Here is a 54,764-nt window from a genome sequence, read left to right as displayed (position 1 = left end):
GCTCGGGATCATCTTCGAGAAGCTCCGCGGGCTCCAGATCCCCGTCGAGGACGACCCGGAGATCACCGTCCAGAACATCGTGTCGAGCGCGGACCTCGGACACAACCTCAACCTCAACGCCCTGGCTATTGGTCTCGGCCTCGAAGACGTGGAGTACGAGCCGGAGCAGTTCCCCGGCCTCGTCTACCGGATGGACGAACCCGAGGTCGTCATCTTGCTGTTCGGGAGCGGGAAGATCGTCATCACCGGCGGCAAGCGCACCGACGACGCCGAGGAAGCGGTCGAGGAGATCGTCGAGCGCATCGAAGGGCTCGGCCTACTCGGCTGAGGGTCGAATCGATCGGTCTGTTCGGTTCCCGCCGTCTCGGAGACGGGCGGCGACCGGTGTCGAGCGGCCGTGGATCGCTGTCGAGCGGCTGAGTGCGGTCCCGTTACGTTTCGGCGTCGTCTTCGGTGAGTACTTCCTTGACGACGCTCGGATCCTCGAGGAGCTGGTGTTTCGTGTAACTCCCCTCGGCGCTGCCGCCGCTGTGTTTCGACTGTTCGATGATGTCGAGGAACGCGTGTTCCTTCAGCAGGTCGCGGACGCGCCGCAGCGAGAGGCTGTCGGACCCCTCCTGTCGGCAGATGTTCTCGTAGATCTCGTACACGCGGCTGGTTCGGAACCCGTCCTGACGGCCGTTCGACAGCGACAGCAGCGCGAGCGCCTGGAGCACGTACCGCGAGTGCGGCGTGGACCCGCGAATGAGCTCGCGGAAGCGGTCGGTCTCGGCTCGCTCGCGCGCCTGCGTGACGAACTCCTCGCGGACCGTGGGCTCGCCGTTCGCCTGCGCTATCTCGCCCGCGTACCGGAGGATGTCGATCGCCTTCCGGGCGTCGCCGTGTTCGCGCGCGGCGAGCGCCGCGGCGCGGGGTATCGTCGACGGTTCGAGCACGTCGTCGTGAAATGCGTCCGCGCGCGCCTGCATGATCTCCCGAAGCTGGTTCGCGTCGTACGGCGGGAAGACGAACTCGCGTTCACAGAGGCTCGACTTGACGCGCTCGTCCATCCGGTCTTTGTACTGGATCTTGTTGCTGATCCCGACGACGCCCAGCTTACAGTCGGTGATCTTCCCGGCCTCTCCCGCGCGGGACAGCTGCATCAGGATCGCGTCGTCGTCGAGCTTGTCGATCTCGTCGAGCAGGATCAGCACCACGTCGTACCGCTGGTCGAGGATGCGCCAAAGTCGCTTGTAGTAGGTCGAAGTCGAGAGCCCCTTGTCGGGGACGTTGATGCCAGTCTGCTCGGGGTCGTTCACGCCCTCGGCGATGGTCTGGACCGCCTGGGTCTCCGTGGTGTCCTGCGCGCAGTCGACGTAGGCGAACGTGGCGGTGACGCCCTCCTCGCTGGCGGTCGAGACGAGCCGTTTCGAGACGTACTTCGCGCACAGCGACTTCCCGGTGCCCGTCTTTCCGTATATCAGGACGTTGCTCGGGCTCTGTCCGAAGATGGCCGGGTTGACGGCCGTCGCCAAGTCGGATATTTCGTCGTCTCGGCCGACGATCCGTCCCTCCCCGGGTAGGTGACTGATCTCGAGGAGCTCCTTGTTCGCGAAGATGGGGTCCTCCCTCGTGAAGAGGTCGTCCGCTGCGTCCATGAGGGAGACACCGTGTTTCCGGTGAAATGCGTTCTGTTTCGCGACCGGGCGGGAGGCGGGTCGGCGGGTGGTTCGACCGGTCGAGACACACACCGTGTTTCCGGTGAAACGGGGTGAGCGGTTGGTGGTGTGAGTCGGGAGGGTGTCCTGTGATGAAGGAAAGGAGACCCCCAAAGAGCGACAGAAAGTAATAACGGCCGTCAGAGTGGGAATTAGGACGAGACACGGCAGAGACACTTCCGTACGTTTCACCGGAAACCCGGTGTACGGTGTCGTGTCGGAACTCTCGTCACGGGGGGAGACCGCGTTTCCGGTGAACGGCCCATTTCGCTCGGCGAGCCTTCGCTCATTTTGCTTGGCGAGCTATACACACATTTGCGTCATAAAACCTGTTGTTTCAAAGCGGACAGAATAGTGGGAAGTCCGCGATTCCACTTCGGCGATTTCGCACGCCTACCCCACCCAGCCGTACACCCCCACCCGACGACACCCAATTTCACCGGAAACACGGTGTGTCACTCTCACTGCGACACACGTCGGTCGGAGAGAACGACGCGGAGTCAGCCGCGAAGAACCAACCCGGAGGCGGTCGCGCGAAACGCGGAGCCGGTCGCGCGAAAAGAGGGATCGCGCGGGGGAAATACGCCGCTTCAGTCCCGGAAGCTGCTGGAAACCGCCGAGGGACGACGGAAAAAGCAACCGACGAGGTCGTTCACCGGACTCCGTTCGCCGGGCCCGTTCGGCGGGTTACTCCTGAGCGTCGACGACGGCGACGCTGGCGAGGTTGACGATGTCTTTTACCTCGTCGCCCCGCTGGAGCACGTGGACCGGTTCGTCCATCCCGACGAGCATCGGGCCGATGGCCTCGGCGCCGCCGAGCCGCTGGAGCAGCTTGTACCCGATGTTCCCGGCTTCGAGGTTGGGGAACACGAGGACGTTAGCCGCCTCGTCGAGCTGGGAGAACTCGTAGGTCTCGTTGAGGATGTCGTCGACGACCGCGGTGTCGGCCTGCATCTCCCCGTCGACGGGGAAGTCGACCGTGTCGTCGGACTGGAGGATGTCGACCGCCTCGCGCGGCTTCCGCGTCCCCTCGTTGTCGACGCTCCCGAAGTTGGAGTACGACAGCATCGCCGCGCGCGGCTCGACGTTGAACCGGCGCGCGAGGTCCGCCGTGTGTCGCGTGATCTCCGCCAGCGTCTCCGCGTCGGGGTCCTGATTGACCGTCGTGTCCGCACAGAAGATGACCCGGTTCTTGAACGTGAGCATGTACACCCCGGCGACAGTGTCGGTGTCGGCCGCGGACCCGACGATCTGGAGCGGCGGCCGGAGCGCGGACGGGTAGTGGTGGGTGAGCCCGGTGAGCATCGCGTCCACGTCGCCGGTCTCGACCATCACGCTCGCGAGGTAGTTGGTGTCGCGCTTGACGAGGTCGTCCGCCTCGCGCTTCGTGATCCCCTTGCGCTTGCGGAGCTCGTACAGCCGCTCGCCGTAGTCAGTGACGTCCCGGTCGTCGGGGTCGACGACGTCAGGGCGGAACGACAGACCGAGTTCCGCCGCGGTCTGCGAGATGGTGTCCGCGTCGCCGAGTAACACCGGCTCGGCGATCCCCTGCTCGGAGAGCTGATACGCCGCCCGGATCATCTTCTCGTCGGTGCCCTCCGCGAGCGCGATCCGCTTCGGGTCGCTCTTCGCTTTGTTCAGGACGACGCGCATCATCTCGCGGGACTTCCCGAGGCGCGCTTCGAGCCGCTCCCGGTACTTCGCTAAGTCGATCTCGGTCCGGGCCGACCCGGACTCCATGGCCGCCTCAGCGACGCGCGGCGCCACCTCGAACAGCACCCGCGGGTCGAGCGGCTTCGGGATGACGTAGTCGGGCCCGAACTGGAGGGGCTCGTCGCCGTAGGCCTTCACGACCGCGTCCGGGACGTCCTTACGCGCGAGGTCGGCCAGCGCCTCCGCGGCGGCCGCCTTCATCTCTTCGTTGATCTCGGTCGCGCGCACGTCGAGCGCCCCGCGGAACAGGAACGGGAACCCGAGCACGTTGTTCACCATGTTCGGGTAGTCCGACCGGCCCGTCGCCATGATCACCGTGTCGTCGCGCGCGTCCTTCGCGTCCTCGTAGGTGATCTCCGGGTCGGGGTTCGCCATCGCGAAGATGATCGGGTCGGCGGCCATCGAGCGGACCATCTCCTGTGAAACGATCCCGCCGACGGAGAGCCCGACGAACACGTCGGCGCCCTCCATCGCGTCCGCGAGGTCGCCGCCCTCGACCGGGCTGGCGAACTGGCTCTTGTACTCGTTGACCTCGCCGTCCTCAACGCGCGACTCGGTGATGATCCCCGAGGAGTCGCACATCATGATGTTCTCCTTGCGCGCGCCCAGCGAGACGTAGAACCGGGCCGTCGCGATGGCCGACGCGCCCGCGCCCGAGAAGACGATGTCGAGCTCCGAGAGCTCCTTGTCCGAGATGTCGACCGCGTTCATCAGCGCCGCGCCCGAGATGATCGCGGTGCCGTGCTGGTCGTCGTGGAACACCGGGACGTCCATCTCCTCGCGGAGCCGCTCCTCGATTTTGAAGCACTCGGGCGCCTTGATGTCCTCGAGGTTGACCCCGCCGAACGTCGGTCCCATCGCCTTCACCGCCTCGCAGAACGGGTCGACGGCGTCGATGTCGAGCTCGATGTCGAACACGTCGATGTCGGCGAACCGCTTGAACAGCACGCCCTTCCCCTCCATGACGGGCTTGGAGGCGGCGGCGCCGATGTCACCGAGTCCGAGGACGGCCGAGCCGTTCGAGACGACGGCGACGAGGTTCCCCTTCGCCGTGTACTCGAAGACGGACTCGGGGTCGGCCGCGATGTCGCGGCACGGCGCCGCGACCCCCGGCGAGTACGCCAGCGAGAGGTCCCGCTGCGTGTTCGTGGGCTTCGTCGTCTCTATCTCGATCTTCCCGGGCGGCTCCTGTCGGTGGTACTCCCGCGCGTCGTCGTCTAGTCCCATGTCTCTCTCCATTCGTGAACGGAGTAAAAAGCTATCCGATGGTGTCGAGTACACGATTCGACGTTCGACGATCACCGATCGACCCGTACACGGCGCCGAGAACCCCGGCCGTACGCGATCACCACCGACCGAGCCCTCCAACGACACACGATCGCTACCGACCGATCCCGCCGAAGCCACCCGACCTCTTTCGGATCACCCACCGACGACGCCCGACCGCCGCCGCCTCACTCGCCGCTCGGTTCCTAGTCGTCGCCCGCGGCGAGCGTCGGCGCCAACGGCGCGAGATCCGGGTCGATACCGGCGAGCGTCGAGACCTCGAACGCGGTCAGGTACGTCCGCACGACCAGCGTCACCGGGAGCGTCAAGAGCACGACGGCGACGACCGCGCAGACGAGCACCGCCGCGAGCGCGACCGCCCCCGCGGTCGTCCCGATCAGCGCCCCGACGCCGCCGAGCGCTACCGCCACGAGGAGGAGCGCGACGAGCGCCGTCGCCCCGACGACGCCGGCGACGAACGCGGCGGCGGCGGCCTGAACGATCCCGACGCCGGCGGCGAGGACGAGGTGGACCGCGAAGTAGACGACGACATCTGCCCACGACCCGCGGAACGACACCCAGACCGCCCGCCACCCGTCGATCACGCCCACGTCTCGGGCGACCATCGCCGGCGCGACGAACTCGAAGGTGATCCTGGAGACGACGGTCCCGACGAGCGCGACGGTGGCTCCGATCACGGCCAGCACGCCGAACGCCGGAGCGCTCACCGACGACTGTCCAAGTAATCCCCCGAGCGAAACGCCGAGGAACCGCAACAGCTCGGGGTCGAGCGCAATCGCGACCGCGACCGCGGGAAGCCCGACGGCGACCGCACTCACCACCGCGACGCCGAGGAGCCCGAGCGCCTGTCGGAAGCGGTCGCGGAACGGCCGCCACAGCGCGACCTCCGTCGTCGAGAGCGCCTCGTAGAAGACGAGCCGAAACGCGATCGAACACGCGAACAAGGCCATCCCCGCGAGGAGGACTCCGAGGGCGAGTCCGGTCAGCACCGCGGCGTCGACCTCGGCGAGGCGCTCGACCCCCGCGTTCGCGGCGCGTTCGACGCCCGCGGGCACCGACACGGGCTCCGTCGGCCCGGCGTCGCTCCAGGCGTCGACGCCGCCGCCGGCGGGACCGCCGAAAGACGACGTCGTCGCGCCCGACGCTCCCGCGCCGCCGCCCGCCATCACGAGCGCCAGGAACCCGAGCTTCGCCCACCGGACCGCTTCGAAGGGGAAGAGGAACCCGCGCGTGACGCGGACGGCGCGGTCGACAGCCTCGACGGCGTGCCAGCTCATACGGGCCGTTCGACGGAGGGCGTGAAATAGGCTGGTCACTGGCCTCGGACGGTCCGAGGGGAGAGCGTCTGATCCGCGCCGCCGCGTCACCGAGCGCCGACCGACCCGCAGCCGTTTAGGGCGGACGCGACGAACCGGTCGCCATGAAGGTCCGCGGCGAACGCGAGTGCCAATCCTGCGGCGCGCGGTGGTCGTACTACGACACGGGCTCCGTCGCGTGTCCGAGCTGCGGCGACCTGCGCAGCGTCGGGGTCGACGACCGCACCGCCCACACGGACGCCCCCGTCTCGCTCGACCTCGCCCCCCACCGCGAGCGGTTCGGAGAGTCCCAAGAGACCCTCCCCCGCTCCGGCGTCGACGAGCTCCAGTCCGACCTCCGGGAGTACTGCCGGAAGCGCGGGTTCATCGACGGGGGGCGGCTCGCCCCGCTCGACGAGACGTTCCTCGCGGCCCGCGAACTGCTGGAGGCCGTCGACTGCTACGAGCGGCTCCGCGACCCGACCGACGCCGACGGCGAGTACCTCCTCGCGCTGCTCGCCGGCGCGGACGACGGCGACCGACCCGCGGCCGAGGAGGTCCCGACCGCGCTCCGAGAGGCGCGAGGGATGGCGGCCGTGCGCGCCGTCGAGGCCTACCGGAGCGACGTGCTCGACTTCCTCGACGAACTCGAATCCGGGGCCGAGCGGACCGGGGCCGAGACCGACGCCGATGATGCGACCGACGCCGACGACGCGCCGACGGTCACTGTCGACGGATCCGATCCCGAAGACAGGATCGCCCCCGCCCGCGACGCCTTCGAACGCCTCCGCGACCGCGTCACGCGCGTCGACGCCCTCGGCGGCGACGTGTCGCCCGCGACCGCGGACGCCCTCGTCGACGCCGCCGCGGCGCTCGGGGCCTACGTCCGAACCGGCGACGAGGAGAGCCTGCGGACCGCGACCGAGCTGATCGACGACGCGAGCGTCGACGACCTCGACCCGGCGGACCGCTGAGCCGTCCGCCAATCGCCGGCTGCCCGCCGCTGGCCGGCTGCCCGCCGCTCGACGGCCACCCCCGCCGCTCATCGGCCGCCCGCGGCGCGTCAGTCTGCGCCGGGCGCGACCACCGGGTTCGAGAGCGTCCCGACCCCTTCGTACGTGATCTCGACGCGCTCCCCCGGTTCGACGAGACCGGGATTCGCGGGGCTGCCGAACGCGATACAGTCGCCGGGCTCGAAGGTGAACCGCTTCGAGAGGTACGAGACGATCTCGCGGGGACCGAACAGCATCAGCTCCGTGTTGGCGTCCTGGCGCGTCTCGCCGCCCACGGTCGTCTCGATATCGAGGGCCGTCGGGTCGACGTCGGTCTCGATCCACGGCCCCAGCGGCGCGGAGCCGTCGAACGCCTTGCGGGCGGTCCGCCCCTGCTGGTCGAGCGCGTCGACGTCGTTCATGACCGTGTAGCCGCGCACAATGTCCGGCACCTCATCGGGCGCGAGGTCGCGGCACCGCTCGTCGATCACCGCGACCAGTTCGCCGGCGTAGGTCAGCTCGTCGGTCCACTCCGGGTACCGGATCGGCTCGCCGTGCGCCAGCAGGCTGGCCGGCGGCTTGACGAAGAAGTCCGGCTCGTCAGGCCGCTCGTAGTCCATCTGGTCGAGCGTCTCGGCGTAGTTCCGACCGACGCAGTACAGCGCGCTGGGGTCACAGGGCGGGAGCAGTCGGCCGTCGCGGCCGACCTCGTAGCGGCCGTCGTCCGCGACGACCGCGCCGTCGTCGTAGCGGCCGGCCACGGGACCGTCCGGCGTGAGCAGTCGAGCGAGTCGCATGCCGGAACGTCTGCGCTGGCCTCCGAAAAGGCGTCGGTGACGGCAGCGTTCGGATCAGTCGCGGTCCGGATCCGACTCGCTGTCGTTCTCTCCCGCCTCTGCGTCGCCGCCCCCTCCGCTTTCCACGTCGACGCCGATGACGACGCCCGACCGGATCTCCAGCGCGGTGTCGAACTCCTCCCGGCGACCGCTCCCGGACCCGATCCGCTCGACCGCGGCCTCGTGGGCCCGCACGACCGCGTCGCGCTCGCGCTCGGAGAGTCCGACCCGGTCGGCCACCGCCTCCCAGTGGTCCGGTTCGACGAGGAACGTCTCGCGGTCCGGCTCGGCCGCGATCCGCTCGTAGCGCCGGCGGTACTCGTCGATCCTTGGCCCCAAGTCGGCCTGAACGCGCGTGAGCAGCGCCGGGACGCGGGCGGCCGGCACGCTCGCGAGCGCGGCCGTCTTCACCAGCGCGGTCCCCTCGATCGGGTACGGGCCCGGGTCCTCCTCGGGGTCGTCCCGGTCCCCCGACCCTCCGGTGTCGGCGTCGTCGGACATCACCCGCCGGCGCGCATCGCCTTCTGCCGGTACTTCGGCAGGAGCTCGGCGAGGACCTCGGGGTCGCCCGCGAACTCGGCGGTCACCTCGGTCAGTTCGATGGCGGCCGCGGCGGTCACCGTCTCGGCGCTGAGCGTCACTCGCCAGCCGTCGCCGTCAACCCGGGTCGCGGCCGCGGGGTCGTCGGTCCCCACCAGCTCCCCGCCGAGGTTGCGGAGGTAGTGAGCCGCGAGGCGGCGAGAGATGCCGCGGTACGCGACCGTCTTTCGCTCCCACCCCTCCTCGGCGGGCGGGAGGTCGCCCCCCGCCGCCTCGTCGTCGACGCCATCCCCTGCCACCGCCGAGCCGTCGTCGGTCATGCGCCCCCCGCGACCGGCGGGAAGACGGAGAGCCGGTCGCCGTCCGCCATCGGGGTGTCGAGCCCGTCGAGGTGGAGCACCTCGCGGCCGTTCTTCAGGACGTTGATCTGGGGGGCGAGGTCGCCGTCGACGATCAGCCGGCCCTCCATCCCCTCGTACTCGGCCTCCAGTTCGCGCAGCACGTCGCCGACGGAGGAGCCGTCGGCGAACTCCGCGTTCACCGTCTTCCCGCCGGCGGCCTCGCGAAACGTCGCGAAGAACCGCAGTTCCAGTTCCATACCCGTACGTCGGGTCGCGGCGGCTTAAAAGCGGTCGGCCGCGGAACCGAACCGACGGCGGACGCGCGGCGACGACGGCGGATGCGCGGCGCCAACGGCGATCCGTGGCCCACAGTCCGCGGCCCGCCGGAGGTCGACCCCGCTACAGGTCCGACAGTCGGATCCCGTCCTCGACCAGCCGGAAGTTCCGCTCGCGGTCGAGGTCGTCGGCGAGCCACTCGTGGTCGTACAGCTGGCCGATCAGTTCGAGGTAGAGGTTCCGCCACGCGATGGCGTATATCGGCGACTGCCCCCACGCGCGCAGTTCGGGCACGAACTCGTGGTACGTGCTCGCCTGCGACTCCATGCGCTCGACCGCGTCGGCGACGACCTCGGCCGCCTCGTCCGGGTCCGCCTCGTCGAGCGCCTCGTTCAACCGCGACTGGATCCCCGCGATGGCGCGTCGCATGTCGCGTTCGGCGGTCCCTTCGTCTTCCGGAAGCGACTCGACGACGCCCTTCGGCACGCCGAGTTCGATCTCTGGCATGGGATCACCTCGGGAGAGCGCGCTGAAAAAACCCGTTCACCCGGCAACGAGAGCGGCGCTCGACACCGTGCTCCGAGAGCAGCTCGGTTACGGCGTCGGCGCGGCCTTCTGGAGCGCGGTCTCGGCGATGTTCCCGCCGTAGTCGGCCGAGCGGAGCACGGAGTCGACGACGAGCCCGAGCAGCTGGGCCCGCGTCGGGTCGAGGTCGCGGAGCAGTTCGTCGATGGAGCGCACGCGCTCGTCGATGGCCCGAACGCCGGTCCGCGCCTCGTTGGCCCGGCGGGTCGCGGCCTCGGTGTCGTCGTCGAACAGCGCGTCCATCGCCGCGTCGATCACGTCGACGGCGTCGCCGTGGAGGTCGCTCACGGCCTCGACCACGTCCGGGGGGAGTGCCTCGTCGATGTTCAGCGTGAGGTGCGCGATCTTCGTCGCGTGGTCGCCGATCCGCTCCAGCTGCCGGGCACTGGAGTGGTAGTCGAAACACTCCTCGCGGGGGAGGCCCAGCTCGTCGGCCGCCTTCGGCGTCCGCAGGGTGGCGCGGAAGATCCGCGAGACGACGAGCCACAGGCGGTCGAGGTCGTCGTCGCGCCCGATGACGTCGCGCGCGAGGTCGTGGTCGCGCTCCGAGAGCGCGGTGATCGCGTCTTCGAGCATCGACAGCGAGATCAGCCGCATCCGCGTGACCGCGTTGTGGATCGAAAGCTCCGAGGAGTCGAGCAGGTCCTGGACGACGACGCGGTCGCGCGTCTCCTCTAACACCTCCAGGCCGACGAGGCTCTGGACCGCGTCCCGGATCGTCGAGCGCTGCTCGGTGGTGATCTCCGCGGCCTCCAGTTCGATGACGTCGAACCCGCTGACGTACATCGTCGTCACCGCTCGCCGGAGCGCCTGACCGCTCAGATCGGCGATGTCCAGCGACCCCCGCGTCCGTTCGGACTCGGACCGCGGGGTGAGGAACAGCGAGTCGCCGTCGGGGTGGAACTCGATCTCCGTCCCGGCCTCGACGTCGTTGTCGGTCGCCCACGTCTTCGGGATCGAGACGGTGTACGTCGAGCCGCCGGTGACCTGGACCTTCCGGGTTTCCATACCCCACGCTCGGGAGCGGACCACCTTAATTTTGATCAAAATATATACCTCCGTCAGCGAGCACGAGACAACTCCTCCGATCCGACTCGCTCCGTCATCTTCAGCGTTTTCTAAAGCGGTATTAGAAGGCAATTAGTAGTATATAGTACTATATACTTGAGAGTAAAGTCCGTCCTTGACGGCGCTTCAGACCACGCGGTTGCGCAGGTCGTCGCCGGCGTCCAGCCGCGCGACGTTGTCCGCGAGGATGTCGGCGACGCGCTCGTAGTACTCGGGCGTGTGGCCGGCGTTGTGCGGCGTGATCGTCGCGTTCGAGAGCCCCCACAGCGGGTGGTCCTCCGGGAGCGGCTCCGGGTCCGTGACGTCCAGCGCCGCGCCGCGGATCCGGTTGTTCCGGAGCTCCGTCACCAGCGCGTCGGTGTCGACGATCGGCCCGCGCGCGATGTTGACGAGGACGGCGTCGGGCCGCATCGTCCGGAGCGCGTCCGCGTCGACCAGCCCCCGCGTCGTCTCCGTGAGCGGACACGCCAACACGACGTACTCGGCGTCGGTGACGGCGTCGTGGAACTCGTCGAAGCCGTACACCTCGTCGGTCGGACCGCCCTTCTCCGGGGTGTAGCGCACCCCGACCGTGTCGACGTCGAACGACTCCAGGCGGTCGACGACGGACCGGCCGATGGCGCCGAGTCCGACGACGGCGACCGTCGAGCCGTACACCTCCGTCGTCTCGTAGGTGCGCCACTCGCGGCGGGACTGCTGGCGGTACGCCCGGTGGAACTGCCGCGCGTGCGCGATCATCGAGCCGATTACGTGTTCGGCGATGTTCGGTCCGTGGACGCCCGAGGCGTTCGTCACGGCGACGCCGTGGTCCGCGAGCAGGTCCCGCGGCAGATGGCCCGTCCCTGCGAACACGCAGGCGAACAGCTCCAGGTCGTCGGCGACCGAGAGCAGGTGTTCGTCGATGGTGAGTCCGACGGCGACCCGCGCGGTCCGGATCAGCTCCCGCTCCTCCGCCGGCGTCCGCGCCCGCGCCACCTCGGCGTCGGGGAGTCGGTCGCGGATCGCCGCCGCCAGTTCGTCGGGCCCGAGCCCGTGGATCGTCTGCCGGAGCACCAGGACATCTGGATCGCTCATGGGGGCAGTCTCGGCGGAGTTGATAAAAATGATTTCAGTCCACCGGCGACGGACCGCGTCGCGGAGGCGGCGCGCCGAGGCTCGGGCGGACGGACTACGACAGCGCCGCGTCGAACGCCGCCTGGAGGTCCGCCTTCATGTCGTCGACGTGTTCGATCCCCACGGACACGCGGATGAGGCCGTCGGTCAGCCCGGCGGCGAGCCGCTCCTCGCGCGGGATGGCGGCGTGGGTCATCGCCGCCGGCTGCTCGATCAGGCTCTCGACGCCGCCCAGCGACTCCGCCAGCGTGAACACCTCGGTCTCGCTCACGACCGTCGACGCCTCTTCGAGGGTGCCGTCGAGCTCGAACGAGAGCATGCCGCCGAAGTCGTCCATCTGTTCGGCCGCCAGCTCGTGGTCCGGGTGCGACTCCAGCCCGGGGTAGTAGACGCGGTCGACCGCGTCGTGACCCTCCAGCCACTCCGCGAGCGCCATCGCGTTCTCGCAGTGACGGTCCATCCGCACCGGGAGCGTCTTCGTCCCGCGGAGCACGAGGAAGGCGTCGAACGGCCCGGGCGTCGCGCCGACGGAGTTCTGGTAGAAGCCGAGCCGTTCGTCAAGCTCCTCGTCGTCGACGATCAGGGCGCCGCCGATCGTGTCCGAGTGGCCGCCGAGGTACTTGGTCAGCGACTGCGAGACGATGTCGGCGCCGTGTTCGAGCGGGCGCTGGAGGTACGGGGTCGCGAACGTGTTGTCGACCGCACAGAGCGCGTCGCCCTCGTGGGCGATGTCGGCGAGCGCGCCGATGTCGTTGACGTTCATCAGGGGGTTCGTCGGGGTCTCGACCCACACCAGCTCGGTCTCGTCGCGCAACGCCGCCCGGACCGCGTCGTGGTCGGTGGTGTCGACGAACGTCGTGTCGATGTCGTACTCGTCGTACACCTGCGTCAAGATTCGGTGAGTCCCGCCGTACACGTCGTCGCCCGCGACGACGTGGTCGCCCGCGGACAACAGGTTGAGCACGGTGTTGATCGCGCCCATCCCCGAGGAGAAACAGCGGGCGTGGCTGCCCGACTCGAGCGAGGCGAGGTTCGCTTCGAGGTCGGTCCGGGTGGGGTTCCCGGTCCGGCTGTACTCGTAACCCCGGTGGTCGCCGGGCGCGTCCTGCTCGTAGGTGGAGTTCGCGTGGATCGGCGTCATCAGCGCGCCCGTCTCGGGGTCCGGCTCCTGGCCGGCGTGGATCGCGCGGGTCTCGAACCGCCTGTCGTCGCCGTCGCCGCTGCCGTCGCTGCCCTCGGGTCGGTCGCTCATGTTCGACCCTCGGTCACCGACGGTGGTGATTCTTCCCCTTCGGACCGCGGGCGGATCCCGACGCGCCGCTTGCGAGGTGAGAATGGATGCTCGGTCAGGGATTTGAACCCTGGTCGTCGGCTGACTTCCGAACCGGCGCCGAGGCGCCGCGTCCGCCGAAAGGCCAACATGATTGGCCGGACTACACCAACCGAGCGCAATCGACGATTACGCCGGGGGCAATTTAACTCTTCTCAACTCCCCGCGCCGGGGAGGGGTCCGACGCCCGACCGCGAGGGTTACTCGTTGACCTCGACGCGCTCGATCTCGACGGCCTCGCGGGGGTCGTCGTTGCGGCCGGTCGGCACCGCGCCGATCTCCTCGACGACGTCCATCCCGTCGATGACCTGCCCGAAGACGGCGTGCTTGCCGTCGAGGTGCGGGGTCGCGTCCAGCGTGATGAAGAACTGCGAGCCGTTCGTGTTCGGACCGGAGTTCGCCATCGAGAGGATCCCGGGCCCGTCGTGGGTGAGGTCGTCGTGGAACTCGTCGTCGAACTGGTAGCCGGGGCCGCCGCGACCGTTCTCCATCGGGTCGCCGCCCTGGATCATGAAGTCGTCGATGACGCGGTGGAAGACGTTGCCCTCGTACAGCGAGTCGCCGCGGACCTCGCCGGTCTTGGGGTCCTCCCACGTGTTCGTCTCCGGCGCGGGCTCGGCGTCCGCGGCGGGGTCGTGTCGCGCCAGGCCGAGGAAGTTCTCGACCGTCCGCGGCGCGCGGTCGGCGAACAGCTCGACGACGATGTCGCCGTGGTTGGTCTGTAGCGTTACCTGCGGGTTGTCGGGGTCGGACACGTCGCGTCCCATACCCACGGGGAGGGCCGCCCGCCGGAAAACCCTACCCATCCGGCGCTCGATCGCCGGCCGCAACCCCCCTCGATCGACCGTCGCTGACCGCCTTCCTTCCCGACCACGCCTTCCCCACCGGCCCGCCGACCGGTTTCCCGGCCGACAGGACTTTGCGGGTGGGCGTTCCGTCACCACGCATGTACGACGACATCCTCCTGCCCGTCGCCCCCGGCGGCGAGGCGAACGACGCCATCCCGCACGCGGCCAGCCTCGCCGAGCGGTACGACGCGACGGTCCACGTCCTCTCCGCGGCCGACACCGCCGTCGACACGCTCGCCGGCCCGCGGACGGGCGTGTTCTCCGACCGCCTCGCGGAGGCCGCCGAGGAACGGGTGGAGGCGGTGACCGCCGAACTGGAGGCGAGGGGCGTCGAGACGGTCGGCAGCGTCGTCCGCGGCGACCCCCTGGAGGTCATCGAGAACGCCATCGACGACGGCGCCGACATCGTCGTCATGCCGAGCCACACCCGTCGGGGAATCCGCCGGCTCCTCCTCGGCAGCGTCACCGAAAAGGTCGTCCGCGTCGCGTCGGTGCCGGTAGTGACCGTCCCGATGGCCGACCCCGACGAGGCCAAGTCGGACCCGGCCGACCCCGACGAAGCCGAGGCGAACCCGGCGGACACCGGCGAGGCGGAAGACCGCGAGCCGTCCGACGCCCAGTGACGGGCGCGTCGACCGACCGGGAGACGGTCACGCGCGCCTTCCGCGTCGCGTACGACGGGCGGGCGTACGCCGGCTTCCAGCGCCAGCCCCACGCCCGCACCGTCGCCGACGCGCTCCTCGAGGCGCTCGCGGACCACGGCATCGTCGACCGCGGCGACGGGTCGACGCACGCCACGCCTCCGGGCTACGCGGCGGCCGGCCGGACCGACGCGGGCGTCTCGGCGGTGGCCCAGACCGTCGCCTTCGAGGCGCCGACGTGGCTCACGCCCCGCGCGTTCAACGGCCACTTGCCGGGGTCGGTCCGCGTCTGGGCCGCCGCCGACGTGGGCGACGGGTTCCACGCGACCCACGACGCGGTCCGGCGGACGTACCGGTACCACCTCTACGCGCCCGAGTCCGGGGCCGAATCAGCCTCGGACCGCGCGCGGCGAGACCCCGAGCACGCGGTCGACGACGACCGATTCCGGGAGGCGCTCGCGCGGTTCGACGGCGAACGCGACTTCCACAACCTGACGACCGACGAGACGGGGACGGTCCGCGACCTCGACGCGGCCGCGACCCGCGAGGGCGACACGCTCGTCGTCGAGCTCTCGGCGGACGGCTTCCCGCGGGCGCTCGTGCGGCGGGTCGTCGCCGCGGCCCGCGCGGTCGGCCGCGGGACCGCCGACCTCGCGTGGATCGACCGGCTGCTCGCCGCCGAGCCGATACCGGGCGACCGCGGGATCGGTCCCGCGCCACCGGAGCCGCTCGTGCTGTGGGACGTGACCTACCCCGACGCCTCGTTCGCGGTCGACCGCGAGGCCGCGGAGAGCGCGCGCGTCGCCTTCGGCGAGCGACACCGGGACGCGCGACACGCCGCGTCCGCCACCGGCGCGGTCCGCGACAAGCTGTTCTCGGCGGTCGAGGAGGAATAGCCGCGACCGACGTCGGCGCCGCTCAGGCGGCCGACCCGCCCGTCGGGGTCTCCATGCCGTCGACGCGGACCAGGAGGCTGTTGCCGTCGACGTTCGTCGCGTCGACGACGCCGGAGAGCCGCAGCCCGGTGGCCGGCGTCGGCCCGACCGTCACGTGGTCGCCCGCGTCGAAGGGGCCGACCGGGCCGCGGATCACGAGCTCCGCGCGGCACAGTTCCGGGTTCGCGACGCTCGACAGGTCTATCTCCGCGACGGTGACATCCTCGACCGGGTCGCCCTCGCGCTCGACCGGCGTCGTCGCGGCGTCCTCCAGGCGCTCGATGCCGAGCGTGTCGTACGCCTCGTCGGTCGGGATGTAGCCGCCGTCGGGCCCGGCGACGCCCTCGACGAGACCGAGGGTGCTGAGACTCCCCATCCGGTTCCGCACCGTCCCCGCGTTGCGGTCGATCGCGTCCGCGATCTCGCGGCCCTGTACCGGGGCCTCTCGACCCTCGGAGAGGTTCACGAGCGCGGTGAGCACGCGTTCCTGACTCGAACTCAACTGGATCTTCGACATGGTGAGTCCGAACAAGATGCGACTAATAAATGTTCGTGTATAACGACATTATATGATTAGAACTGTGATTGTGCGCGAGATTCCCACAAGAACAAGCATGAATCTCGGGCAAAAGTCTACGTATACCCATCTTGTCTCTCATGGGCGGTGGCTACATCCTATTATTTGAAATATTTCGTCTATAATTGGCTGTATGTGTGTCTTTTACTTCGTTTTGCCTCACGAGATACTAACAACAGTACCAGTTCCTTATATTATCTACACCGCAAGTATTTACCAGCGCGACCGGAAGCGGCGGGCGACGAATGACATCCCAATGCGACGCCCGCGATCGCTCGCAGAGACGCGCCCGGGCTCCGCGCCGAGCCGCCGAACGCTCCTGCGGGCGGACGAAGCGGACGGGGCGGACGGCCCGCGGAGGCGAGGATGGCTGACCGCGAGTCAGCGTTCGACCCGGACGATGCCGCCGCCGCCGAGCGCTCGGGAGGAGCGACGGGGTCAGGCGACGGCGGAGCGGCAGCCGGCCGGCCCCTCCCCGCCTCGCTGCTTCCGGACCGGGACCCCGCGCTCGAACGCGACCGAATCGGGTCGTTCGTGGCCGACCGGGTCGACGCCGCGGGCGCCGACGGCGTGGTCGTGAACATGAGCGGCGGGCTCGACTCGACGGTGACGGCCGCGCTCGCGGTCGAGGCGCTCGGGGCGGACCGCGTGTACGGGCTGATCCTCCCGTGTAACAAGATCGGCGCGCCGCACGCCCGCGACGCCGAGGCGCTCGCGGAAGCGCTGGGGATCGACCACGACACGGTCCACCTCCAGCCGCTGTTCGCGCAGTTCGGCGCCGTCGTCCCGGACCGCTTCGACCTCCACGACGAGCCGGTGCGGTCCGGCAACGCCGTCGCGCGCCTCCGGATGGCGGTCGCCTACCTCGCCGCGAACGCGACGGACCGCCTCGTCTGCGGCACGGCGAACCGGAGCGAGCTCCTGCTCGGCTACTTGACGAAACACGGCGACGGCGCGGCCGACCTGTTCCCCCTGGGCCACCTCTACAAGACCGACGTGCGGGCGCTCGCGAGCGAACTCGACGTGCCGGAGTTCGTCGTCGAGAAGGCGCCGACGGCCGGCTTCCTCCCGGGACAGCGCGACGCGGACGACCTGGGCGCCCCGTACGAGGTCATCGACCCGGTCCTCCACCTCGGGGTTGACCGCGGGCTCAGTCCCGAGTCCGTCGTCGAGCGGATCGCGGCGGCGCTCGCGGAGGGCGAACCTGCCGCGGCCGACGCCGGGACCGGCGCCGACCTCGGCGCGGTCGACCGCGAACTCGTCGCGGACCTGCTCGGGCGTCACCGCGCGTCGGCGCACAAGCGGCTCCCCGCACCGACGCCGGACGCGGACCTGGAGTGAACGGTCGGCGGGCCCGTCCCCGCCGCTCGATCAGTCCCAGTCGGCCGGCCAGAGGTCGGCGGCGCGCATCCCCGTCTCGAAGTCGGCCTCGCGGAACGCGGCCGCGAGCTCGTCGCGGTCGAGCCGCGGGAGGTCGCGTTCGGGCGCCGCGAACTCGGCGACGAGCAGCGCGATCAGCATCGCGTGCTCGCGGACGTTCCTGTCGTCAACCTTGTCCCGCGTGTCCGCGTGCGTGTGCCCCCAGCCCCGCCCGCGGTCGCCCGAGTCGCTGTGGAGCTGGAGCGCCGGCACGCCGCGGCGCACGAACGGCCACTGGTCGGAGAACGGGTGCGGCTGCGCGTCGACCTCGATGGGCTGCCGCGTCGCGGCCGACACCGCCTCCGCGACCGACGCGGCCGCGGTGGAGGCGTGCGCGAGCGCGACGAGGTCACGGAACCGCCCGGCCCCGTCGACGTTGACCACGCCCTTCACCCGGTCGAGGTCCAGCCGGTCCGCGAGGTGCTCCGCCCCGAGCAGCCCCACCTCCTCGGCGCCCACCGCGACGACGTCGACGCCGACAGGGAGGTCGGCGTCCGCCAGGATGTCGGCCGCGGTCGCGACCGTCGCGATGCCGCAGCCGTTGTCGAGCGCGCCCTCCGCGATGTCGTGGGCGTCGTAGTGCGCGAGCAGGAGGACGCGCTCGTCGGTGTCCGGGCCGGCGCTCCCGAGGACGTTCCGGCTCTCGCCGGGCGTCGTCGACGCCTCGACCGACAGCTCGGCGCGCGCGACGTCGTCTCCGCCGCCGACGGGGGCGTTCGCGCCGCCGACCGCGTACTCGCGGAGCCACGCGCCGGTCTCCTTCGAGACGCCGACCGCGACGGCCTCGGCCTCCTCGCCAAACGTGAGCGATCCGGTGGGGGGAAGTTGTCCGTCGAGGTGGTTGACGAACACGAACCCGACAGCGCCCGCGTCGATCGCGTAGCCGAACTTCTCCATGCGGTGGACGAACCGGCCCCCCTCCGGCGTGGTCGTCGAGGCGACCGCGATCCGCCCTTCCACGTCGCGCTCGTCGATCTCCGCGGGGGTGCCGTAGCCCACGTCGACGAGTTCGCCCGAGACGCTCCCCGACGGGGAGTACGGGAGCGCCAGCGCCTCGAACGAGCGCGTCGACGGCTCGCCGTCGCGGCCCGAGACGGTCACGTCGAGCGACGCCGACCCGCGCTCCCAGGCCGGGAGGTCGAACGGCTCCGTGCGCACGTCCGCGAGCCCCGCGCGCTCGAAGGCGTTGACGACGAGGCCCGCCGCCCGGCGCTCGCCCTCGCTCCCGGCCATGCGACTTCCGATCGCCGTGAGGTCGGTGAGGAAGCGCCACGGCTCGTCGTCGGTCCAGGTCGCGCCGAGGGCGGGGGCGAACTCGTCCGCGCGCTCGCGGGCGCGGTCGACCGCCGCGGCCGCCGCGGGTCGCGTCGCGTCTGCTGCGTCGTCGGTCATGAGCGTGCCTGCGTCGGTGAGGGCTTAAGCGTGTGGCTCGCGGCACCGCGACTCGGAGCCGGCCGGCGTCCGCCGAAACGCTACGTTCAAGTGGGACGGTCGGGTAGCAGCAGTCGAGCACCGTTGGTCCAGTGGTAGGACATTAGCTTCCCAAGCTAATAGCCCGGGTTCAATTCCCGGACGGTGCATTCCTGCGGCGAACAATCCGTGAGCCGCAGGAATCAGCAGGGGAATTGAACCCTATCAGACGCGCGCAGCGAGTGAAACGAGCGAGCACGTCTGGTTCCGGTTCAATTCCCGGACGGTGCACTCCCTTCGGTCGTGCTCCGTCCGTTGTCCCGTTCGCTCCGCTCACGGGACTCCCGGACGGTGTATTCCTGCGGCGAACAACCCGTGAGCCGCAAGCTCCCGATTCTGACGCTTGAATGCTTCCAAATTCCCAGCCGGTCGTTTATAAATAGTAGATTGCGGATCGAGGGTTGACACCTCCAAAGCCCCAGCCAAGAGGTGGGCGCACGCTCGCTGCGCTCCTCACTCAGTCGCTCACTTCGTTCGCTCCCTCGTTGCGGTGCTTGTGTCGCCTGCGCCCACCTCTTGGCTGCCCCTTTGAGTCCCACCTCGCACAGCACCGCCCCGCACCTCACGCCTCCCCAGCCTCGCGGCTCACGCTTCGCGGCTACGCCGCTCGCGCTCGCCGCGTCCCTCGCGCGTGCGGTTCGCGCCGCGACGCGGCGCTCACCGGCACGCGCCACCGCACAGCGTTCGTTTATAGATAATCGCCGCTGTGACGCACGCCGATTCAAACATCGCGTCGTTCCGCCCGCTCAGAAGATGTTCGCCTGGTCGTACACGGAGATCCCGGTGTCGGTGATGTCGTAGGGCTTCGTCTCGCGGGAGTGGTTCGCGTCGCGGATCTTCTGGATCTCGACGGCCAGCCGCGTCTCGCGGAAGTCCGAGCCGCGGACGTACTGGAGGACGAAGACGGCGTCCGTGAGGTACTCCACGATCCCGTGCCGCGAGGCGTACGGCGTGTCCTCGCTCGCCTCGGAGGTGAGCAGCGTGGTGACGCCCGACTCCTTCAGCGAGCGCGTGAACCCGAACACCTCCGACCGACGCTTCGCCGGGTGGTCGTACATCATCTCCAGGAGCGAGACGGAGTCGAGCACCAGCCGGTCGGCGTCGAACTCGGAGATGAGGCGGACGAGGTCGTTGCGGATCGACGACAGCGAGTTGGCCATCTCGATGGGGTCGATGGCGACGACCGCGAGGCGGTCCTCGTCGGCGTACTCGCGGAACGACCACCCCTTCTCGGTCGCGGTGTCGAAGATCGACTCGCGCGTCTGTTCCAGCGTGATGTAGATCGCCTTCCCGCCCGATTCGAGCGCGCCGTTGAGGAACTGGAGCGCGAACGTCGTCTTCCCGGTCCCGGCCCCGCCGATAACCGACAGCAGCGACCGCTTGGGGACCCCGCCGAGGATCATGTCGTCGAGCCCCTCGATCCCGATGTCGGTCCGCGTGATCTCCGACTCGAACTCGTCGGGGTCGACGTCGAAGTCGGGCGGGCCGCCGGCGTCCGCGTCGCCCCCGAGGTCGGCGAACCCGAAGTCGTCGTCGCCGGCGCTCGCGGCGCCGCGGTAGCCGCCGAAGGGGTCCCCGCCGCCGCCCTCGGCCCCGCCGCCGCTCGCGCCGCTCGGTCCGCCGCCTCCACCGCCTCCTCCCCGACTCCCGCCGAAGGGGTCGTCCGCGCCGAACGAATCCCCGCCGCCGGAGCCGGTGTCAGCCCCCGCGGCGGTGCCGCCCTCGGGGGCGCCGTCCGCGTCGGTCCCGCCACCGCCGCCGAAGGGGTCGTCTCCACCGAAGGAGTCGAACCCCTCGTCCGCGTCGAGGTCGCCGAACGCGTCGGCCGGCACGCCGTCGTCCGCCGAGGGGCCTGTCTGTCCTTCGCCCCCGGACTCGCCGTCTCCGCCGACGGCCCCGCCGAACGGGTCGTCACCGGCGTCACCGTCGCCTCCGACGTCGCCGCCGAACGGGTCGCCGTCGTCGGCCGCGGCGCTCGTCTCGTCCGTATCCGTGCCGACTTCTTCGCTCGGGCTCCCGGACTCAGCATCGGAGTCTGCGCCGCCGCCCAAGTCGCCGAGCTCGGCCGCCGGGTCGTCGTAGTCGGTCGCCGCGGACTCGGATTCGCCGCCGTCCGAATCGCCGTTCGCGGGGTCGCTCTCCGCCGCTCCGTCGCCCGCGCCCTCCGCCGCTCCCTCGTCGTCGCCTGATCCGCCCTCCGCGTCGCCCACCGGCCGCTCGTCGGACTCCTCGTCGGTCTCGCGTAGCGCGCGCTCGAACCAGTCGTCCTCCTCGCTCATCGTTTTCGCCGCCCGTGGGGGGTCGACATGGCCCGAGCAACGCGGCCGAGCGGCTTGAAACTTTCCGGCGCGGCGCCGGGGTCCGGGACCCCGGCGGGCCCGCCCGATGTCCGCACGCTTTTATCCGGGGATCGGGATGGGACTGCCATGGAAGTGGGCATCGTGGCGCGGAAGGGCAGCGAGCGGGCGGCGTCGCTCGCGGCGACCCTCCGGGACGTCGTCGTCGACGCGGACGAGAGCGTCTGGCTCGACGAGGAGACCGCCGCGGCCCTCGACGCCGGCGACGAGGCCCGACCGGTCGGCGCGTTCGACGACTGCGACCTCGTCGTCGCGGTCGGCGGCGACGGGACGTTCCTGTTCGTCGCGCGCAACGCGGGCGACACCCCGATCGTGGGCGTGAACCTCGGCGAGGTCGGCTTTCTCAACGCCGTCCAGCCGGCGGACGCGGCGACGGCGCTCCGCGCCGAGATCCGGGCGTTTCGCAACGGCGGCTTGGACGTCCGCGAGGCCCCGCGGCTCGCGGCCAGCGCCGGCGACTGGACCTCGACGCCGGCGGCGAACGAGGTGGTCGTCCAAGGCGGGCGCCGCGGGCCGGGCGGCGGCATCGACTACGAGGTGCGCGTCGACGGCTCGCGGTACGCCGGCGGCCACGCCGACGGGGTCCTCGTGGCCACGCCGACCGGGTCGACCGCGTACAACCTCTCCGAGCGCGGCCCGCTGGTCCACCCCGAGGTCGGGGGACTGGTGGTCAACGAGATGGTCGCGGACGAGGGGATGCCGCCGCTCGTGGTGGACGCGGACGCGACCGTCAGCGTCGCCGTCGAGAACGACGCGGGAGCGACGGTCGTCAGCGACGGCCGCGACACCGAGTCCCTCGACGGGCCGGTCGAGGTGACCGTCGAGCGCGCCGCGCCGCCGATACGGATCGCGGGGCCGCCCTCCGACTTCTTCGAGGCGCTCGGGAAACTGTCGTGACCGGGGCGGTCGCGCCGGCGACCCCCGAGCGAACGCACCCACAAAGCGTTTACCGGACGCCCGCGGACGCGGGAGCGTGAATCGCCGGACCACGGTCGGTCGGTACGCGGTCGCCGGGACCGCCGTCGCCGCGCTCGCGGCGGTCGCGCTCGCGGTCTCCCCGGAGGCGGCGCTCTCGCGGCTCCGCTGGCTCGCGACCGATCCGCTCCGCTTCGGGGCCGCCGTGGTCGTGCTGGCGGCCGTCAGACCGCTCCTCGCGTGGCCGACGACGCTGCTCGCCGTCGTCGTCGGATTCGGATACGGCTGGGCCGGGACGCCGTTCGCGCTCGCGCTCGTGGTCGGCACCGCCGTGCCCCCGTACGCGCTCGCTCGGGCGGGGCGGCTCAGGCTCGGGGGCGGCCCCGAGACGGTCGAGGACTCGGGCGTCGCAGCGCGGTTCTGTCGCGCCGGCGAGCGCTTCGCGGCGGAGTCCGGCGGCGTGCGCGCCGTGACCGGGACCCGCCTCCTGCCGCTCCCCTCCGACGCGGTGACGGTCGGCGCCGCGGCCGCGGGGGTCGGGGTTCGACCGTTCGTCTTCGGGACCGCGCTCGGCGAGCTGCCGTGGGTCCTCTGCGGGGTCGCGGTCGGCGTCTCGCTCGACCGCCTCGCCGCGGGCGGCGGGTCGCTCGTGGACCCCGCGGTGATCCTCGGGATGGCGGGCGTCGGCGCGCTGGTGCTCGCCGGCCCGCTGTACCGGACGTTCGTGCGGTCGGACGCGGCGGCCGCCTGAGTCGACCGAGAGCGGCGCCGCTCCGAGGGCGCTCGGGTGAGGATCGGAGAAAGCGAAGACCGTCCGTGCGCGTCGTCGCGCGGACGATCCGTGCGGGTCGTGTGCCTCTGACGGCGACGGGATGCCTCGAGTCGGGGACCGACCGCAGCGGCGCGCGCATTCCCCCGGTCCCCGAATCCCGGGAACCGACCCCGCCCTGACCCCGAAGCCGCGGCGCGGTCCGCGCTCGCGCGTGCGAGCGACCGGACGCGACCGCGGCTCCAACGGGGGACCGGGGGACTGCGGCGTCGCTACGCGTCGGCGGTCTCGTTGTCGCCGCTCGAACCGCTCCCGTCGGACTCGCTCGACTCCTCGTACTCCACCTCGATGCCGCTCGGCACAGGCCGGAGGAGGTAGCGGCCGTTCCCCCGGAGCACCGGCGCGAAGTCCGCGGTGAACGTCGTCCGCGTGTTCTCGCGGATCTCGAACGACTCGTTGAACTTCAGGGGCGCGTTGCCCGGGAGGTCGACGGTCGCGTCGCTTCCGTCGGTGAGCGTCCCGTCGGCCGACGACACGTCCAGCTGGAGGTACGGGTACTCGCCCGTCTGGAGCTCGCGCTCGTCGATCAGCTGCGTCTCGCCGTTCTGAAGCTCGACGAGGTCGGCCTCCTGCGGCTCGTCGAACTCGAAGTACTCCCGGCCCGCCTCGCCGTCGTCCTCACCGTCGGTCTCGTTGCCGCCGGCGTCCGCGTCGTCGCCCCCGTCCGCGTCGTCGCCGGTGTCGGTCTCGTTGCCGTCCTCGTCGTCCGACTCGGCGCCCTCCGGCCCGAGCCAGAACCCCTCGACGGTGACGACGAGCGACTCGAAGTCGTCGATGTCCGCCGGCTGGTCCGTGACCTGCGTCGCGAGCGTCCCCGTCGCGCGGCCGACGCAGCCGGCGAGGCCGGCCGCACCGAGCGCCGCGGCGCCGGTCGCCTGAAGATAGCTCCGGCGGTCGAGCGCGTCGAGGTCGGGCTTGCGGTCCGTCACGTTACGCACCCCCGTCGGCGTCCGTTCCGCCGTCCGCGTCGCCTTCGCCGGCGCCGTTCCCGGCGATGTCGCTCACGGTCTCGCCGAGGTCGTCGACGCCGCCGTCGAGGAACTCGTTCACGCTGTCGAGGATGCCGCCGACGAAGTCGGGCACCTGGTCCGGGAGGTCGCTCGGCGGCCCCGCGTCGCCGGAGGCGTTGTCCGGGCCGGGCGTCGCCGCGACGGCACCGGCGGCCGCGCCGGTCCCGATCAGTACAACCGTAGCCAGCGCCACGAGCAGCGTCGTTCGGAGTGCGTTCATTGCGACTCGACCTCGGGCCCCGATACCCTTTAATGGCGCAAGCCGTTCAGCCGAGTTTCGCCCGATTTAACTGGGTTTAACGGCCGTGAGAGCCTTTGAAACCGGTATCTCGTCGAATCGACGAGTTGCTTATAAAAGACCGCGAGCGGTGGCCGGTTCGATCCTCGCTCGCGCGGCGGGATGAGATTCCGCTCGCGCAGCAGCAGTCGATGAGATCCCGCTCGCGCAGCAGCGTGCGATCCCGACCGCCCGGCCGCGTCCCGAGGCCGGACGGAACCGCTCTGTTGAAACACTCAGCAAGTGACATTTGGCCCGGTTACGGTCCGTACAGGACAAGTGCCTATGAAAGTGAACTTATGACCGAACAGTAGAGACAAGACCTTTACTTGGGTACCTGTCACAGTATCGTATGGTCAGCCTTCCGCTGATCGGATTTGGAGTTATATCTATATTCATAGGCGGGATGTTCGCAGTGTATCCCCCTGTTATGGATAAGTACTATCGCATCGCGCAGTCATGGGGGACAAAACAAACTGCGGCTGATATCGAAATGTCTCAACTATCGATCACTGTCGGCCGGATCGCAGGTGTTGTTATCGTGTTCTATGGTATTAGATTTGTATTTCTCGGATTGTAATACATGAGCCGGATTTCGTGAAAGTGTACCGCTTAATATGACACATACGCTGCTCTGATCGACCGGCTGTTTCAGTCGATATATGTCCGAAGGATAGGGGTAGATCCGACGGAGCGAGTTTCGGCGATCCGGCGCGGTTCGCTCTCGTTACGGCTCCAGCCGGTTCGGGTCGCGGGGGAACATGATCGCCTCCTTGATGTTGTCGAGGTCGGCGACCTTCTGGACGAGGCGGTCGATGCCGAGCCCGTAGCCGCCGTGCGGGGGCGTGCCGTAGCTCAGGGCCTCGATGTAGAACTCGAAGTTGCTCGTCTCGACGCCCTCCTCCCCCATGACCTCGACCATGCGCTCCACGTCGTGCTCGCGCTGCCCGCCCGAGGAGAGCTCCTGGCCCTTGTAGATGAGGTCGAACTTCCGGGAGGCGATGTCGTCCTCCGGCACGTCCTGCATGTAGTAGAACTTCTCGTCGGGGTAGCCGACCACGAAGAACGCGGGGTGGCCCTGCTCCTCGAAGTGCTCGCCGAGGAGCTTCTCACCCTTCGTGTCGAGGTCGGTCGGGTCGTCCGGGAAGTGGCCGAACTCGGTTTCGAGGATGTCGAGCGCCTCGTCGAAGGTGATCCGCGGGAAGTCGTCCTCGGGGACCTCCAGGTCGACGTCGAGGAGGTCGAGCTCGCGCTCGGCGTTCTCGGCGACCTCGCTGAGCGCGTAGCGCAGCGACTCCTCTTGGACGTCCATCACGTCGTCGTGGTCGTCGATGTACGCCAGCTCCACGTCGAACATCGCGATCTCGGAGACGTGGCGGGAGGTGGCGAAGTCCTCGGCGCGGAACGCCGTGCCGGTCTCGTAGACGGCCTCGTAGCCCGAGGCCATCAGCATCTGCTTGTACAGCTGGGGGCTCTGCGAGAGGAACGCGTCCTGGTTGTAATAGAGGATCGGGAACAGCTCCGCGCCGCCCTCGGCGCCACCTTTCGAGATCAGCGGCGTCTTGATGTCGACGTACCCCTCCGATTCGAACCACTCCTCCATCGCGGTGATCAGCTCGGAGCGGAGGGTGAACACCGCGAGCGTCTCCGGCTTCCGGAGGTCGAGCGCGCGGTTGTCGAGCCGGGTCGAAAGGTCGACCTCGATGTCCTTCGAGATCTCCAGCGGGAGCGGGGAGTCGGCCTCGTCGATGACCTCGTACTCGGTGGGCGCGATCTCGACGCCCCCGGGCGCCTGGTCGCTCTCCAGCGGCTCGCCGACGACGCGGACAACGTCCTCGGCGCCTACGTCTTGGACGGCCTCGAACAGCTCCGGCTCGCGCTCCTCCTTGAAAACGATCTGAATGAGGCCCTCGCGGTCGCGCACGATGAGGAAGACGAGGCCCCCAAGGTCGCGGATCTCGTGGACGTGGCCGGCGATGGCGACCTCGTCCGCGTCCGGTTCGACGTCCGACGTGTGAATGCGCTCGATCATGGCGGTGACTGCTTACGCGCAACTGGTCGGGCGGTCGGCATAGGCCTGTCGTCTCGTCGTCGACGGAACCGAACGCGCGCGCCCGCTCCGGCGGATTCTCGGCGGCTCTCGGGTCGAACACACCGTGGCATGTGGTCGCATAACTAACATAATTTTAATACAAAACCGACATTGGACGTGAACGACGGCGCACCCCGCGCCGCGGATCCCGACCATGACCCGTTCCATCCGCTCGACGCTCGCGCGGTCCGCGAGGGTCGCGTCCCTCGGGTGGAACGGGACCGGCTACGGGATTCCGACCCCACGGTCCGTCCGCCCGACCGCGTGACGCGCGTCGGCTGGGGAGGTTTCCCCGCGGGACGGACCGCACCCCGTTCTCTCCAGCCGCCGCTGTCCGTCGCGCGCGTCGAGTCGGACGACCGTCACCCTCGCGAGCGCCGCCGCCGGCGACCCCCGTCGTCGCCGCGGCGTTCGAGGACGCGGACCGGTCGCCCCTCGGGTCGCGGCCCGAGACGGCGACCGGCCGCGCCGCGTTCGACTCGCGGCGAGGGCGTATGGCGGCAGCCATCCACACGCCGTCGGTCGAGGCGGCGGTGACCGTCCGCGTCTCGCAGGCGGCCACCGGCGACCTCGTCGCCGGCGCCAGAGCACAGATCGAGCGAATCGACGGCCTCCGCGTCGAGGAGATCGAGATCGCCGGCCTCCGGCCCGGCCTCAACGACACCACGGTCGAGGCGGTCGCCACGCTCGCGGTCGACGAGGAGGCGGTCTCGCGGGCGGAGTTCGGTGCCGCCGAAGATGTCGTCGCCGACCGCGTCCGCGAGCGCCTCGCCGACGGCTTCGGCGTCGACCCCGAGCGCGTCGAGCGCGTCGACCCGCCCGACTGACGGGCTGGTCGCTGGAGCGGCGTCCCGCTACTCGTCGGCGAGGTGCTCCCGCACCGCGGCCTCCGCGCGCCGGAGCACCTCGCGGATCGGGAGGCCCGTCGCCTCCGCGACCGCGGCCGCGTCGTCGTACTCCCCGCTGACGTCGTAGACCTCCCCGTCGGTCGTCGAGGCGACCTTCACGCTGACCTCGTGGTCGGCGCCGTCGACCCGGAGGGTTGCCGTCTCGAACTCCCGTTCCGCGATCCAGCGGTGACTCGCCCCGGACTGGCGCACGCCGAGCGTCCCCGTCTCGCGCGCGAGGCGCTCCGCGACCGCTTCCGCGTCCCCCGGCTTACAGATGACCTTCACGAGGTGGCCGGGCCGGGACTTCTTCATCGTCGTCGGGACGACCGTCACGTCTCTCGCGCCGGCGCGTTCGAGCGTGTCTTGGAGCCCGCCGAGGACTTCCGGCGCGGCGTCGTCGAGGTTCGTTTCGAGGACCGCGATGTCGTCGCGGACGAGACCGCCGCCCACGGTCCGACCCCGGTCGGTCTCGCTCTCCGCCCGTCCCCCGTCGCCGACGAGCGCACGGAGGACGTTCGGGTGGCGCTCGAAGTCGGCGTCGCCGGCGCCGTAGCCCGCGCGCTCGACGGCGAGATCCGGGACGGCGTCGACGCCCTCGGCGACCGCGCCCAAGATCGCGGCGCCCGTGGGCGTGAGCAGTTCGCGGTCGAGCGGCCCGCCGACGACCCGGAAGTCGGCCCGGCTCGCGATCTCGGTCGTCGCCGGGGCCGGGACCGGGTAGGTCCCGTGGCTCATCTCGACGGTCCCCCCGCCGGCGGCGACAGGCGTGGTGACCACGCGCTGCGGGTCGAGGTCGGCGAGCAGCAGCGCCGCGCCGACCACGTCGGCGATCGCGTCGTCGGCGCCCACCTCGTGGAAGTGCGTCTCGTCGAGGTCGGTCCCGTGGACCGACGCCTCCGCGCGGCCGAGCAGCTCGAAGGCGTCGAGCGCGGTCGACTCGACCGAGTCCGGGAGGCCCATCGACTCGACGAGGGCGACCACCTCGCGGTAAGAGCGGTGGACGCCCGCGCCCTCGGCGTGGGTCTCGTCCCGAGTGGCGTCCGTCTCGTGGTGATGACCGTGGTCGTGGTCGTGGCTATGGTCGTGACCGTGACTACGGTCGTGGTCGTGGCTGTGCTCGTGATCGTGATCCTGCTCGTGGTCGTGACTATGATCGTGATCGTGGCCGCGATCCGAATCGGCGTGTCCCGCGTCGTCGCCGTCGACGAGGACGTCGACGGTCGTTGCGCGGATCCCGTTCTTCTCCGTCTCGCCGACCGCGTACCGGACCGGAAGCGCGTCGCGCACGGGGTCGAGGACCGCGGGGTCGGCGCCGGCCGCGATCAGCGCGGCGCAGATCATGTCGCCGGCGGCGCCGGTCCGACCGTCGTAGACGAGCGTTCGCATGGCTCCTCCGAGGCGACTGCCGGACAAATACCTCCGGATCGACGGGCCGCGAGTCCACGGCGAAAACGCACGCTTACGACGGGGTTTTATGACCGGACTCCGTACCGTGCTATATGATCACACAGCCTATCGCGGCCGCCGATCGGACCGGAGGAATCGGCGGGCCGGGCACGGGCAACAGGCTTATTCCCGGACCGGATCCAGATACGACCATCCCCCGCGAGGAACCATGAACGAAGTCCAACTCGAAGTGGCGAAGGCGTACCCGAACGACTCGGGGCGCGGCATCGCCCGACTCGACCCCGACACCCTGCTCCACCTGAAGCTCTCGCCCGGCGACATCATCGAGATCGAGGGCGCGGAGACGACCGCCGCGAAGGTCTGGCGCGCCGACCGCCAGGACTGGAACACCGACACCGTGCGCGTGGACGGGTTCACCCGGCAGAACGCGGACGTCGGCATCGGCGAGCGCGTCACCATCCGGAAGGCGGAGGCCGAGAAGGCCGACAAGCTGGTGTTGGCCCCGCCGGAGGAGGCGTCGGTCCAGTTCGGCTCCGACGCCGCCGGCATGGTCAAACGGCAGATCCTCAAGCGCCCGGTCGTCGAGCGCGACATCGTCCCCGTGATGTCGTCGACGAACCACCCGTTCATGCGGTCGCCCGGGCAGGCGATCCCGCTGATCGCGGTCGAGACGGAGCCCGACGGCGTCTGTCTCATCACCGAGGACACGGAGGTCGAGCTCCGCGAGGAGCCGATCTCCGGCTTCGAGAAGACGGGCGGCGGGATCACGTACGAGGACATCGGCGGGCTCCAGTCTGAGATCCAGCGCGTCCGCGAGATGGTCGAGCTGCCGATGAAGCACCCGCAGATCTTCTCGAAGCTCGGCATCGAGCCGCCGCAGGGCGTCCTGCTCCACGGGCCGCCGGGGACCGGGAAGACCCTGCTCGCGAAGGCGGTCGCCAACGAGACCTCGGCGTCGTTCTTCTCGATCGCCGGGCCGGAGATCATCTCGAAGTACTACGGCGAGTCCGAACAGCAGCTCCGCGAGATCTTCGAGGACGCGAAAGAGGAGTCGCCCTCGATCATCTTCATCGACGAGCTGGACTCCATCGCGCCGAAGCGCGAGGACGTGACCGGCGAGGTCGAGCGCCGCGTCGTCGCGCAGCTGCTGACGATGATGGACGGGTTAGAGACCCGCGGGCAGGTGATCGTCATCGGCGCGACGAACCGCGTCGACAGCGTCGACCCCGCGCTCCGCCGCCCGGGCCGGTTCGACCGCGAGATCGAGATCGGCGTCCCCGACGAGGTGGGCCGCAAGGAGATCCTCCAGATCCACACCCGCGGCATGCCGCTGTCTGACGACGTGAGCTTAGACCACCTCGCCGACGAGACGCACGGCTTCGTCGGCGCCGACATCGAGAGCCTCACGAAGGAGGCCGCGATGAAGGCGCTGCGCCGGTACCTCCCCGAGATCGACTTAGACGAGGAGGAGGTGCCCCCGAGCCTCATCGACCGGATGATCGTCAAGCGCGACGACTTCTCCGGCGCGCTCAACGAGGTGGAGCCGTCGGCGATGCGGGAGGTGCTCGTCGAGCTCCCGAAGATCTCGTGGGACAACGTCGGCGGGCTCGAAGACGCCAAACAGCAGGTACAAGAATCCGTTGAGTGGCCGCTCACCTCGCCGGAGAAGTTCGACCGGATGGGCGTCGACGCGCCGAAGGGCGTGCTGCTGTACGGCCCGCCCGGCACCGGGAAGACGCTGATGGCGAAGGCCGTCGCCAACGAGACGAACGCGAACTTCATCTCGGTGCGGGGGCCACAGCTGCTCTCGAAGTGGGTCGGCGAGTCGGAGAAGGCGATCAGACAGACCTTCCGGAAGGCCCGGCAGGTGAGCCCGACGATCATCTTCTTCGACGAGCTGGACAGCCTCGCGCCATCGCGCGGCCAGGAGATGGGGAACAACGTCTCCGAGCGGGTCGTCAACCAGCTCCTGACGGAGCTCGACGGCCTCGAAGACATGGGCGACGTGATGGTCATCGGCGCGACCAACCGGCCGGACATGATCGACCCCGCGCTGCTGCGCTCGGGGCGGTTCGACCGGCTCGTGATGATCGGCCAGCCCGACCAGGAGGGCCGCGAGCAGATCCTCGACATCCACACCCGGAACACGCCGCTCGCGCCCGACGTGAGCCTGCGCGAGGTCGCGGAGATCACCGACGGCTACGTCGGCTCCGACCTGGAGGGGATCGCCCGCGAGGCCGCCATCGAGGCGCTGCGCGACGACGACGACGCCGAGGAGGTCGAGATGAAGCACTTCCGGCGCGCGATGGAGTCGGTCCGCCCGACCATCAACGATGACATCCTCGCGTACTACGAGGACGTGAGAGAGCAGTTCAAGGGCGGCGGCGGCGAGTCGCTCCGCGACACCGGCGGCCGCATCGGCTTCCAGTGAGCGCCTGAGTCGCGGGGGGCGCGGACCGCCTTGCCCACTGCGAGCGACCGTTTTTGCCTGCCGGCCTCGAAGGAGAGACCGATATGTCCGACGACGTGACCGTCGACGTGGAGGTCGAGGTGGAGGTCGACCGGGACGAACTGGAGGTCGAACGCGAGGACGCCGAAGTCCTCGAAGCGACCTACGAGGCCAACGGGATCGAGATCGAGGTCGAGGCCGAGGTGGAGGCGCACGGCGGGAACGAGGACGAAGCCGACGAGGGCGCGGTCGACGACGGCGACGGCGAGGACGACGAGGCAGAATCCGAGCACGTCGAGTAGCGACCGACCCGTTCCGCTCCTTTTAACCTCGACAGCGACCAAGCGGAGGCATGTCCCAGCCCCGCGTCCCCGGCGGCGACGAGAACGCGCTGGAGCTACCCTGCGGGGAGACGGTCGGCGTCGGCGAACTGGACCTCGGGATGCGCGAGTACGAGTGCGCCTGCGGCGAGACGCACGCGGTCGTGATGGACGTTCACCCGCCCGAGCGGTTCCTCCCGGACTTCCTCGTCGAGGTCCTCCGCGAGGCGATCGATACCACCAGCGAGGAGATGCCCGAGTTCGACACGCCGCACCTGCTCGGCGTCGTCTTAGAGGAGTTCCCCGAGGCGGTCGTCGCGCACGACGCCAGCGAGAACGCCGACGTCGGGTACGCGATGGTGTGGATCACCGAGTTCGACTCCCGCCGGCTCCACGAGATCGTCGTCGAACTCGTCGTCGAGCTGATGGAACACGCCGTGAGCCACGCGGACGACGACGAGGCGCTGTCGGCGTTCGAACGGGAGATGGTCGAGTTCGACGTGAGCGAGTTCGTCGAGCAGTACCGCGCGGAGCGCGACCTCGAGGCCGAGGACCCGTACGCCTGAGTCCGGGTCGCCACCCAGTTTCGAACGCGCAGCGGAACTCTTCCGAAAGCCGGTTAACGGGCGTCTCGCGCCCGCTGTCAGACAACCGTCCGACTTCTGTCTCACTGAACCCTATATGTTCGGAGACCGTACGTAAGACGTATGAGCGCCGGTGAATACGACCGGTACGAGCGGATCCGCGGCGTCCTCGCCGAGGCCGACGAGCCGCTGACGGCGCGGGAGATCCTGGCGCTCGTCGAGGAGTGCGACGAGTGCGAGGAGATCGGCAGCCCGCACCGGGTCGCCACGGTGCTCGGGCGGCGAGCCGAGCGCGGCGAGGTCGAGGTCATCGCGGGGCAGCCGTACCGATACCGGCTCAAGGCCTGAGCGTCGTCCCCGTCCGACGCTCGGCTCCCGCGCCGACGCCCCGCCACTCGGGGCGATGAGCCGGCGGTCGTCCGATCCCCCTCCTACGGCGTGACTATCAGATCGAACCGGTAGACGCCGTCACGGTACTCGACGACGACGTTCCGGAAGTCGACGCGCTCGTCGTAGCCGTCGATCGGTTCGAGGTCGTCCGCGATGGCGAGCGCGTCGAGGGCCTCGGTCAGTTCCGCCGACGGCGGTGCCCCCTCCTCGTAGCGACGCGGCTCCTCGGCGATGGCGTCGTCCAAGACGCCGGCGGCGGCCTCCGAGAGCCCGGCGTCGTCCAGGTCGCGTTCGACGATGGCGTCGCGCGCGTGCGCCGCGAACTCGCGTCGAGAGTCGCTGAGCTCGGTGATCGCGTACGTCCACTCCGGAACGTCGACCGTCCGCCGCTCGGCGACCGCTCGGAAGTACTCGCCCTCGTAGTCCACGAAGTCGAACGACGGCGAGGGGACGAGTTCGCTGGCGTCCGCGTCGAGCCCGTGGTGGAACTCGACGGTCTGGAGCTCGTCGAACTCGGGGTCGCCGAGGAAGCCGTCGTGACCCGCGTAGACCGCGTCGAGCGCCGCGTCGAGCACGCGTTCGTCCTGGTCAGCGAGGCCGAACGGCGGCGCCGCGACCGTCGCGTCGTCGGGCGGGCTCTCGTCGACCCGTTCGAGCGCGAAGTGCCACCGGTCGCGTCGGCGGATCCGTTCGTCGACGATGTCGACCTCGTAGAAGGTGCCGTCGCGGCGGAGGAACGTCGGGCGCGGCCGCGTTTCGGTCCCCCACCTGTCGCGGCCGACGAGGGGCCACTGTCTGACGGTCACGCTCCCCGTGTCGAACAGCTCCGAGAGCCAGGCGGCCTTCGCCTCGGTCGCGAAGTCGACGCGGGTCACCGCGTCGATTTCCGTCGGGTCCGGCCACAGGTACGGGCGCTCGATCGACGACAGGTCCAGTTCGTCCGCGATGAGGGAGTACGCGTCGAGGTCGCCGGCGTTCAGACAGCCGGCCGTGGCGGCGGTGGCGCCGGCGACGCCGAACAGTCGGAGGGCACTGCGGCGGGAACAGCGCATGTCACTCACCGAATTCCCGACATCTCGGTAAATCCCTTGTGGTGGACCCCTCAGCGCACCGAGACGGCGAGGCGACGAGGAGATCGTGTGGTATCGTACCGACCACCGTGGTAAGATGTAGCTTGCGAAAATCGCAAACTCGTTGCGAGATTCGTACTCTACCGCCGACCTTATTACGATGAGCGTATTCCGTCCGCGTAATGAGCGAGGACCGGACGATTCTCCTTATCGGCAGCGGACCGATTCAGATCGGACAGGCGGCCGAGTTCGACTACTCCGGCGCACAGGCGTGTCGGGCCCTCCAGGAGGAGGGCGCCCGCGTCGTCCTGGTGAACTCGAACCCCGCCACGATCATGACCGACCCCGAGACGGCCGACCGGGTGTACATCGAGCCGATCACGCCCGAGGCCATCGCGGAGGTCATCCGCATCGAGGAGCCGGACGGCGTCATCGCGGGGCTCGGCGGGCAGACCGGGCTCAACGTCACCGCAGAACTCGCAGAGGAGGGGATCCTGGAGGAACACGACGTCGAGGTGATGGGGACGCCCCTGGACACCATCTACGCGACGGAGGACCGCGACCTGTTCCGCCAGCGGATGGAGGGCCTCGGACAGCCGGTGCCGAAGTCGACCACCATCTCCTTGGACGACGACGAGTCGGTCACCGACTTCGACGAGGCGGCCTTCCGCGAGCGCGTCCAGGAGGCGGTCGACGCGGTGGGCGGTCTCCCCGTCATCGCGCGGACGACGTACACCCTCGGCGGCTCCGGCTCGGGCGTCGTCGACGAGTTCGAGGAGCTGGTCGAGCGCGTCCGGAAGGGGCTCCGCCTCTCGCGCAACAGCGAGGTGCTGATCACGGAGTCCATCGCGGGATGGGTCGAACTGGAGTACGAGGTGATGCGGGACGCCGACGACTCCTGTATCATCATCTGTAACATGGAGAACATCGACCCGATGGGGATCCACACCGGGGAGTCGACGGTCGTCACGCCGTCGCAGGTGATCCCCGACGACGGCCACCAGGAGATGCGCGACGCGGCGCTCGAAGTGATCCGCGACCTGGGCATCCAGGGCGGCTGTAACATCCAGTTCGCGTGGCACGACGACGGCACCCCCGGCGGCGAGTACCGCGTCGTCGAGGTGAACCCGCGCGTCTCGCGCTCCTCCGCGCTCGCGTCGAAGGCGACCGGGTACCCGATCGCCCGCGTCACGGCGAAGGTCGCGCTCGGCAAGCGGCTCCACGAGATCGACAACGAGATCACCGGCGAGACGACGGCGGCCTTCGAGCCCGCCATCGACTACGTGGTGACGAAGGTGCCGCGCTGGCCCATCGACAAGTTCGACGACGTGGACTTCGAGCTCGGCACGGCGATGAAGTCCACCGGCGAGGCGATGTCGATCGGCCGCACCTTCGAGGAGAGCATGGTGAAGGCGCTGCGCTCCTCGGAGTACGACCCCGCCGTCGACTTCGACGCGGTCGGCGACGACGAGCTGGAGTCGGAGTACCTCGAACGCCCGAGCCCGGACCGCCCGTACGCGATGTTCGAGGCGTTCGACCGCGGCTACTCGGTCGACGAGGTCATCGACCTGACGGGCATCCACCGCTGGTACGTCGAGCGCTTCCAGAACATCGCCGAGGGCACCGCCGCGGCCGCCGAGGGCGACTTCACCGAGGCCGCGATGGTCGGCCGCACCGACGCCGAGATCGCCGCGACCGCGACCGCCGGCGGCGTCGACGCCGACGTGGGGCAAGTCGAGAGCGCCGTCCCCGACCGCACCTACAAGCAGGTCGACACCTGCGCGGGCGAGTTCGAGGCCTCCACCCCGTACTACTACTCCGCGCGCCTGCCGGAGTTCCTTCAGGGCGCCGACACCGCCGGCGCGGCGAACGAGGTCCGCGTCGACCCCGACGTCGAGAGCGTCGTGGTCGTCGGCGGCGGGCCGATCCGCATCGGGCAGGGCGTCGAGTTCGACTACTGCGCGGTCCACGCGGTGCGCGCGCTCCGCGAGCTGGGCATCGACGCGCACGTGATCAACAACAACCCGGAGACGGTCTCGACCGACTACGACACCTCCGACGGGCTGTTCTTCGAGCCCATCTCCGCCGAGGAGGTCGCCGACGTGATCGAGACGACCGGCGCCGACGGCGTGATGGTCCAGTTCGGCGGGCAGACCTCCGTCAACGTGGGCGAACCCCTCAAGACGGAGATCGACCGCCGCGGGCTCGACTGCGAGATCATGGGTACCAGCGTCGAGGCGATGGACCTCGCCGAGGACCGCGACCGCTTCAACGTCCTGATGGACGAGTTGGGGATCGCCCAGCCCGAGGGCGGCACCGCGACGAGCGAGGCGGAGGCGCTGGAGCTGGCCCACGAGATCGGCTACCCGGTCCTCGTGCGCCCCTCCTACGTGCTCGGCGGGCGCGCGATGCGGGTCGTCGAGGACGACGCGGAGCTCGAGGAGTACATCGAGGAGGCGGTCCGCGTCTCGCCCGACAAGCCCATCCTCGTCGACCAGTTCCTCGACGACGCGGTCGAACTGGACGTCGACGCCGTCGCCGACGGCGAGGACGTGCTGCTCGGCGGCGTGATGGAACACGTCGAGAGCGCGGGCGTCCACTCGGGCGACTCCGCGTGCATGATCCCGCCGCGCTCGCTCGGCGAGGAGACCCTCGGGCGGGTCCGCGAGGTCACCGAGGACATCGCCCGCGCGCTCGACACGGTCGGCCTGCTCAACGTCCAGCTGGCGGTGACCGGTGTCGATAATCCCGAGGCGGACAGCGAGGTGTACGTGTTGGAGGCGAACCCGCGCTCCTCGCGCACCGTCCCGTTCGTCTCGAAGGCGACTGGCGTCCCCATCGCGAAGCTGGCGGCGAAGGTGATGACCGACGACCTGACGCTCGCCGACCTCGACGCCGACGAGCAGATCCCTGAGCACCGCTCGGTGAAGGAGGTCGTCCTCCCGTTCGACCGCCTGCCGGGCTCGGACCCGCGGCTCGGCCCGGAGATGAAGTCCACGGGCGAGGTGATGGGCACCGCGACCTCCTTCGGAAAGGCGTACGACAAGGCGCAGGACTCCACCGGGAAGCCGATCCCGGAGTCCGGCACCGCCGTCGTCGACCTCTCGGCCGAGGAGTTCCCGGACCCGGGCACCGAGGCGGGCGAGGCGCTCGTCGACGGCTACGCCGAGCACTTCGAACTGAGCGAGGCGACGGACCTCATTGAGGCCGCCAAGCGCGGCGACCTCGACCTCATCGTCTCCCGCCAGCGCGACCTGCTGGAGGTCGCCGTCGAGGAGGAGATCACCTACTTCTCGACGCACGCCTCCGCGAAGGCGGCGCTGGAGGCGCTCGACCACGCGGGCGACGACCTCGACGTGATGGCGGTCTCCGACCGCCCGAAGCGCGTCGAGCGGTGGGGCGCCGCGGAATAGCCGCGGAGGCGACTCGGCCGATCGGACGCTCTTTTTCGGCTCGTGAGGCCTCAAAACCCGATTTACCGTCTGTATTTAACTCCAATGGCGACGATCTGAGACGGTGTGACTTCGCAACTACTTCAGGCGGGCCTGCTCGCCGACCCGACCGCTGCCGTGGTATCGCTCGCCGTGACCGTCGTGACGTTCGTCGTCTCGTTCCTCGTGCTCTACCTCGTCGGGAAGTCGGTTCTCGTCAGGACGACCAAGCAGGTGTTGAATCAGCGCGACTACTCGCCGGCCATCGTCAGCCTCTCGTCCAGCATCGCGGGGGCGATCGCGCTGTTCGCGGCCGTCGCCATCGCGGCGACGGTGGCCGGGTTCCCGATGATCCTCGGGGCCTTCGCCACCATCTTCGGCGCGCTCGCGCTGGGGTTCGCGTTCGCGGCGAGCGACATCGTCCAGAACTTCGTCGCCGGCGTGTTCATCCTCAAGGACAAACCCTTCGAGATCGGCGACTACATCGAGTGGGGCGGCAACGGGGGGATCGTCCGCGAGATCGACCTCCGCGTCTCGAAGCTCGACACGTGGGACAACGAACAGCTCACCGTGCCGAACGGCGACCTCGCCAACGCGGTCGTCAAGAACGTTCAGGCCAACGACACCCGGCGGGTCACCGTCGACTTCGGGGTCGATTACGGCACCGACGTGGACCGCGCCCGCGACATCCTCCTCGACGAGGCGGCGAAGACCGACGGCGTCCTCGCCGACCCGGAGCCGGCCGCACCGCTGACCGCGCTCGGCGACTCCGCCGTCGTGTTCAACCTCCGTGTGTGGATCGACCCCGCGGAGACCGGGGCCGGCGGCGTCAAACACGCGCTCACGGAGACCGTCATGCGCCGCTTCGACGAGGCCGACATCGGGTTCCCGTACCCCCACACCGAACTCGTCGGCTCGCTCAACGTCAACCAGATCGGTCGGGACGCGACGGCGGACGACTGACGGCTCACAGTGCTTCGAGCGTCGCGCGGTCCACCTCGGTCGCGGGCATCGTCTTGCCTCCGTACTCGGCGACGAACGACTCGACGTCGCCCTTCTCGCTGAACGGGATCAGGTCGGGCCCCATCGCGCCGATCACCTCGCTGCGCGCGACGACGGTGAGGGAGGGCTCGCGGGCGAACGCCTCGCTGTCGACGTGCGAGGAGAACATCGTGTCGCCGCCCTCCTCGAACACCTCCTGCTCGACCGCGGAGTAGTCGGTGAGAAACGTCGCGAGCGGCGTGCGCCCGGTGTCTTCGGCGTCGAACCGGTACGTGTACGTACAGGTGGCGCTACAGAACTGCGCCGGGCGACCACCCTCCGGTTCGTCGTCCTCGAAGTGGACCTGCCCGACCGTTCCCGGGTGGTCCGCGACGATCATCCCGCACTGGTCGCATGCTTGGTCGTCGTCGATGGAGACCGGGGCGATCGAGTTCGACCCACCGCCGGCGCAACCGGCGACGGAACCGATCCCTGCGGCGGCGATTCCGGCGAGCACTCGACGCCGCGGGACGCTCATCGAGCTGGCGGGCGTTGGAGTCGATGGGTCGCGTTTCGTCATGGCCAGATTTGGAGTACCTGCCTCTTAGCCCCTCTGGACGCGTTCAGCGGCGCGTTCGAGGAACGAACCAGACGCCCTAAGTCGCCGGCGATCGAAGTGCTCGCGTGGCAGTTTTCGACCCCGCTACCGCCCGGTCGTGTCGCCTCGCGGTCGTCGGCCTCGTCGCGCTCGCGGCCGTGGGGACCGCGGGCGCGTTCGCCGCGGACCCGAGCGAGTCGGTCCCCGAGCCGGTGCGCTTCGAGGACGCGGTCGAGTTGGGGCTCTCCTCGGAGACGGACGCCCTGATGGCGGGCGATGCGACGCTCCCGCGCGTCCAGGTGTTCTACTCGCAGCTCCAGTACGTCGTCGGCTACAACGGGATCGCCTCGTTCGTCGACTCGCGCGGAGACGGGCGGACCGAGCGACAGTTCGGCTACCCGCTCGTCGCGTACGTGGAGACGTTCGATCACCGAGACCCGGGCACGACCGAGTCCGGACTCTTCGCGGCGGGCGGGGCAGGTGGGTGGACGCCGGTGGACGAGGCGTTCTACGTCGTCGGCAGCGACGCCGAGACGCCGTCGGGCGAAGTCGTCGTCCCGTTCCGCGGCCGCGAGGCGGCGGCGGCGTTCGCCGACGACCACGGCGGGTCGGTCGTCGGGTGGGAGGCGGTCCGGACCCGGTCGTACGACGTCGACTCCGCGGCGACCGTGCGGTCACTCGCCGCGGACCGCTGGCGGACGGCGAACCAGCGGCTCGCGGCCGCGGAACGGCGCGCGGACCGACCGGTCTCCGTCGTCGTCGGCGAGGACGCCCCCACCGTCTCCGCGGCGGTCGCGGCGGCGCCGCCGAACACGACAGTCCGCGTCCCGCCCGGGACCTACGAGGAGACGGTGACCGTGAACCGGTCCGTGACGATCACCGGCGCGGGCGCCGGGCGGGGCGACGCGGCCGCGACCCGGATCGTCGGCAACGGCACCGGCTCGGTGGTCACCGTCCGCGCGGCCGACGTGGCGCTCACGGGGCTGCGAATCGCGGGAACGGGGAACCGGACCCGGGACCCGGAAGCCGCCCGTCAGTCCCGCGACCCGGAGGGCGGTACGTGGGACACGAACATCCAGCTCGGCTACGGCCACGGCGACGCCGGAGTGAAGGCCGTCGGCGCGCCGGGCCTCGTCGTCGACGAGGTGGTCGTGGACACGAACGCGAGCGGGCTCCTGCTGCGATCGGGTTCTCACGCGACCGCGAGCGGGCTCGTCGTCCACGGGACCGACGAGTGGCAGGCGGGGTTCATGGGCATCACAGGGATGGAGTCGCGCGTCACCGTCACGGACAGCCGGTTCGAGGGCGGGCGAGACGGGATCTACCTCCACCGCGCCGACGGCTCCCTCGTTCGGAACTCGACGTTCGTCGACAACCGGTACGGGACGCACCTCATGTACACCGGGGACGCGCTGGTCGCGGACAACGTCTTCCGAAACGAGCTGTTCGCCGGGGTGACCGTGATGACGCGGCCGGCCGGGAACGCGATCGTCGGCAACGACGTCCGCGACTCCAGCGCGGGGATCCAGGCGTCGGGAACGCGGACGTACGTCGGCTACAACACGCTCGTCGACAACGAGCTCGGCTTCTCCACGAGCGCCCGCGGGTCGCTGTACGAGCACAACGTCGTCGTCGGCAACGAGCTCGGGGCGCGGGCGACGACGGTCGTCCCCTCCAGTCGGGTCGTCGCCAACGACTTCGTCGGCAACGCGGACCACGCGGCGGCCGGGGCCGGCGCGCTGCGCGTGTGGGCCGACGGCGGCCGGGGGAACTACTGGGAGGGCGCGAACGTCGGACCGCGCGGTCCTAGCGAACGGGCGTACCGCCCGACGTCGCCGGTCGACGGGGCGCTCCACCGGACGGTGAGCGCGGTAACGGTGCGCGAGTCCCCCGCCGCGCGGCTGCTCGACGCGCTCCGCGGGACCGTGCCCGGGGCGCGCTCGGGGAGCATCATCGATCCGGCGCCCGCGGCCGAACCGTATCACCCCGACCGGCTCGCCGCCGTCGCGGAGTCGGACGGCGACCCGGTCGAGTCGTCGTGGCGCTCCGCCGCCGGAGCGGACGGGAACGCCACGGCGACCGCGGAGGGGGCCGGATGAGCGACCGCACGCTCGCGGCGCTCAACGGCGTCACGCGCACCTACGGCGGCGTCGCGGTGCTCGACGACGTCTCACTGTCGGTTGGGACGGGCGTCACCGCCGTCATCGGTCCCAACGGCTCCGGCAAGTCGACGCTGCTCGGGGTCCTGAGCGGCGCGGTCGAACCCACCGCGGGGACGGTCCGGTACCCCGAGGGCGGTCCGCGCTCGGGGTCGGAGAAGCGCGTCGGCTACCTCCCGCAGCGGGTACCGTTCCGAGACGGGTTCACCGCCCGAGAGACCCTCGGGTTCTACGCGGCGCTCGCTGGCGGCGACCCCGACGCGGCGCTGGCGGCGGTCGGGCTCTCGGACGCGGCCGGGAAGCGGGTCGCGGACCTCTCCGGCGGGATGCGGCGGTTGCTCGGGATCGCACAGGCGAGGCTCGGCGACCCGGACGTCGTCGTCCTCGACGAGCCGACGAGCGGGCTCGACCCGGAGATGCGAGAGCGGGCGTTCCGCGCGGCGGCGCGGGCGGGCGGCGACGCCGCCGTCGTCGTCAGCTCGCACGACCTCGACCTCGTCGACGCCCACGCCGATGCGGTCGTCGTCCTCCGCCGCGGCCGGGTCGCCGCGGCCGGGCGCCGCGAGCGCCTCCTCGACGAGCGGGGGGTCGACGACGTCGCGGCGCTGTACCGCGCGGTCGCGGCCGGCACCGACGGGGCGTCGTCGCCCGCGGGCGGCGGGGCGGAGGAGGGCGGAGAGAGCGGCGGAGCCGACGCCGAGTCGGTCCACGTCACGGGGGTGTCCGACCGGTGAACTCTCCGTTCGGCAGCGTGTGGGTCGTCTTCCGGCGCGAGCTGGTCACGGTGCGCCGGACGCCCGGGTACGCCGTTCTCGCTGCCGGGCTGCTTGTCGTCCTCGCCGGCCTCGTCGCGGTCGGGGGCGGCGGCGCGACCGGGTTCGTGCCCGCGGTCGTCGACCTGCTGTTGCCCGCCGAGGTGCTTGTGCCGCTGCTGGCGGTCGTGCTCGGGTACCGCTCGCTGTTCGCCGACGCCGCGAGCGGGGAGCTCAGCGTGATCCGGACGTATCCGGTGAGCGCGACCGGGTACGTCCTCGGGGTGCTGCTCGCCCGGACGGTCGCGCTCGTCGCGCTCGTCGGCGGCCCGTTCGCGCTCGTCGGCGCCTACGTGTGGCTCACCGCCGCGCCGGACACGGGCATCTTCGCGACGCACGCCGGTGTCGACTCGCCGGTGCTTTTCGTCCGCTTCATCGCGCTCGTCGTGCCGTTCGGCGCGGCGTACCTCGCGCTCTCGGCGGCGGTGTCGACGGTCGCGACGAGCCGGCGGAGCGCGGTCGCGCTCGCGCTCCTCGCGCTGCTCGGCGGCGTTCTCGCCGGCGACCTCGCGGTGCTTCGATCGCTGTCGGCCGGGGCGTCGCCGGGCGGGATCGCCGGGTCGGTCGCGCTCTCCCCGAACGGTGCGTTCCGGGGACTCGTCTTCGAGCACGTGATCGGGGTCGCCTTCGCGCCGGAGGGCGGGTTCGTCGAGACCGGGCGGGCGGTGGCCTCGCTCGTCGGGTGGACCGTCGGCGGGACCGCCGTCTCCGTCGCCGCCGTCGCGTTCGGGCCCCGCGTCGGCGTCGCGGTCGAACGCCTCCGCGGGAGCATCGGCCGGTAGACGCGTCGCTCGGCTCAGTCCGAGGCGGCGTCGTCGCCGACCGCGCCGGGCGCGTGGGCGTACACCGCATAGAGGACGGTCGCGGCGATGAGGAAGTCCAGGCTGTGCGCGAGGAGGTGGTGGACCGGCATCGGCACGGCTCCCAGAACGGTCCCGACGCCGACCACCGACCGAGCCAGGAGCGCGCCGACAGCGAGGGATATCAGTCGGTACTGCGCCTGCCGGCGGCGTCGGTAGGCGGCGAGGCTGACGGCGAAGAGGAGACTCGTCCCGAGTCCGGCGGCGACCACGACCGCCAGGATCGGCAGCGACCCCTCCACGGACCATCCGGCGAGCGCCGACACCGACCCCGAGAGCGACTGCGTCACACCGGCCCTTGGGAGCCGACCGACAAGAAGACGTGCCCCGCCGCCGTTCCCAGAGCGAGAGACCGCACGGGCGCCTTTTATTCCGAGCGGGGGTAGGTCGACCTATCGAAGATGGCGGACACCAGAGACAGGATCCGACGCCACGTCCGCGACGTCCCCGGCGTCCACTTCAACCGGATCGGCCGCGAGCTCGACATCGCGACCGGACAGGCGCAGTACCACCTCCGCCGGCTCGTCCGGGACGGCGAGCTCGCGGTCGAACGCATCGGCGGGCGCGCGCACTACTTCGATCCGGCGGTCGACCCGTGGGACCGGCGGACGCTCGCGTTTCTCAGGCGGGAGACGGCCCGCGAGATCGTCGTCAGGCTCCACGCCGACGGCCCGACCCGGCCGGCGGCGCTCGCCGACGACCTCGAGCTCGCGAAGAGCACGGTGTCGTGGCACGTCTCGACGCTCGCGGACCACGGGATCGTCGAGAAGTCCCCCGACCGGCCGATGACCGTCGCGCTGGCGCGTCCGGACCGGACGGCCGCGCTCCTCGACGAGGTGTCGCCGTCGCTGCCCGACCGGCTCGTCGACCGCTTCGTCCGCACGGTCGACTCGCTCCTCGACGCCGAGGGGTGACGGCGTGGGCGCCGGGCGAGGGGGTCGGCGTGAACCGGGCTCGCGCCCGTTCGCCGATCACACCAGATCGGTTAGCGACCCTGCGGTCGTTGATCCTGTATGGACGTCCTCATCGATACCGGGGCGCTTCGACTCGTCGACGCCGTCGGAGCGGCGACCTGTGAGCCGAGCGGCTCCCTGTACGCGACCGAGTCGCTCGGCCTCGGCGTCTTCCTGCTCGTCGGACTGCTCGGCGGCGCGCACTGTCTCGGCATGTGTGGCCCGCTCGTCACCACCTACGCCGATCGGATGCGGTCCGGGCAGGCCGGCGGCGGTCGCGGGCGAGACGACGACCTCACCCTCCGCCAGGTGCGCCAGCACGCGCTCTTCAACCTCGGACGCACGGCGAGCTACGCGACCCTCGGCGGGGCCTTCGGTCTCGCCGGCAGCCTCGCGTTCGTCACGGGGCGGACGGTCACCGGCGTCGCCGACGACGTTCACGCGCTCACCGGCATCTTCGTCGGCGGAGTGATCATCGCCGTCGGCGCGCGCTACGCGCTCCGCCTTCGGCTGGAGTCCGTCCCGATACCGGGGTTCGACCGGGCGGCGAGCGCGGTGAGCGACCGGATCGTCGCCCGCGTCGACGCCTGGGTCGGAGACTGGCGGATCGTCGGCCTGGGGGCGGCGCACGGCTTTCTCCCGTGCCCGCTCCTGTACCCGGCCTTCCTCTACGCGTTCGTCCAGGGGAGCGCGCTCGGGGGAACGGTCGCGCTCGGCGCCCTCGGCCTCGGCACCGTGCCGTCGCTGCTGCTTTTCGGTACGGTGTTCGGGTCGATGCGTCTCGAAACGCGGCTGCGGATCCACCGGGTGCTCGGCGTCGCCTTCGTAGCCCTCGGATACGTCCCACTCCAGCACGGGCTCGCGACGCTCGGCGTGCCGCTGCCGCACCCGCCGATCCCGTACTACACCCCGTTTTGACTCGGGCGACCGACTCGCCGCGCGCTCGCTCCCGCGAGACCCGGGCCGCTCGCGTTCGTCGATCGCACCAGACGCGTTATGCGCCGCTCGCCCCTTCGCTCGGGTATGAAGCGACGAACGCTGCTCGCCGGCGTCGGAACGGCCGCCGCCGGCTCCGTCGCGGGCTGTACGTCGCGCCTGTTCGGTGGAAGCCCGGACGACGTCGTGCTCGATCCGCAGTCGGACCAGCTCGCGGACAGCGAGGACCTCGCGTATCCCGCGTACGGTCAGCCGCTCCCGTCGTTCGAGCTGCCGGCTCCCCTCGCGGACGAGACGTTCGACAGCGACGAGCTCGACCGGACCGCCCTCGTGACCGGCGTGTTCACGTTCTGTCCCGCGGAGTGTTCGATCCTCCTCCGCCAGTGGGCGACGGTACAGCGCCGCGTCGCGGCGGCGGGGCTGACCGACGACACGTACTTTATCCCGATCACGTTCGATCCGGAGCGCGACGACGCGGCGGCGCTCCGCGACAACGCCGAGTCGATCGGCGCCGACCTCGAGGCGGGCAACTGGATCTACCTGCGGCCGGAGACGCCGGCTCGCGCGAAGGCGGTGGTCGAGGACCGACTGGGGATCGGCTTCGAGCGGACGACAGAGAGCGACCGCCTCCCGGGCTACGACTTCACCCACCTCGTCGTGACCCTGCTCGTCAACCCCGACGGCGTGGTCGAACGGGCCTACCGCGGCGAGCGGATCGACCCGGAGCGCGTCGCGGGAGACATGGAGCGCGTCGTCGCCGCGTTCGACGACGAGTGACACCCCGTCGAACGCTCAGACCGACGCGCGGCCGGGACCCCGCTCGACCGGAGGGGAACGCACAAGCCGTCCGCCGCCCTCCGGAGCGGTATGAACGTCGACGTGCTGTTATACGACGGGTTCGACGAACTCGACGGCATCGGGCCGTACGAGGTGTTCGACTACGCGCTCGGCTACGCCGCCGCGAACGGCGAGCGCGCCGGCCGCGTCAGGTACGTCACGCTCGACGAGCGCGAGACGGTGACCGCGAGCCACGGGACCCGCGTGGGCGTGGACGGAGCCCTCCCCGACCCCGAGTCGGCCGACGCGCCGGACCTGCTCGTCGTCCCCGGGGGCGGCTGGAGCGCGCGCGACGAGGACGCGAGCGCCTGGGCGGAGGCGCAGAAGGGCGACGTGCCGCGCGCGCTCGCCGGCCACCACGAGGCCGGCACCCGGATCGCCTCGGTGTGTACGGGCTCGATGCTGCTCGCGGAGGCGGGCGTCACCGACGGCCGCCGGGCCGTGACGCACGCGTCGGCGGTCGAGGAGCTTCGCGAGTCGGGCGCCGAGGTCGTCGACGCCCGCGTCGTCGACGACGGCGACCTGCTCTCCGCGGGCGGCGTCACCTCCGGTATCGACCTGGCGCTGTACGTCGTCGAGCACGAGTTCGGCGAGGAGGTCGCCGACAGGGTAGCGACCGTCATCGAGTACGAGCGACAGTACGAGGTGGCCGAGTAGGTCGGACCGCGCGAGGGCTCAGTCGTCGTCCTCCGGCAGGGGCGGGCCCTCGTCGTCGACCTCGTTGGTCGTGATCCCGCCGTCGGCGTCGACGGTGATCACGGTGCAGTCGAGCTCGCCGCGGAGGAAGGAGTCGATGTCGGGGTCGGAGAGCAGCTTCTGGACCATCCGCCGCCACCGGCCGGCCTGCTTCGACCCGATGACGACCACGTCGGCGCCCTCGGCCACGACCTCTTCGAGGATCGTCTCCTCGACGAGGAAGCCGCGGCGGACGACGTAGCGCGCGCGGTCGACCCGACCGATTCGCTCCTCGACGGCGCGCTTGAGGTCGCTGCGCGAGACGCCGCCGGAGCGCTGGTAGAGGTCGACGTGGAGGATCGTGAGGTCGGCGTCGCGCTCCTCGGCGACGCGGGTCGCCTCTCGCAGCGTCGCCGCCGAGTGCGACGAGGGAGGGAACCGGACGGGGACCACGACGAGCGTCATGTCGGATCCCTCGCACTCCGAAGATAAATACGCTGTCGATGTGGCGGCCGCGCGGGCGCCTCAGCTGTGGCCGTCGACGGGCACCGGCTCGTACGGCTCGGCCAGCCAGTCGAGGTCCGAGTCGGAGAGGTCGACGTCGAGCGACTCGACGGCGTCGACGACGTACTCCGGCTTCCGCGCGCCGACGATGGGGGCGTCGACCGCGTCCTGATGGAGGAGCCACGCCAGCGCGATCTGCGCCATCTTGACCCCCTTCTCGGCGGCGAGCTCCGCGACGCGCTCGTTTATTTCCCGGCCGCCGTTCGCCGCGTAGGTCGTCAGCCGCTCGTGGAGGTACTGGTCGGTCTCGCCCCGGATCGTCGCCTCCAGTTCGTCGTGCGGCCGCGTGAGGTACCCGCGTGCGAGCGGGCTCCACGGGATCAGCCCCACGTCCCGCTTCTCGCAGAGGGGGACCATCTCGCGCTCCTCCTCGCGGTACGCGAGGTTGTAGTGGTTCTGCATGGTGACGAACGGCTCGCGGCCGCCCCGCTCGGCCGCGTGGCACGCCTCGGCGAACTGGTGGGCCCACATCGACGAGGCGCCGACGTGGCGCACGTCCCCGCGGCGGACGGCGTCGTCGAGCGTCCGCAGCGTCTCCTCGATGGGCGTCTCGTCGTCCCAGCGGTGGATCTGGTAGAGGTCGATCGCGTCGGTCCCGAGCCGGTCGAGGCTGTTCGCCAGTTCCTGTTCGATCGCCTTCCGAGAGAGCCCGCCGGAGTTCGGGTCCCCGTCGTACATCCGGAAGTACACCTTCGTCGCGATCACCTGTCGGTCGCGGTCGTACCCGTCGAGCGCCTCGCCGAGCACGCGCTCGCTCTCGCCTCCGTTGTAGGCGTTCGCGGTGTCGAAGAAGTTGATCCCGTGGTCGATCGCGGTGTCGACGACCTCCTGTGCCTCCTCGGCCGAGAGGTGCCAGTCCGCGTCGCCGCCGAAGGTGTTCGTCCCGATGCCGATCCGGCTCACCTTCGTCCCGGACCCGCCGAGCGTCGTGTACTCCATACGGCGGCCACGCGCGGCGGGGACGAAGGCGTTCCGCTCGCGGCCGCGCCGCCGGGGCGCCCGCGCCTTTTTGTCTCGGCGGTCGAATCCGTTGGTGATGGACCGACAGGGAGCGCGCCGGACGACGGAGGACTGATGGACCGACTCCCCACGGAGGGGCTCTCGCCGCTCGCGAGTCGCGTCGACGAGGTCCTGGCGCGGTACGGGTACGAGATCGGCCCCGCCATCGACGCGATCGACGCGGCCGTGTCCGGCTACGGCGGCCTGTTCGACCCGGGGACCGGCGACGGCGAGATCCGGACCGCCGTCGAGGCGGTCCTCGCCGCCGACCCGCCGGTCGACGAGCGCGGCTCGTGGGGCTCCGACGACGGCGCCGTCGTCCTCTACGTCGACGGGAGCGCCCGCGGGAACCGGGGACCCGCGGGGGCTGGCGCCGTGCTGCGGACCGACGGCGAGCCGGCGGTCCGGCTGGGGCGACCGGTCGGCATGGCGGGGAACAACGTCGCGGAGTACGCCGCGCTCCACATGGGGCTGGAGGCGCTGGCCGCGCACTGCGACCCGGCCGCCGTCGAGGTCCGCATCGACTCGCGGACCGTCATCGACGACGTCTGGGGCGCGGGCGACGGCGTCGCGTCGGCCGCGCCGTACAGGCCGGCGATCCGGGAGCGGATCGCGGCGCTGTCCGCCTGCGAGTGGACGCACCTGGCCGACAGCGACCCCAACCCGGCGGACGCGCGGGCCGCGGTCGGCGCCGACATCGCGGCGCTCGGCCCGTGACACGAGCCGGCGGTCGGCCCCTCACGACCCGTCTCGGTCGCCGTCGGGGGCGACGAGGTCGTCCTCGCCCCTCGGCGCTTCGAGCCGGACCGGGTGGTTCGCGTGTCGCGCGTGGGTCCGCGCCCAGCGCCGGGCGGGCCGCTCCGCCAGGAAGCGCTCGCCGTCCGGGCAGCGCTCGCACCGAGCGATCCACGGCGTCACGTCGTCCGGGTAGTGACCGGTGTGACGCTCGTGGTCGATCGCGAACTGCTCGACCGCGTGGCCGCCGGGGTCGAGGCCGTCGATCTCGCGGTCGAGGTCCCACTCGCGGCCGCACCGCTCGCAGGAGACGGTCGGTACCGCCCGGTCGTCGTCGGCGGACGCGTCGTCGGTCACGGGGGCGCTTCGGACCGCACGCACTTGAACGGCGACCGCGCGGCGCCCGGGGCCCGCCTCACAGCGCCGGCGGCTCGCCGCGGCCGATCACGATCTCCTGGCCCTCGACGTCCTCCAAGGCGGCGACGCGGCCGCCGATCTCGACGCGCCCCTCGTCGGTCTCGACGACGAGCGAGGCGACCTCCTCGGTGTCGACGAACGCGACGTCGACCACCTTCCCGCGGACCGTCACCTCCTCGCCGGTCTCGATGTCGCGCCCCTCGACGGTGGCGTAGAACTCCTCGCCGTCGAACTCCCGTACGTCCTTCACGGCGCGGCGGATCGAGGCGTAGCGGCGCGGGAAGGGCCGCTCCGCGCCGTCGGTGGCCAGCGTCTCGGCGGTCGTCCACAGGACGGTACCGAAGAAGCCCGAGACGAGGAAGCCGAGCGCGGAGCGGTTGAAGATGACGCCGTAGCGCTCGCGGTCGTCGCGTAGCGCGTCCTGCGTGGCGTACACGGAGTACTCCCCGTCGCCGACCGCCAGGACCGGCGTGGTGATTCCCCGGCGGGCGCGCGCGATGGTCGCGACCTCGAGGTAGTCGAACTCCGCCGGGTCGGGCGCGTTCGACGCGGGCGTGACGAGCAGTTCGACGCTGACGCCAGCCGCGACCTTCGCGGCGAGCTGGTCCCGGAACCGCCGGAGGAGGCCGGGCGTGAGCGACACCGCGAGCTCGTACTCCGCGTTCTCGATCACCTCCTCGATGTACCGGAGGATCGTCGAGCGCGACTTCACGAGCGACACCGCCTCGGTCTCCCTGGTCGGCGCGGTGTAGCGGGCCTCGAGCTCGTCGACCATCTCCGTGAACGACGAGCGGAGCTCGCCGAACGCGTCGTCGGGGTCGACGGCCACGATCTTCATCGGTCGGGACTCGCGGAGCTCGACGAGCCCGCGGTCCGAGAGGCTCCGGACCGTGTCGTACACCCGCGGCTGCGGGATGTCGGTCCGGTCGGCGATGTCGCTCGCCGTCAGCTCCCCGTGTTCCAACACCGCGAGGTACGCGTCGATCTCGTATTCGCCGAGGTTGAACCGGTCCCCGACGCGGTCGAGGGTGTCCCGGAGGTCGTCCGTCATGGGCAGACGATCGGGGGCGGGGATTATAGCTTTTTACTATGAGCCGAGTTGTACGCGTTTTCAGAGTTCGCTCCCTCACTCCTTCGCCCGACCCCTCACATGTACATCCGGTCGTAGCTCCCCTCCGGCTCGCGCTCTTCGATCCGCTCGGCGAGGTCCTCGTACCGCCGTTGAATCTCCTGCGCGAACGCCTCCAGCGGGCCCGCGTCGACCCCGAGGTCGTACACTGCGTTCGCCGTGTCGACGAGCCGCACCGCGGCCTCCGCGTCGGGGGCCTGCGCGTGGACCGGCGTGACGAACACCCCGACGCCGAGCGGCGAGTCGAGGCCGCGTTCCAGCAGCCCCGCGTTCGCGCCGTCGAGGAAGCCGGACTCCATCGCGGGGACGTCCGGCCCGCCCTCCAAGCGGGCGGCGCGGTAGTCCTCGGTGGCGACGTGGAACGTGCGGTGCGCGTCGGGGCCGTGCGCCACCGGGACGCCCGCCAGCACCGCAATCTCTTCGACGCCGTTCGCCTCCGTCCAGTCGAGGAGGGCGTCGGCGAGGAGTTCGCCGAGGAACGGCGGTACGAACTGCTCGGCGACCAGCACGGTGATGTCGAGGTCGGGGGCGGCGTAGAGCCGGATCGGGTGTCGCGGCGTCCCCTTCGTGAACGGCGTGATCGACGGGACGCCGTCGATGCGGACGTGACCGGTCGCCGTCAGTCCGAGGTCGTCGACCAGGTAGTCGACGGCGGTCAGCCCGGCGAGGCCGAACGAGGAGAACCCGGCTATCAGCGCGCCCCCCGGTTCGGCGTCGTGCTCGACGCTGAAACTCGGGTTCGTCGGGTCCGCGGACGGTCGAGGCATACGCTCCGTTCGCACAGCCGCGACATAGTGGTTGTCCCCGGCGCGGGTGCGTCCGAGCCGCCGCGCCCGCCGCCGCCGTCCGCGGGGAGAAACGCTTTTTCCGATGGCCGTCCGCGGGTCTCCATGGTCTTCCCGGAGGCGACGGCGATCCCCGGCGTCGCGTCGCGGCTCGCCGGCCTCGGGTCTCGGCTCGCCGACCTGCCGGGAGCGGGGCTCCTCACCGTGGTCGCCTCCGTCGCGGTGGGCGTCGTCCTCGCCAACTTCCTCGTCCGGCTGATCGGTCGCCCCGTGGCCCAACGGGTGTCGCGGCAGAGCGTCGCGCAGACGATCGTCCGCGGGGTCCGGGCGGGGACGATCGCGGCCGCCCTGCTCGTCGGCCTCAGCGCGGCCGGCTTCCAGTTCGAGGAGCTGCTCCTCGGGACGGCGGTGTTCTCGGCCGTCATCGGTATCGTCCTCGCGCCGCTGGTGGGGAACTTCATCAACGGCGTGTTCGTCCTCGCGGACCAGCCGTTCGAGATCGGCGACATGATCGAGTTGGAGGACGGGACCGCGGGGTTCGTCGAGGACATCACGATCCGCTACACGAAGATCTTCACCGTCGACAACACCTTTCTCGTCGTGCCGAACGGCACGATGCGCGAGCGCGACGTGACGAACCTCTCGGCCGAAGACGAGCGGACCCGCCGCTCTATCGACGTGCTCGTCACCTACGAGAGCGACATCCCGGAGGCCCGCCGCCGGATCGAGCGCGCGGCGCGCGACTGCGACGCCGTCATCGACGGCGGGCCAGACATCCGCATCGGCGTGGCGCGGTACATGGCCGGCCCCGACTGTCGCCTCCACGAGTTCGGCGACAACGGGATCCTGCTCCGGCTGCGGTACTGGGTGAAGAAGCCGTACAAGCTCGCGAAGGTCCAGTCGGACGTGAACACCGAGATCCGCGAGCGGCTGGCCGACGCCGACGTGGAGATGGCGTACCCGCACCGGCACCTCGTCTTCGACGACACGTCGGGCGTCGCCCGCGTCGACGCCGGGAGCGAGGCGCCGCGGGCCGCCGACCCCGACGCGCCGGCGGCAGACGCGTCGGAGATCGGCGACGGCGCGGGCTCGGACGCCGCCGGCGACGGCGCCGCCCGAGGCGGCGTCGACTCCGAACCCGACCGCGGCGACGTGAGCGGCGGCGGGGCCGGGTAACCGAATCGGAAGCCTGATAGAGCGCCCCCGGCGTGTTACGGCAGTGAGCGACGAGCCCGCTGCCGACCCCGACGGCTCCTCCGCCGACGGTTCCCCCGACGACCCCTCCGGCGACCGGCCGGACGACGGCGTCGCAGAGCCGTCGGGCGGTCCCGACGACGACGGCCCCCTCGACGACGAATCGATCACCGAGGGGAGCCTCCTCCGGCCGCTGTTCCGGCTGGCGTGGCCGATCGTCGTCATCCAGCTGCTACAGGTCACGTACAACATCGTCGACACCCTCTACCTCGGTCGGCTCTCCGCGGAGGCCGTCGGCGCGATCAGCCTCGCGTTCCCGCTCATCTTCCTGCTGATCGCGGTCGCCGGCGGCTTCACGACCGCGGGCGCGATCCTCGTCGCGCAGTACACGGGCGCCGACGGCGACGGGTCCGCCGGCCTCGTGGCCGGACAGACCATCTTCACCGTCTCGGTGCTGTCCGTGCTCATCGGCATCGGCGGGTACTTCTACACCCGACCGGCCCTGGAGATCCTCCCGAGCGACGCCGACACCGCGGCGACGGTGATCCCGCTCGCGGCCGACTACATGGAGGTGATCTTCGCCGGGATCCCCCTGATGTTCGGCTTCTTCGTCTTCTCGGCGCTGATGCGCGGCTACGGCGACACGCGGACGCCGATGGCGGTCATGTTCATTTCCGTCCTCCTGAACGTCCTGCTCGACCCGTTCTTCATCTTCGGGTTCGACGGGAACCCGCTGTTCCAGTGGCTGGCCGCGGTGCCCGGCGTCGCCGCGCTCGATCCGGTCGCGCTGGAGGCCACCCTGCTCTCGGCGACCGGGATAACCGGGTTCGGGATCCAGGGCGCCGCGCTCGCGACGATCCTCTCGCGGGGCGTCGCGACCGCCATCGGGCTCTGGATCCTGTTCGGCACCGGCTACGGCCCGAACGTGACCGTCGGCCACCTCGCGCCCGACCTCGACTTCATCCGCGACATCTTCCGGCTCGGTCTCCCGTCCAGCGTCGAGCAGACGACGAGCGCGCTCGCGATGATCACGCTCACCGCGATGATCGTCACGTTCTCGCCGCCGGTGGTCGCCGCCTACGGCCTCGGCAACCGCCTCATCTCGCTCGTCTTCCTGCCCGCGATGGGGCTCGGGCGCGCCATCGACACGATGGTCGGGCAGAACCTCGGGGCGAACCGCGCCGACCGCGCCGGCAAGGCGGTGAAGTTCGCCGCCACGACGGGCGCGGGCGTGATGTTCCTCGTCGCGGTCGTCGCCGTGGCGTTCACCGAGCCGATCGTCGGGGCGTTCCTCGGCGACGTGCCGGACGCGCCGGCCACCATCGGCTACGCGGTCGACTACGTCCGGATCCGGTCGGTCGAGTTCGCCTTCATCGGCGTCTCGCAGGTAATCCTCGGCGCGTTCCGCGGCGCGGGCAACACGAAGACCGCGATGGTCATCTCCATCGTCACCCTCTGGGTCGGCCGGGTCGCGAGCGTGGCGTACCTCGTGTTCGTGGCCGACTGGGGCGAGACCGGCGTGTGGGTCGGGATGGCGCTCGGGAACGTCCTCGGCGCGGCGGTCGGCGTCGCGTGGTTCTCGCGGGGGACGTGGACCGAACGCTACATCGACGACCCGGACCCCGGCGTCGACCCCGTCGGCGACGACTGACCGCGCCGGATCCGTTGTTTGAAGATCGGTAACTAATGGACAAGGAACATCCGAGGATATCGCTGACGAGCGACGTTCCCGTTCGGTGTTGGACTTCTGCCCAACGCTTATGCCGTTGGGTGGTGTCCCAACACGTACGGGATGCCCTCAGAGGCGTTCTTCCAGTACACACACGTCGAAGCCGGCCTCGTCGAGAACGTCGTCCTTCGACCGACCGACGACACCGAGACGTACCCCTCGGGCTGGAAGTACACCCTCCATCTGGGCACCCTCGACGATCTCACGCTCGTCCGGTACGACAACTCCCACGAGGATACGAAGGGACACGAGCATCACACCGCAGCGGGCGATATGGACGGCGTCGGGTTCCCAGGGATGGAGGAGCTGCTCGTCGAGTTCTGGGCGAGTGCGGACGAGTACTGGGACGTTGTCGGCGGCGACCCACCCCGACCGCACTGATCGAACACCCTCCGACCCACACCCCAACCATGACCACACTCCACATCACCGTCGGCGACCGAGAACAGCTCCGTGAGGACGCACTCCAGTTCGTCCAAGACGTCGAGGACGACGACCAAGACGGAAAAGCGACGCTCCAGTTCGGAACCTACGACGACTTCGTCGACAGTCTCACCCCGCTCCGCCTGAATCTCATCCGAGCGATCGCCGAGGAAGCTCCCGAAAGCATGCGCGAAGCGGCGCGGCTCGTCGAGAGGGACGTGTCTGACGTCCACTCTGACCTGAAGCAGCTGGAAGTACTGGGTATCCTTACGCTCGAAGAGGGCGGGCACGGCGGCGCGATACAGCCGGTCGTCCCGTTCGACCGCATCGAAGTCCACATCGACTACCCGCTCATCGATGACGGCGATGCCGACAGCGCCCCCGCGAGCGCGTAGTCGGTTCTCTCAAGCCGGGAGGGTTCTCAGCGATCAGTTCGCACACTTCAGCGACCAGCCTTCTCAGGCGAGTAAGCGTCTGCGGAAGGGATTTCAACGCGGTTGACGCTCCGCAGAACTGATCCCCTGTGCGCTCAGTGCCTGAACAGGTAGACGGCGTCGTCGTCGCGGAGCAGACAGAACCGCGCGCCGTCGTTCTCGGGGAACGTCGTTCCCGCCTGCCGCGTGACGAAGAGCCGCGAGAAGACGTCGTCGCACACGGGACACGCCATCGCTTCCCTGTTCTCCCAGAGGCTCGTCCGACCGGAGTCGCGGAGCTGTTTCAGTTCGTGGCGGTGGTCGTGGACGTCGAAGCCGGTCATGGAGGGAGGTTCGGCGGGCGGGTGTTGAACGTGTCCTCGCGAGTCTCAGTTCGGAGAACGCGCGCTTGGCTGCGGTCGTCGAGGGGCGCGGCGCCGGTCAGCCTTTGAGGCGCATCGGCTGCGCCTCCCCGTAGGTGAGCGTCCGCCACACCCACTCGACCGGGCCGAACCGGAAGTACCGCAGCCAGAGCACCGAGAGCGGTACCTGAACCGCCCAGATGGCGACGACGATCCCCA

The 54,764-nt window shown here is 70.5% G+C and carries 56 protein-coding genes and 2 tRNA genes (2 of these 58 cut by a window edge); 28 read left to right on the top strand and 30 right to left on the bottom strand.

Translation table 11 applies throughout. The features are described from left to right. A protein-coding gene (locus tag DVK05_RS14060; RefSeq protein ID WP_121564299.1) for a TATA-box-binding protein crosses the window boundary here: on the top strand, window positions 1–328 show its 3' portion. It extends 233 nt beyond the left edge of the window; the window shows 328 of its 561 coding nt (coding positions 234–561); its start codon lies beyond the left edge, outside the window; it ends in the stop codon at window positions 326–328. A gap of 103 nt (window positions 329–431) precedes the next feature. On the opposite strand, the gene DVK05_RS14055 is transcribed toward DVK05_RS14060, so the two are convergent. The 3 genes from DVK05_RS14055 to DVK05_RS14045 all read right to left on the bottom strand — a co-directional run bounded on the left by DVK05_RS14055 (window position 432) and on the right by DVK05_RS14045 (window position 5,974). Further along, window positions 432–1,637, bottom strand: a complete 1,206-nt coding sequence (locus DVK05_RS14055; RefSeq protein WP_053772570.1) for a Cdc6/Cdc18 family protein — start codon at window positions 1,635–1,637, stop codon at window positions 432–434. A gap of 747 nt (window positions 1,638–2,384) precedes the next feature. Beyond that, complete coding sequence (locus tag DVK05_RS14050; protein ID WP_121564297.1) at window positions 2,385–4,637, bottom strand: NADP-dependent malic enzyme; 2,253 nt, start codon at window positions 4,635–4,637, stop codon at window positions 2,385–2,387. Between the two features lie 245 nt (window positions 4,638–4,882). Then, window positions 4,883–5,974 carry a hypothetical protein gene (locus DVK05_RS14045; protein WP_121564295.1) on the bottom strand — a complete coding sequence of 364 codons (1,092 nt, stop codon included), beginning with the start codon at window positions 5,972–5,974 and terminating at the stop codon, window positions 4,883–4,885. Between the two features lie 143 nt (window positions 5,975–6,117). Here DVK05_RS14045 and DVK05_RS14040 point away from each other — a divergent pair, with 143 nt between their 5' ends. Beyond that, complete coding sequence (locus DVK05_RS14040; RefSeq protein WP_121564293.1) at window positions 6,118–6,966, top strand: hypothetical protein; 849 nt, start codon at window positions 6,118–6,120, stop codon at window positions 6,964–6,966. Between the two features lie 89 nt (window positions 6,967–7,055). Here DVK05_RS14040 and DVK05_RS14035 read toward each other — a convergent pair whose 3' ends face one another. The 10 genes from DVK05_RS14035 to DVK05_RS13990 form a co-directional block, all read right to left on the bottom strand. After that, window positions 7,056–7,781, bottom strand: a complete 726-nt coding sequence (locus tag DVK05_RS14035) for a fumarylacetoacetate hydrolase family protein (protein ID WP_121564291.1) — start codon at window positions 7,779–7,781, stop codon at window positions 7,056–7,058. A 54-nt stretch (window positions 7,782–7,835) separates the two neighbouring features. Continuing rightward, the gene (locus DVK05_RS14030; protein WP_121564289.1) at window positions 7,836–8,321 is read right to left on the bottom strand and encodes a hypothetical protein; all 486 of its coding nucleotides are present in this window, start codon (window positions 8,319–8,321) and stop codon (window positions 7,836–7,838) included. Then, complete coding sequence (locus DVK05_RS14025) at window positions 8,321–8,680, bottom strand: hypothetical protein (protein ID WP_121564287.1); 360 nt, start codon at window positions 8,678–8,680, stop codon at window positions 8,321–8,323. The genes DVK05_RS14030 and DVK05_RS14025 overlap by 1 nt, the downstream gene beginning before the upstream one ends. Then, the gene (locus DVK05_RS14020) at window positions 8,677–8,958 is read right to left on the bottom strand and encodes a ubiquitin-like small modifier protein 1 (protein ID WP_053772576.1); all 282 of its coding nucleotides are present in this window, start codon (window positions 8,956–8,958) and stop codon (window positions 8,677–8,679) included. The genes DVK05_RS14025 and DVK05_RS14020 overlap by 4 nt, the downstream gene beginning before the upstream one ends. A gap of 142 nt (window positions 8,959–9,100) precedes the next feature. Next, complete coding sequence (locus tag DVK05_RS14015; protein ID WP_053772577.1) at window positions 9,101–9,484, bottom strand: hypothetical protein; 384 nt, start codon at window positions 9,482–9,484, stop codon at window positions 9,101–9,103. 87 nt (window positions 9,485–9,571) lie between these two features. After that, window positions 9,572–10,570, bottom strand: a complete 999-nt coding sequence (locus DVK05_RS14010; protein WP_121564285.1) for a phosphate uptake regulator PhoU — start codon at window positions 10,568–10,570, stop codon at window positions 9,572–9,574. Between the two features lie 186 nt (window positions 10,571–10,756). Further along, window positions 10,757–11,704, bottom strand: a complete 948-nt coding sequence (locus DVK05_RS14005) for a D-2-hydroxyacid dehydrogenase (protein ID WP_121564283.1) — start codon at window positions 11,702–11,704, stop codon at window positions 10,757–10,759. Between the two features lie 94 nt (window positions 11,705–11,798). Beyond that, entirely contained in the window at window positions 11,799–12,995 is a 1,197-nt protein-coding gene (locus DVK05_RS14000; protein WP_121564281.1) for a cystathionine gamma-synthase, read from the bottom strand. Window positions 12,996–13,082: 87 nt separating this feature from the next. Then, window positions 13,083–13,191, bottom strand: a tRNA-Glu gene (locus DVK05_RS13995). Between the two features lie 82 nt (window positions 13,192–13,273). After that, window positions 13,274–13,840, bottom strand: coding sequence for a peptidylprolyl isomerase (locus DVK05_RS13990; protein ID WP_121564279.1), 567 nt, complete (start codon window positions 13,838–13,840; stop codon window positions 13,274–13,276). A gap of 179 nt (window positions 13,841–14,019) precedes the next feature. Between DVK05_RS13990 and DVK05_RS13985 the strand changes: the two genes are divergently transcribed. Together DVK05_RS13985 and truA are read left to right on the top strand one after the other, a co-directional pair. Next, window positions 14,020–14,544, top strand: coding sequence for a universal stress protein (locus tag DVK05_RS13985; protein ID WP_121564277.1), 525 nt, complete (start codon window positions 14,020–14,022; stop codon window positions 14,542–14,544). After that, on the top strand, window positions 14,541–15,458 hold the full coding sequence (gene truA / locus DVK05_RS13980) for a tRNA pseudouridine(38-40) synthase TruA (protein ID WP_121564275.1): 918 nt from the start codon (window positions 14,541–14,543) through the stop codon (window positions 15,456–15,458). Before DVK05_RS13985 ends, truA begins: the two co-directional genes overlap by 4 nt. Before the next feature lie 22 nt (window positions 15,459–15,480). On the opposite strand, the gene DVK05_RS13975 is transcribed toward truA, so the two are convergent. Continuing rightward, entirely contained in the window at window positions 15,481–16,014 is a 534-nt protein-coding gene (locus DVK05_RS13975; protein WP_121564273.1) for an Rrf2 family transcriptional regulator, read from the bottom strand. Between the two features lie 426 nt (window positions 16,015–16,440). Between DVK05_RS13975 and nadE the strand changes: the two genes are divergently transcribed. Then, a complete protein-coding gene (nadE, locus tag DVK05_RS13970; protein ID WP_121564271.1) occupies window positions 16,441–17,415 on the top strand; it encodes an NAD(+) synthase in 975 nt (324 codons plus the stop codon). A 30-nt stretch (window positions 17,416–17,445) separates the two neighbouring features. Here the strand turns inward: nadE and DVK05_RS13965 are convergent, their stop codons facing one another. Further along, window positions 17,446–18,885: a M28 family peptidase gene (locus DVK05_RS13965; protein ID WP_121564270.1), complete on the bottom strand. Its 1,440-nt coding sequence runs from the start codon at window positions 18,883–18,885 to the stop codon at window positions 17,446–17,448. 117 nt (window positions 18,886–19,002) lie between these two features. On the opposite strand from DVK05_RS13965, the gene DVK05_RS13960 reads away from it, so the two are divergent. Then, window positions 19,003–19,073: transfer RNA gene (locus DVK05_RS13960), tRNA-Gly, on the top strand. Between the two features lie 636 nt (window positions 19,074–19,709). Here DVK05_RS13960 and DVK05_RS13955 read toward each other — a convergent pair. After that, window positions 19,710–21,242: a KaiC domain-containing protein gene (locus DVK05_RS13955; RefSeq protein WP_121564268.1), complete on the bottom strand. Its 1,533-nt coding sequence runs from the start codon at window positions 21,240–21,242 to the stop codon at window positions 19,710–19,712. A 147-nt stretch (window positions 21,243–21,389) separates the two neighbouring features. Here DVK05_RS13955 and DVK05_RS13950 point away from each other — a divergent pair, with 147 nt between their 5' ends. Next, on the top strand, window positions 21,390–22,217 hold the full coding sequence (locus DVK05_RS13950; RefSeq protein ID WP_121564266.1) for an NAD(+)/NADH kinase: 828 nt from the start codon (window positions 21,390–21,392) through the stop codon (window positions 22,215–22,217). 76 nt (window positions 22,218–22,293) lie between these two features. Next, the gene (locus DVK05_RS13945) at window positions 22,294–22,986 is read left to right on the top strand and encodes a VTT domain-containing protein (protein ID WP_121564264.1); all 693 of its coding nucleotides are present in this window, start codon (window positions 22,294–22,296) and stop codon (window positions 22,984–22,986) included. 290 nt (window positions 22,987–23,276) lie between these two features. Here the strand turns inward: DVK05_RS13945 and DVK05_RS13940 are convergent, their stop codons facing one another. Both DVK05_RS13940 and DVK05_RS13935 read right to left on the bottom strand, forming a co-directional pair. Then, complete coding sequence (locus DVK05_RS13940) at window positions 23,277–23,993, bottom strand: DUF4382 domain-containing protein (protein ID WP_121564262.1); 717 nt, start codon at window positions 23,991–23,993, stop codon at window positions 23,277–23,279. A gap of 1 nt (window position 23,994) precedes the next feature. After that, on the bottom strand, window positions 23,995–24,294 hold the full coding sequence (locus DVK05_RS13935; RefSeq protein WP_121564260.1) for a hypothetical protein: 300 nt from the start codon (window positions 24,292–24,294) through the stop codon (window positions 23,995–23,997). A 409-nt stretch (window positions 24,295–24,703) separates the two neighbouring features. Here DVK05_RS13935 and DVK05_RS16970 point away from each other — a divergent pair, with 409 nt between their 5' ends. Beyond that, window positions 24,704–24,931 carry a hypothetical protein gene (locus tag DVK05_RS16970; protein ID WP_147437792.1) on the top strand — a complete coding sequence of 76 codons (228 nt, stop codon included), beginning with the start codon at window positions 24,704–24,706 and terminating at the stop codon, window positions 24,929–24,931. A gap of 147 nt (window positions 24,932–25,078) precedes the next feature. Here the strand turns inward: DVK05_RS16970 and aspS are convergent, their stop codons facing one another. Then, window positions 25,079–26,383, bottom strand: coding sequence for an aspartate--tRNA(Asn) ligase (gene aspS, locus DVK05_RS13930; protein ID WP_121564258.1), 1,305 nt, complete (start codon window positions 26,381–26,383; stop codon window positions 25,079–25,081). Window positions 26,384–26,937: 554 nt separating this feature from the next. Here aspS and DVK05_RS13925 point away from each other — a divergent pair. Then, entirely contained in the window at window positions 26,938–27,270 is a 333-nt protein-coding gene (locus DVK05_RS13925) for a hypothetical protein (RefSeq protein ID WP_121564256.1), read from the top strand. 27 nt (window positions 27,271–27,297) lie between these two features. Here the strand turns inward: DVK05_RS13925 and larC are convergent, their stop codons facing one another. Further along, window positions 27,298–28,719, bottom strand: coding sequence for a nickel pincer cofactor biosynthesis protein LarC (gene larC / locus DVK05_RS13920; protein WP_121564254.1), 1,422 nt, complete (start codon window positions 28,717–28,719; stop codon window positions 27,298–27,300). 229 nt (window positions 28,720–28,948) lie between these two features. Between larC and DVK05_RS13915 the strand changes: the two genes are divergently transcribed. The 4 genes from DVK05_RS13915 (at window position 28,949) to DVK05_RS13900 (ending at window position 32,441) form a co-directional block, all read left to right on the top strand. After that, window positions 28,949–31,171, top strand: coding sequence for a CDC48 family AAA ATPase (locus tag DVK05_RS13915; RefSeq protein WP_121564252.1), 2,223 nt, complete (start codon window positions 28,949–28,951; stop codon window positions 31,169–31,171). 83 nt (window positions 31,172–31,254) lie between these two features. Then, entirely contained in the window at window positions 31,255–31,491 is a 237-nt protein-coding gene (locus DVK05_RS13910) for a hypothetical protein (RefSeq protein WP_121564250.1), read from the top strand. Window positions 31,492–31,541: 50 nt separating this feature from the next. Next, window positions 31,542–32,075: a DUF5815 family protein gene (locus DVK05_RS13905; RefSeq protein WP_121564248.1), complete on the top strand. Its 534-nt coding sequence runs from the start codon at window positions 31,542–31,544 to the stop codon at window positions 32,073–32,075. A gap of 141 nt (window positions 32,076–32,216) precedes the next feature. Continuing rightward, complete coding sequence (locus DVK05_RS13900) at window positions 32,217–32,441, top strand: hypothetical protein (RefSeq protein WP_121564246.1); 225 nt, start codon at window positions 32,217–32,219, stop codon at window positions 32,439–32,441. Window positions 32,442–32,524: 83 nt separating this feature from the next. On the opposite strand, the gene DVK05_RS13895 is transcribed toward DVK05_RS13900, so the two are convergent. Then, window positions 32,525–33,535 carry a hypothetical protein gene (locus tag DVK05_RS13895; protein WP_121564244.1) on the bottom strand — a complete coding sequence of 337 codons (1,011 nt, stop codon included), beginning with the start codon at window positions 33,533–33,535 and terminating at the stop codon, window positions 32,525–32,527. Between the two features lie 200 nt (window positions 33,536–33,735). Between DVK05_RS13895 and carB the strand changes: the two genes are divergently transcribed. Both carB and DVK05_RS13885 read left to right on the top strand, forming a co-directional pair. Next, window positions 33,736–36,966, top strand: coding sequence for a carbamoyl-phosphate synthase large subunit (carB, locus tag DVK05_RS13890; protein ID WP_121564242.1), 3,231 nt, complete (start codon window positions 33,736–33,738; stop codon window positions 36,964–36,966). Window positions 36,967–37,071: 105 nt separating this feature from the next. Then, window positions 37,072–37,947: a mechanosensitive ion channel family protein gene (locus DVK05_RS13885; RefSeq protein ID WP_121564240.1), complete on the top strand. Its 876-nt coding sequence runs from the start codon at window positions 37,072–37,074 to the stop codon at window positions 37,945–37,947. Between the two features lie 4 nt (window positions 37,948–37,951). Here DVK05_RS13885 and DVK05_RS13880 read toward each other — a convergent pair whose 3' ends face one another. After that, entirely contained in the window at window positions 37,952–38,545 is a 594-nt protein-coding gene (locus tag DVK05_RS13880; protein WP_121564238.1) for a nitrous oxide reductase accessory protein NosL, read from the bottom strand. 104 nt (window positions 38,546–38,649) lie between these two features. Here DVK05_RS13880 and DVK05_RS13875 point away from each other — a divergent pair, with 104 nt between their 5' ends. From DVK05_RS13875 to DVK05_RS13865, 3 genes are read left to right on the top strand one after another with little or no spacing between them, the layout of a single operon-like run. Beyond that, window positions 38,650–40,662 carry a NosD domain-containing protein gene (locus tag DVK05_RS13875; RefSeq protein ID WP_121564236.1) on the top strand — a complete coding sequence of 671 codons (2,013 nt, stop codon included), beginning with the start codon at window positions 38,650–38,652 and terminating at the stop codon, window positions 40,660–40,662. Continuing rightward, on the top strand, window positions 40,659–41,456 hold the full coding sequence (locus tag DVK05_RS13870) for an ABC transporter ATP-binding protein (protein ID WP_121564321.1): 798 nt from the start codon (window positions 40,659–40,661) through the stop codon (window positions 41,454–41,456). Before DVK05_RS13875 ends, DVK05_RS13870 begins: the two co-directional genes overlap by 4 nt. After that, complete coding sequence (locus tag DVK05_RS13865; RefSeq protein ID WP_121564234.1) at window positions 41,453–42,316, top strand: copper ABC transporter permease; 864 nt, start codon at window positions 41,453–41,455, stop codon at window positions 42,314–42,316. The genes DVK05_RS13870 and DVK05_RS13865 overlap by 4 nt, the downstream gene beginning before the upstream one ends. Window positions 42,317–42,330: 14 nt before the next feature. Here DVK05_RS13865 and DVK05_RS13860 read toward each other — a convergent pair whose 3' ends face one another. After that, on the bottom strand, window positions 42,331–42,684 hold the full coding sequence (locus DVK05_RS13860) for a hypothetical protein (protein ID WP_053772605.1): 354 nt from the start codon (window positions 42,682–42,684) through the stop codon (window positions 42,331–42,333). 111 nt (window positions 42,685–42,795) lie between these two features. Between DVK05_RS13860 and DVK05_RS13855 the strand changes: the two genes are divergently transcribed. The 4 genes from DVK05_RS13855 to DVK05_RS13840 all read left to right on the top strand — a co-directional run bounded on the left by DVK05_RS13855 (window position 42,796) and on the right by DVK05_RS13840 (window position 45,777). After that, complete coding sequence (locus DVK05_RS13855) at window positions 42,796–43,308, top strand: helix-turn-helix domain-containing protein (RefSeq protein WP_121564232.1); 513 nt, start codon at window positions 42,796–42,798, stop codon at window positions 43,306–43,308. A 99-nt stretch (window positions 43,309–43,407) separates the two neighbouring features. After that, window positions 43,408–44,265, top strand: a complete 858-nt coding sequence (locus DVK05_RS13850) for a sulfite exporter TauE/SafE family protein (protein ID WP_121564230.1) — start codon at window positions 43,408–43,410, stop codon at window positions 44,263–44,265. Window positions 44,266–44,370: 105 nt separating this feature from the next. Next, window positions 44,371–45,060: an SCO family protein gene (locus tag DVK05_RS13845; protein WP_121564228.1), complete on the top strand. Its 690-nt coding sequence runs from the start codon at window positions 44,371–44,373 to the stop codon at window positions 45,058–45,060. A gap of 90 nt (window positions 45,061–45,150) precedes the next feature. Next, window positions 45,151–45,777 carry a DJ-1/PfpI family protein gene (locus DVK05_RS13840; RefSeq protein ID WP_121564226.1) on the top strand — a complete coding sequence of 209 codons (627 nt, stop codon included), beginning with the start codon at window positions 45,151–45,153 and terminating at the stop codon, window positions 45,775–45,777. Between the two features lie 18 nt (window positions 45,778–45,795). Here DVK05_RS13840 and DVK05_RS13835 read toward each other — a convergent pair whose 3' ends face one another. Beyond that, window positions 45,796–46,260: a universal stress protein gene (locus DVK05_RS13835; protein WP_121564224.1), complete on the bottom strand. Its 465-nt coding sequence runs from the start codon at window positions 46,258–46,260 to the stop codon at window positions 45,796–45,798. A 60-nt stretch (window positions 46,261–46,320) separates the two neighbouring features. Continuing rightward, window positions 46,321–47,298, bottom strand: coding sequence for an aldo/keto reductase (locus tag DVK05_RS13830; RefSeq protein WP_121564222.1), 978 nt, complete (start codon window positions 47,296–47,298; stop codon window positions 46,321–46,323). Between the two features lie 135 nt (window positions 47,299–47,433). Between DVK05_RS13830 and DVK05_RS13825 the strand changes: the two genes are divergently transcribed. Then, window positions 47,434–48,075 carry a ribonuclease HI family protein gene (locus tag DVK05_RS13825; protein ID WP_121564221.1) on the top strand — a complete coding sequence of 214 codons (642 nt, stop codon included), beginning with the start codon at window positions 47,434–47,436 and terminating at the stop codon, window positions 48,073–48,075. A gap of 21 nt (window positions 48,076–48,096) precedes the next feature. Here the strand turns inward: DVK05_RS13825 and DVK05_RS13820 are convergent, their stop codons facing one another. The 3 genes from DVK05_RS13820 to DVK05_RS13810 all read right to left on the bottom strand — a co-directional run bounded on the left by DVK05_RS13820 (window position 48,097) and on the right by DVK05_RS13810 (window position 50,406). After that, entirely contained in the window at window positions 48,097–48,450 is a 354-nt protein-coding gene (locus DVK05_RS13820; RefSeq protein WP_121564219.1) for a hypothetical protein, read from the bottom strand. A 58-nt stretch (window positions 48,451–48,508) separates the two neighbouring features. Next, on the bottom strand, window positions 48,509–49,561 hold the full coding sequence (gene trmB, locus DVK05_RS13815; protein ID WP_121564217.1) for an HTH-type sugar sensing transcriptional regulator TrmB: 1,053 nt from the start codon (window positions 49,559–49,561) through the stop codon (window positions 48,509–48,511). Between the two features lie 95 nt (window positions 49,562–49,656). After that, window positions 49,657–50,406 carry a proteasome assembly chaperone family protein gene (locus DVK05_RS13810; protein WP_121564215.1) on the bottom strand — a complete coding sequence of 250 codons (750 nt, stop codon included), beginning with the start codon at window positions 50,404–50,406 and terminating at the stop codon, window positions 49,657–49,659. Between the two features lie 123 nt (window positions 50,407–50,529). Between DVK05_RS13810 and DVK05_RS13805 the strand changes: the two genes are divergently transcribed. From DVK05_RS13805 to DVK05_RS13790, 4 genes are all read left to right on the top strand, one after another. Continuing rightward, window positions 50,530–51,600, top strand: coding sequence for a mechanosensitive ion channel family protein (locus tag DVK05_RS13805; RefSeq protein ID WP_121564213.1), 1,071 nt, complete (start codon window positions 50,530–50,532; stop codon window positions 51,598–51,600). A 43-nt stretch (window positions 51,601–51,643) separates the two neighbouring features. Beyond that, window positions 51,644–53,269 carry an MATE family efflux transporter gene (locus DVK05_RS13800; protein WP_121564211.1) on the top strand — a complete coding sequence of 542 codons (1,626 nt, stop codon included), beginning with the start codon at window positions 51,644–51,646 and terminating at the stop codon, window positions 53,267–53,269. A gap of 141 nt (window positions 53,270–53,410) precedes the next feature. Next, a complete protein-coding gene (locus tag DVK05_RS13795) occupies window positions 53,411–53,728 on the top strand; it encodes a DUF6516 family protein (RefSeq protein ID WP_121564209.1) in 318 nt (105 codons plus the stop codon). Window positions 53,729–53,757: 29 nt separating this feature from the next. Then, window positions 53,758–54,165, top strand: a complete 408-nt coding sequence (locus tag DVK05_RS13790; protein ID WP_121564207.1) for a transcriptional regulator — start codon at window positions 53,758–53,760, stop codon at window positions 54,163–54,165. Window positions 54,166–54,299: 134 nt separating this feature from the next. Here the strand turns inward: DVK05_RS13790 and DVK05_RS13785 are convergent, their stop codons facing one another. After that, a complete protein-coding gene (locus DVK05_RS13785) occupies window positions 54,300–54,527 on the bottom strand; it encodes a hypothetical protein (RefSeq protein WP_053772616.1) in 228 nt (75 codons plus the stop codon). A gap of 97 nt (window positions 54,528–54,624) precedes the next feature. Beyond that, window positions 54,625–54,764 carry the 3' end of a DUF418 domain-containing protein gene (locus tag DVK05_RS13780; protein ID WP_121564205.1) on the bottom strand. The gene runs 1,063 nt beyond the window's last position, so only the last 140 of its 1,203 coding nucleotides appear in the window; its start codon lies beyond the right edge, outside the window — the gene reads right to left on this strand; its stop codon occupies window positions 54,625–54,627.

The organism is Halorubrum sp. Atlit-8R (genome assembly GCF_003666025.1).
Taxonomy (GTDB): domain Archaea; phylum Halobacteriota; class Halobacteria; order Halobacteriales; family Haloferacaceae; genus Halorubrum; species Halorubrum salinarum.
The sequence above is the reverse complement of the archived record's forward strand: the minus strand, read 5'-3'. Positions and strand labels throughout refer to the sequence as shown.

What these genes read in the sequence shown, in the direction of transcription:
- DVK05_RS14000 (WP_121564281.1), bottom strand. Translation starts at nt 12,995, where the DNA reads ATGAGCGACCGACCCGAGGGCAGCGACGGCAGCGGCGACGGCGACGAC.
- DVK05_RS13785 (WP_053772616.1), bottom strand. Translation starts at nt 54,527, where the DNA reads ATGACCGGCTTCGACGTCCACGACCACCGCCACGAACTGAAACAGCTC.
- DVK05_RS16970 (WP_147437792.1), top strand. Translation starts at nt 24,704, where the DNA reads ATGGTCAGCCTTCCGCTGATCGGATTTGGAGTTATATCTATATTCATA.
- DVK05_RS13825 (WP_121564221.1), top strand. Translation starts at nt 47,434, where the DNA reads ATGGACCGACTCCCCACGGAGGGGCTCTCGCCGCTCGCGAGTCGCGTC.
- DVK05_RS14010 (WP_121564285.1), bottom strand. Translation starts at nt 10,570, where the DNA reads ATGGAAACCCGGAAGGTCCAGGTCACCGGCGGCTCGACGTACACCGTC.
- DVK05_RS13805 (WP_121564213.1), top strand. Translation starts at nt 50,530, where the DNA reads ATGGTCTTCCCGGAGGCGACGGCGATCCCCGGCGTCGCGTCGCGGCTC.
- aspS (WP_121564258.1), bottom strand. Translation starts at nt 26,383, where the DNA reads ATGATCGAGCGCATTCACACGTCGGACGTCGAACCGGACGCGGACGAG.
- DVK05_RS13835 (WP_121564224.1), bottom strand. Translation starts at nt 46,260, where the DNA reads ATGACGCTCGTCGTGGTCCCCGTCCGGTTCCCTCCCTCGTCGCACTCG.
- DVK05_RS14015 (WP_053772577.1), bottom strand. Translation starts at nt 9,484, where the DNA reads ATGCCAGAGATCGAACTCGGCGTGCCGAAGGGCGTCGTCGAGTCGCTT.
- DVK05_RS13855 (WP_121564232.1), top strand. Translation starts at nt 42,796, where the DNA reads ATGGCGGACACCAGAGACAGGATCCGACGCCACGTCCGCGACGTCCCC.
- carB (WP_121564242.1), top strand. Translation starts at nt 33,736, where the DNA reads ATGAGCGAGGACCGGACGATTCTCCTTATCGGCAGCGGACCGATTCAG.
- DVK05_RS13965 (WP_121564270.1), bottom strand. Translation starts at nt 18,885, where the DNA reads ATGACCGACGACGCAGCAGACGCGACGCGACCCGCGGCGGCCGCGGCG.
- DVK05_RS13925 (WP_121564256.1), top strand. Translation starts at nt 26,938, where the DNA reads ATGGCGGCAGCCATCCACACGCCGTCGGTCGAGGCGGCGGTGACCGTC.
- DVK05_RS14035 (WP_121564291.1), bottom strand. Translation starts at nt 7,781, where the DNA reads ATGCGACTCGCTCGACTGCTCACGCCGGACGGTCCCGTGGCCGGCCGC.
- larC (WP_121564254.1), bottom strand. Translation starts at nt 28,719, where the DNA reads ATGCGAACGCTCGTCTACGACGGTCGGACCGGCGCCGCCGGCGACATG.
- DVK05_RS13830 (WP_121564222.1), bottom strand. Translation starts at nt 47,298, where the DNA reads ATGGAGTACACGACGCTCGGCGGGTCCGGGACGAAGGTGAGCCGGATC.
- DVK05_RS14050 (WP_121564297.1), bottom strand. Translation starts at nt 4,637, where the DNA reads ATGGGACTAGACGACGACGCGCGGGAGTACCACCGACAGGAGCCGCCC.
- DVK05_RS14045 (WP_121564295.1), bottom strand. Translation starts at nt 5,974, where the DNA reads ATGAGCTGGCACGCCGTCGAGGCTGTCGACCGCGCCGTCCGCGTCACG.
- DVK05_RS14020 (WP_053772576.1), bottom strand. Translation starts at nt 8,958, where the DNA reads ATGGAACTGGAACTGCGGTTCTTCGCGACGTTTCGCGAGGCCGCCGGC.
- DVK05_RS14025 (WP_121564287.1), bottom strand. Translation starts at nt 8,680, where the DNA reads ATGACCGACGACGGCTCGGCGGTGGCAGGGGATGGCGTCGACGACGAG.
- DVK05_RS13870 (WP_121564321.1), top strand. Translation starts at nt 40,659, where the DNA reads ATGAGCGACCGCACGCTCGCGGCGCTCAACGGCGTCACGCGCACCTAC.
- DVK05_RS13955 (WP_121564268.1), bottom strand. Translation starts at nt 21,242, where the DNA reads ATGAGCGAGGAGGACGACTGGTTCGAGCGCGCGCTACGCGAGACCGAC.
- nadE (WP_121564271.1), top strand. Translation starts at nt 16,441, where the DNA reads ATGGCTGACCGCGAGTCAGCGTTCGACCCGGACGATGCCGCCGCCGCC.
- DVK05_RS13900 (WP_121564246.1), top strand. Translation starts at nt 32,217, where the DNA reads ATGAGCGCCGGTGAATACGACCGGTACGAGCGGATCCGCGGCGTCCTC.
- DVK05_RS13950 (WP_121564266.1), top strand. Translation starts at nt 21,390, where the DNA reads ATGGAAGTGGGCATCGTGGCGCGGAAGGGCAGCGAGCGGGCGGCGTCG.
- DVK05_RS13845 (WP_121564228.1), top strand. Translation starts at nt 44,371, where the DNA reads ATGAAGCGACGAACGCTGCTCGCCGGCGTCGGAACGGCCGCCGCCGGC.
- DVK05_RS13985 (WP_121564277.1), top strand. Translation starts at nt 14,020, where the DNA reads ATGTACGACGACATCCTCCTGCCCGTCGCCCCCGGCGGCGAGGCGAAC.
- trmB (WP_121564217.1), bottom strand. Translation starts at nt 49,561, where the DNA reads ATGACGGACGACCTCCGGGACACCCTCGACCGCGTCGGGGACCGGTTC.
- DVK05_RS14005 (WP_121564283.1), bottom strand. Translation starts at nt 11,704, where the DNA reads ATGAGCGATCCAGATGTCCTGGTGCTCCGGCAGACGATCCACGGGCTC.
- DVK05_RS13895 (WP_121564244.1), bottom strand. Translation starts at nt 33,535, where the DNA reads ATGCGCTGTTCCCGCCGCAGTGCCCTCCGACTGTTCGGCGTCGCCGGC.
- DVK05_RS13810 (WP_121564215.1), bottom strand. Translation starts at nt 50,406, where the DNA reads ATGCCTCGACCGTCCGCGGACCCGACGAACCCGAGTTTCAGCGTCGAG.
- DVK05_RS13880 (WP_121564238.1), bottom strand. Translation starts at nt 38,545, where the DNA reads ATGACGAAACGCGACCCATCGACTCCAACGCCCGCCAGCTCGATGAGC.
- DVK05_RS13850 (WP_121564230.1), top strand. Translation starts at nt 43,408, where the DNA reads ATGGACGTCCTCATCGATACCGGGGCGCTTCGACTCGTCGACGCCGTC.
- DVK05_RS13795 (WP_121564209.1), top strand. Translation starts at nt 53,411, where the DNA reads ATGCCCTCAGAGGCGTTCTTCCAGTACACACACGTCGAAGCCGGCCTC.
- DVK05_RS13990 (WP_121564279.1), bottom strand. Translation starts at nt 13,840, where the DNA reads ATGGGACGCGACGTGTCCGACCCCGACAACCCGCAGGTAACGCTACAG.
- DVK05_RS13975 (WP_121564273.1), bottom strand. Translation starts at nt 16,014, where the DNA reads ATGTCGAAGATCCAGTTGAGTTCGAGTCAGGAACGCGTGCTCACCGCG.
- DVK05_RS13910 (WP_121564250.1), top strand. Translation starts at nt 31,255, where the DNA reads ATGTCCGACGACGTGACCGTCGACGTGGAGGTCGAGGTGGAGGTCGAC.
- DVK05_RS13935 (WP_121564260.1), bottom strand. Translation starts at nt 24,294, where the DNA reads ATGAACGCACTCCGAACGACGCTGCTCGTGGCGCTGGCTACGGTTGTA.
- DVK05_RS14055 (WP_053772570.1), bottom strand. Translation starts at nt 1,637, where the DNA reads ATGGACGCAGCGGACGACCTCTTCACGAGGGAGGACCCCATCTTCGCG.
- DVK05_RS14030 (WP_121564289.1), bottom strand. Translation starts at nt 8,321, where the DNA reads ATGTCCGACGACGCCGACACCGGAGGGTCGGGGGACCGGGACGACCCC.
- DVK05_RS13790 (WP_121564207.1), top strand. Translation starts at nt 53,758, where the DNA reads ATGACCACACTCCACATCACCGTCGGCGACCGAGAACAGCTCCGTGAG.
- DVK05_RS13840 (WP_121564226.1), top strand. Translation starts at nt 45,151, where the DNA reads ATGAACGTCGACGTGCTGTTATACGACGGGTTCGACGAACTCGACGGC.
- DVK05_RS13905 (WP_121564248.1), top strand. Translation starts at nt 31,542, where the DNA reads ATGTCCCAGCCCCGCGTCCCCGGCGGCGACGAGAACGCGCTGGAGCTA.
- DVK05_RS13915 (WP_121564252.1), top strand. Translation starts at nt 28,949, where the DNA reads ATGAACGAAGTCCAACTCGAAGTGGCGAAGGCGTACCCGAACGACTCG.
- DVK05_RS14040 (WP_121564293.1), top strand. Translation starts at nt 6,118, where the DNA reads ATGAAGGTCCGCGGCGAACGCGAGTGCCAATCCTGCGGCGCGCGGTGG.